Source organism: Streptomyces sp. NPDC001002, assembly GCF_053599215.1.
On record NZ_JBSFLV010000036.1, the window covers coordinates 1 to 56,466 of the forward strand.

Annotated in this window: 50 protein-coding genes; 31 read left to right on the forward strand and 19 right to left on the reverse strand. The window is 69.9% G+C overall.

Annotated features, from left to right (window positions below; translation table 11 throughout):
* The first annotated feature begins 313 nt into the window (after nucleotides 1–313).
* The 7 genes from ACWDR3_RS18250 (at nucleotide 314) to ACWDR3_RS18280 (ending at nucleotide 8,684) form a co-directional block, all read left to right on the forward strand.
* Nucleotides 314–1,033 (forward strand): Crp/Fnr family transcriptional regulator, encoded by a 720-nt coding sequence (locus ACWDR3_RS18250; protein WP_450353503.1) that lies wholly within the window; start codon nucleotides 314–316, stop codon nucleotides 1,031–1,033.
* A gap of 196 nt (nucleotides 1,034–1,229) precedes the next feature.
* On the forward strand, nucleotides 1,230–2,621 hold the full coding sequence (locus ACWDR3_RS18255) for a hypothetical protein (RefSeq protein WP_450353504.1): 1,392 nt from the start codon (nucleotides 1,230–1,232) through the stop codon (nucleotides 2,619–2,621).
* A gap of 116 nt (nucleotides 2,622–2,737) precedes the next feature.
* On the forward strand, nucleotides 2,738–3,226 hold the full coding sequence (locus ACWDR3_RS18260; protein WP_450353505.1) for a hypothetical protein: 489 nt from the start codon (nucleotides 2,738–2,740) through the stop codon (nucleotides 3,224–3,226).
* 231 nt (nucleotides 3,227–3,457) lie between these two features.
* Nucleotides 3,458–4,930, forward strand: a complete 1,473-nt coding sequence (locus ACWDR3_RS18265; RefSeq protein ID WP_450353506.1) for an alkaline phosphatase PhoX — start codon at nucleotides 3,458–3,460, stop codon at nucleotides 4,928–4,930.
* Between the two features lie 353 nt (nucleotides 4,931–5,283).
* Nucleotides 5,284–6,864, forward strand: a complete 1,581-nt coding sequence (locus ACWDR3_RS18270; RefSeq protein WP_450353507.1) for a TROVE domain-containing protein — start codon at nucleotides 5,284–5,286, stop codon at nucleotides 6,862–6,864.
* 115 nt (nucleotides 6,865–6,979) lie between these two features.
* Nucleotides 6,980–7,636, forward strand: coding sequence for a GntR family transcriptional regulator (locus ACWDR3_RS18275; RefSeq protein ID WP_450353508.1), 657 nt, complete (start codon nucleotides 6,980–6,982; stop codon nucleotides 7,634–7,636).
* Between the two features lie 31 nt (nucleotides 7,637–7,667).
* Nucleotides 7,668–8,684, forward strand: a complete 1,017-nt coding sequence (locus ACWDR3_RS18280; protein ID WP_450353509.1) for a 1-aminocyclopropane-1-carboxylate deaminase — start codon at nucleotides 7,668–7,670, stop codon at nucleotides 8,682–8,684.
* Here ACWDR3_RS18280 and ACWDR3_RS18285 read toward each other — a convergent pair.
* Nucleotides 8,681–10,144, reverse strand: coding sequence for an MFS transporter (locus tag ACWDR3_RS18285; RefSeq protein WP_450353510.1), 1,464 nt, complete (start codon nucleotides 10,142–10,144; stop codon nucleotides 8,681–8,683). The two genes, ACWDR3_RS18280 and ACWDR3_RS18285, sit on opposite strands and share 4 nt — an antisense overlap.
* Before the next feature lie 137 nt (nucleotides 10,145–10,281).
* Between ACWDR3_RS18285 and ACWDR3_RS18290 the strand changes: the two genes are divergently transcribed.
* Entirely contained in the window at nucleotides 10,282–10,860 is a 579-nt protein-coding gene (locus ACWDR3_RS18290; protein WP_450353511.1) for a TetR/AcrR family transcriptional regulator, read from the forward strand.
* 72 nt (nucleotides 10,861–10,932) lie between these two features.
* Here the strand turns inward: ACWDR3_RS18290 and ACWDR3_RS18295 are convergent, their stop codons facing one another.
* The 7 genes from ACWDR3_RS18295 to ACWDR3_RS18325 form a co-directional block, all read right to left on the reverse strand.
* Nucleotides 10,933–12,141 (reverse strand): TerD family protein, encoded by a 1,209-nt coding sequence (locus tag ACWDR3_RS18295; protein WP_450353574.1) that lies wholly within the window; start codon nucleotides 12,139–12,141, stop codon nucleotides 10,933–10,935.
* A gap of 116 nt (nucleotides 12,142–12,257) precedes the next feature.
* Nucleotides 12,258–13,247, reverse strand: a complete 990-nt coding sequence (locus tag ACWDR3_RS18300) for a zinc-dependent alcohol dehydrogenase family protein (protein ID WP_402347023.1) — start codon at nucleotides 13,245–13,247, stop codon at nucleotides 12,258–12,260.
* On the reverse strand, nucleotides 13,244–14,092 hold the full coding sequence (locus tag ACWDR3_RS18305; RefSeq protein WP_450353512.1) for a carbohydrate ABC transporter permease: 849 nt from the start codon (nucleotides 14,090–14,092) through the stop codon (nucleotides 13,244–13,246). Before ACWDR3_RS18305 ends, ACWDR3_RS18300 begins: the two co-directional genes overlap by 4 nt.
* Complete coding sequence (locus ACWDR3_RS18310) at nucleotides 14,089–15,027, reverse strand: carbohydrate ABC transporter permease (RefSeq protein ID WP_450353513.1); 939 nt, start codon at nucleotides 15,025–15,027, stop codon at nucleotides 14,089–14,091. The genes ACWDR3_RS18305 and ACWDR3_RS18310 overlap by 4 nt, the downstream gene beginning before the upstream one ends.
* A complete protein-coding gene (locus ACWDR3_RS18315; protein ID WP_450353514.1) occupies nucleotides 15,024–16,397 on the reverse strand; it encodes an ABC transporter substrate-binding protein in 1,374 nt (457 codons plus the stop codon). Before ACWDR3_RS18315 ends, ACWDR3_RS18310 begins: the two co-directional genes overlap by 4 nt.
* Before the next feature lie 115 nt (nucleotides 16,398–16,512).
* Nucleotides 16,513–17,283: a DeoR/GlpR family DNA-binding transcription regulator gene (locus ACWDR3_RS18320; RefSeq protein ID WP_402347015.1), complete on the reverse strand. Its 771-nt coding sequence runs from the start codon at nucleotides 17,281–17,283 to the stop codon at nucleotides 16,513–16,515.
* 273 nt (nucleotides 17,284–17,556) lie between these two features.
* Nucleotides 17,557–18,249: an O-methyltransferase gene (locus ACWDR3_RS18325; protein WP_450353515.1), complete on the reverse strand. Its 693-nt coding sequence runs from the start codon at nucleotides 18,247–18,249 to the stop codon at nucleotides 17,557–17,559.
* Nucleotides 18,250–18,352: 103 nt separating this feature from the next.
* Here ACWDR3_RS18325 and ACWDR3_RS18330 point away from each other — a divergent pair, with 103 nt between their 5' ends.
* Complete coding sequence (locus tag ACWDR3_RS18330) at nucleotides 18,353–18,988, forward strand: TetR/AcrR family transcriptional regulator (protein ID WP_450353516.1); 636 nt, start codon at nucleotides 18,353–18,355, stop codon at nucleotides 18,986–18,988.
* Between the two features lie 28 nt (nucleotides 18,989–19,016).
* Here ACWDR3_RS18330 and ACWDR3_RS18335 read toward each other — a convergent pair whose 3' ends face one another.
* Nucleotides 19,017–19,841 (reverse strand): NAD-dependent epimerase/dehydratase family protein, encoded by an 825-nt coding sequence (locus tag ACWDR3_RS18335; RefSeq protein ID WP_450353517.1) that lies wholly within the window; start codon nucleotides 19,839–19,841, stop codon nucleotides 19,017–19,019.
* A gap of 243 nt (nucleotides 19,842–20,084) precedes the next feature.
* Between ACWDR3_RS18335 and ACWDR3_RS18340 the strand changes: the two genes are divergently transcribed.
* Both ACWDR3_RS18340 and ACWDR3_RS18345 read left to right on the forward strand, forming a co-directional pair.
* Nucleotides 20,085–21,026, forward strand: coding sequence for a 5-dehydro-4-deoxyglucarate dehydratase (locus ACWDR3_RS18340; protein WP_450353518.1), 942 nt, complete (start codon nucleotides 20,085–20,087; stop codon nucleotides 21,024–21,026).
* The gene (locus ACWDR3_RS18345) at nucleotides 21,023–22,189 is read left to right on the forward strand and encodes a hypothetical protein (protein ID WP_450353519.1); all 1,167 of its coding nucleotides are present in this window, start codon (nucleotides 21,023–21,025) and stop codon (nucleotides 22,187–22,189) included. The genes ACWDR3_RS18340 and ACWDR3_RS18345 overlap by 4 nt, the downstream gene beginning before the upstream one ends.
* Nucleotides 22,190–22,271: 82 nt before the next feature.
* Here the strand turns inward: ACWDR3_RS18345 and ACWDR3_RS18350 are convergent, their stop codons facing one another.
* Complete coding sequence (locus ACWDR3_RS18350; protein WP_450353520.1) at nucleotides 22,272–23,507, reverse strand: MFS transporter; 1,236 nt, start codon at nucleotides 23,505–23,507, stop codon at nucleotides 22,272–22,274.
* Nucleotides 23,508–23,689: 182 nt separating this feature from the next.
* Here ACWDR3_RS18350 and ACWDR3_RS18355 point away from each other — a divergent pair, with 182 nt between their 5' ends.
* Nucleotides 23,690–24,277 carry a TIGR03086 family metal-binding protein gene (locus tag ACWDR3_RS18355; RefSeq protein WP_450353521.1) on the forward strand — a complete coding sequence of 196 codons (588 nt, stop codon included), beginning with the start codon at nucleotides 23,690–23,692 and terminating at the stop codon, nucleotides 24,275–24,277.
* Nucleotides 24,278–24,422: 145 nt separating this feature from the next.
* Here ACWDR3_RS18355 and ACWDR3_RS18360 read toward each other — a convergent pair whose 3' ends face one another.
* Nucleotides 24,423–25,082, reverse strand: coding sequence for a hypothetical protein (locus ACWDR3_RS18360; protein WP_450353522.1), 660 nt, complete (start codon nucleotides 25,080–25,082; stop codon nucleotides 24,423–24,425).
* 162 nt (nucleotides 25,083–25,244) lie between these two features.
* Here ACWDR3_RS18360 and ACWDR3_RS18365 point away from each other — a divergent pair, with 162 nt between their 5' ends.
* From ACWDR3_RS18365 to ACWDR3_RS18435, 15 genes are all read left to right on the forward strand, one after another.
* Nucleotides 25,245–25,913, forward strand: a complete 669-nt coding sequence (locus ACWDR3_RS18365; protein ID WP_450353523.1) for a GntR family transcriptional regulator — start codon at nucleotides 25,245–25,247, stop codon at nucleotides 25,911–25,913.
* Complete coding sequence (locus tag ACWDR3_RS18370) at nucleotides 25,910–26,818, forward strand: dihydrodipicolinate synthase family protein (RefSeq protein WP_450353524.1); 909 nt, start codon at nucleotides 25,910–25,912, stop codon at nucleotides 26,816–26,818. The genes ACWDR3_RS18365 and ACWDR3_RS18370 overlap by 4 nt, the downstream gene beginning before the upstream one ends.
* Entirely contained in the window at nucleotides 26,806–28,536 is a 1,731-nt protein-coding gene (gene araD / locus ACWDR3_RS18375) for an L-arabinonate dehydratase (RefSeq protein WP_450353525.1), read from the forward strand. Before ACWDR3_RS18370 ends, araD begins: the two co-directional genes overlap by 13 nt.
* Before the next feature lie 109 nt (nucleotides 28,537–28,645).
* Nucleotides 28,646–29,581, forward strand: coding sequence for a carbohydrate ABC transporter permease (locus ACWDR3_RS18380; RefSeq protein WP_450353526.1), 936 nt, complete (start codon nucleotides 28,646–28,648; stop codon nucleotides 29,579–29,581).
* Nucleotides 29,578–30,462, forward strand: coding sequence for a carbohydrate ABC transporter permease (locus ACWDR3_RS18385; RefSeq protein ID WP_450353527.1), 885 nt, complete (start codon nucleotides 29,578–29,580; stop codon nucleotides 30,460–30,462). Before ACWDR3_RS18380 ends, ACWDR3_RS18385 begins: the two co-directional genes overlap by 4 nt.
* 49 nt (nucleotides 30,463–30,511) lie before the next feature.
* Nucleotides 30,512–31,666: a Gfo/Idh/MocA family protein gene (locus tag ACWDR3_RS18390; protein ID WP_450353528.1), complete on the forward strand. Its 1,155-nt coding sequence runs from the start codon at nucleotides 30,512–30,514 to the stop codon at nucleotides 31,664–31,666.
* Nucleotides 31,663–32,508: a DUF6807 domain-containing protein gene (locus tag ACWDR3_RS18395; protein WP_450353529.1), complete on the forward strand. Its 846-nt coding sequence runs from the start codon at nucleotides 31,663–31,665 to the stop codon at nucleotides 32,506–32,508. The genes ACWDR3_RS18390 and ACWDR3_RS18395 overlap by 4 nt, the downstream gene beginning before the upstream one ends.
* A gap of 41 nt (nucleotides 32,509–32,549) precedes the next feature.
* A complete protein-coding gene (locus ACWDR3_RS18400; protein WP_450353530.1) occupies nucleotides 32,550–34,058 on the forward strand; it encodes a family 43 glycosylhydrolase in 1,509 nt (502 codons plus the stop codon).
* A gap of 142 nt (nucleotides 34,059–34,200) precedes the next feature.
* Nucleotides 34,201–35,538 (forward strand): ABC transporter substrate-binding protein, encoded by a 1,338-nt coding sequence (locus tag ACWDR3_RS18405; RefSeq protein WP_450353531.1) that lies wholly within the window; start codon nucleotides 34,201–34,203, stop codon nucleotides 35,536–35,538.
* A 96-nt stretch (nucleotides 35,539–35,634) separates the two neighbouring features.
* Nucleotides 35,635–36,405: a rhamnogalacturonan acetylesterase gene (locus tag ACWDR3_RS18410; protein WP_450353532.1), complete on the forward strand. Its 771-nt coding sequence runs from the start codon at nucleotides 35,635–35,637 to the stop codon at nucleotides 36,403–36,405.
* Nucleotides 36,406–36,422: 17 nt separating this feature from the next.
* The gene (locus ACWDR3_RS18415; RefSeq protein WP_450353533.1) at nucleotides 36,423–37,739 is read left to right on the forward strand and encodes a pectate lyase family protein; all 1,317 of its coding nucleotides are present in this window, start codon (nucleotides 36,423–36,425) and stop codon (nucleotides 37,737–37,739) included.
* Nucleotides 37,740–37,915: 176 nt separating this feature from the next.
* Complete coding sequence (locus ACWDR3_RS18420) at nucleotides 37,916–39,070, forward strand: pectinesterase family protein (RefSeq protein WP_450353534.1); 1,155 nt, start codon at nucleotides 37,916–37,918, stop codon at nucleotides 39,068–39,070.
* Between the two features lies 1 nt (nucleotide 39,071).
* Nucleotides 39,072–40,160 carry a pectinesterase family protein gene (locus ACWDR3_RS18425; RefSeq protein WP_450353535.1) on the forward strand — a complete coding sequence of 363 codons (1,089 nt, stop codon included), beginning with the start codon at nucleotides 39,072–39,074 and terminating at the stop codon, nucleotides 40,158–40,160.
* Between the two features lie 44 nt (nucleotides 40,161–40,204).
* Nucleotides 40,205–41,317 (forward strand): right-handed parallel beta-helix repeat-containing protein, encoded by a 1,113-nt coding sequence (locus ACWDR3_RS18430; RefSeq protein WP_450353536.1) that lies wholly within the window; start codon nucleotides 40,205–40,207, stop codon nucleotides 41,315–41,317.
* Between the two features lie 90 nt (nucleotides 41,318–41,407).
* Nucleotides 41,408–42,205 carry an HAD family acid phosphatase gene (locus ACWDR3_RS18435; RefSeq protein WP_450353537.1) on the forward strand — a complete coding sequence of 266 codons (798 nt, stop codon included), beginning with the start codon at nucleotides 41,408–41,410 and terminating at the stop codon, nucleotides 42,203–42,205.
* A gap of 3 nt (nucleotides 42,206–42,208) precedes the next feature.
* On the opposite strand, the gene ACWDR3_RS18440 is transcribed toward ACWDR3_RS18435, so the two are convergent.
* Nucleotides 42,209–44,413: a family 43 glycosylhydrolase gene (locus ACWDR3_RS18440; RefSeq protein WP_450353538.1), complete on the reverse strand. Its 2,205-nt coding sequence runs from the start codon at nucleotides 44,411–44,413 to the stop codon at nucleotides 42,209–42,211.
* A gap of 201 nt (nucleotides 44,414–44,614) precedes the next feature.
* On the opposite strand from ACWDR3_RS18440, the gene ACWDR3_RS18445 reads away from it, so the two are divergent.
* Complete coding sequence (locus ACWDR3_RS18445) at nucleotides 44,615–45,769, forward strand: right-handed parallel beta-helix repeat-containing protein (protein ID WP_450353539.1); 1,155 nt, start codon at nucleotides 44,615–44,617, stop codon at nucleotides 45,767–45,769.
* A 197-nt stretch (nucleotides 45,770–45,966) separates the two neighbouring features.
* Here the strand turns inward: ACWDR3_RS18445 and ACWDR3_RS18450 are convergent, their stop codons facing one another.
* Nucleotides 45,967–46,815 (reverse strand): hypothetical protein, encoded by an 849-nt coding sequence (locus ACWDR3_RS18450; protein WP_450353540.1) that lies wholly within the window; start codon nucleotides 46,813–46,815, stop codon nucleotides 45,967–45,969.
* Entirely contained in the window at nucleotides 46,812–47,378 is a 567-nt protein-coding gene (locus ACWDR3_RS18455; RefSeq protein ID WP_450353541.1) for a SigE family RNA polymerase sigma factor, read from the reverse strand. The genes ACWDR3_RS18450 and ACWDR3_RS18455 overlap by 4 nt, the downstream gene beginning before the upstream one ends.
* Nucleotides 47,379–47,551: 173 nt before the next feature.
* Between ACWDR3_RS18455 and ACWDR3_RS18460 the strand changes: the two genes are divergently transcribed.
* Nucleotides 47,552–49,003 (forward strand): NCS2 family permease, encoded by a 1,452-nt coding sequence (locus tag ACWDR3_RS18460; protein ID WP_450353543.1) that lies wholly within the window; start codon nucleotides 47,552–47,554, stop codon nucleotides 49,001–49,003.
* A 33-nt stretch (nucleotides 49,004–49,036) separates the two neighbouring features.
* On the opposite strand, the gene ACWDR3_RS18465 is transcribed toward ACWDR3_RS18460, so the two are convergent.
* The 3 genes from ACWDR3_RS18465 to ACWDR3_RS18475 form a co-directional block, all read right to left on the reverse strand.
* A complete protein-coding gene (locus ACWDR3_RS18465; protein WP_450353544.1) occupies nucleotides 49,037–50,494 on the reverse strand; it encodes a peptidoglycan D,D-transpeptidase FtsI family protein in 1,458 nt (485 codons plus the stop codon).
* Between the two features lie 72 nt (nucleotides 50,495–50,566).
* A complete protein-coding gene (locus ACWDR3_RS18470) occupies nucleotides 50,567–51,874 on the reverse strand; it encodes an amidohydrolase family protein (protein WP_450353545.1) in 1,308 nt (435 codons plus the stop codon).
* Nucleotides 51,875–51,967: 93 nt separating this feature from the next.
* Nucleotides 51,968–53,140, reverse strand: coding sequence for a trans-sulfuration enzyme family protein (locus ACWDR3_RS18475; RefSeq protein WP_450353546.1), 1,173 nt, complete (start codon nucleotides 53,138–53,140; stop codon nucleotides 51,968–51,970).
* A gap of 151 nt (nucleotides 53,141–53,291) precedes the next feature.
* Between ACWDR3_RS18475 and ACWDR3_RS18480 the strand changes: the two genes are divergently transcribed.
* Nucleotides 53,292–53,777: an Lrp/AsnC family transcriptional regulator gene (locus ACWDR3_RS18480; protein WP_450353547.1), complete on the forward strand. Its 486-nt coding sequence runs from the start codon at nucleotides 53,292–53,294 to the stop codon at nucleotides 53,775–53,777.
* Nucleotides 53,778–53,786: 9 nt separating this feature from the next.
* Here the strand turns inward: ACWDR3_RS18480 and ACWDR3_RS18485 are convergent, their stop codons facing one another.
* Nucleotides 53,787–54,629 carry a PhzF family phenazine biosynthesis protein gene (locus ACWDR3_RS18485; RefSeq protein WP_450353548.1) on the reverse strand — a complete coding sequence of 281 codons (843 nt, stop codon included), beginning with the start codon at nucleotides 54,627–54,629 and terminating at the stop codon, nucleotides 53,787–53,789.
* A gap of 114 nt (nucleotides 54,630–54,743) precedes the next feature.
* Between ACWDR3_RS18485 and ACWDR3_RS18490 the strand changes: the two genes are divergently transcribed.
* Complete coding sequence (locus tag ACWDR3_RS18490) at nucleotides 54,744–55,751, forward strand: Lrp/AsnC family transcriptional regulator (protein ID WP_450353549.1); 1,008 nt, start codon at nucleotides 54,744–54,746, stop codon at nucleotides 55,749–55,751.
* A gap of 32 nt (nucleotides 55,752–55,783) precedes the next feature.
* On the opposite strand, the gene ACWDR3_RS18495 is transcribed toward ACWDR3_RS18490, so the two are convergent.
* Nucleotides 55,784–56,449 (reverse strand): response regulator, encoded by a 666-nt coding sequence (locus tag ACWDR3_RS18495; RefSeq protein ID WP_450353550.1) that lies wholly within the window; start codon nucleotides 56,447–56,449, stop codon nucleotides 55,784–55,786.
* Between the last annotated feature and the right edge of the window lie 17 nt (nucleotides 56,450–56,466).

A 56,466-nucleotide genomic window follows, 5' to 3' on the forward strand; every position in this document is an offset into this window, starting at 1 on the left:
CTTGTCGCCGCGGCTGTGGTATTCGCCCTTCTGCCTGGTCTTCTGGTCCTGGATCGGCCTGAACGGCCTCGTCCTCAAACGCCGGACGGGCTGAAAGACACAGGCGGAGCCCCCTGCGGGTGGGTGGGGGATCGGGATGGCAGAGCCTTGGCCTCAAACGCCGGACGGGCTGGATTGTGCGGGTCGGTGTTCAAGAGGTGCCGCCTCGTCCTCATGCGCCGGACGGGCTGGGAGGTGCGGGGCGTACCTCGTTTAGTCGGTGTGAATCCTTTCCTTCCCGAGGGCACGATTTTTGTGAGGGGGCGGGGTGCGCATGGACTGGGGCGAGGCCGAACAGTTGGTGCGGGGGGCGCGGCGGGGGTGGCGGGCTGACAGTTTTCTCGGGGGGCTCGGTCGGGGGGCCCAACTCGCCCTGGCCGAGCGGGCGGAGCTCGTGTCCTTCGCTCCTGGTACCGCGCTGATCAGGGAGGGGGATTCCACCACCGATGTCTTCCTGCTCGTCTCCTCCTACGTCAAGGTCACCGCGGCGCTGAGCGGCGGCGGTTGGACCCTCGTCGCCGTGCGGCTCAGCGGGGATCTTGTCGGTGAGCTCGCCGGGATGAGTGGGGCGCCGCGCAGCGCGACCGTCCGAGCCTGTGGGATCGACCCCGTCACGGTGCTGCGGCTCGGGTGGGCCGACTTCGATGCCGTGAAAGAGGCCCAGCCCGAGGTGCTGCGGCGATTACAGGACACCGTCAGCCGCAAGCTGGCGGCAGCCACCCGGCGACGGGTCGACTTCCATCACCGGTCCCCCACCGTGCGGTTGGCCCGCGTGCTGGTCGAAATGGCCGACGACTTCGGGCAGTCGGTGCGTGGACGCGAGGTCATCCTTCCGATGGATTTGAAGCACGTGGAGTGGGGCGAGTTGATCGGGGTCTCCGAGAGCACCGCGTACCGTGCCCTCAGAGAACTGCGCGATCTTGTCGACGCGCATCACCGGCGTGTCATCGTCACCGACCTGACGGCACTTCGCGTGATCGCGGACCGGGAATGAGCACAGAGGGACGGGAGTTGAACATGAGCCAACTGGCAACTCCGTGCAGATCTGTGGTATCCCAAGGCTGTCCATAATCTTTTGGACTTCGCGCTCCTGTTCAGGAGAGGTCACACGTACGTTGCACGACAACGCGTCCGAATCGAGTGACGGATTCGGATCAGATTCGGTGTCGAATCTCTTCGACGCTGTGTACTTGAGAGTGGATCTGGGCGACTACAGCCGTTTCCAGGGTCCACAGATGCACGCGGCGCAGGCGGCGCTCTACGGGGCGCATCAGGACGCGCTCGATCAGGTGCCCGACTCGTTGCGCCGCGACTACCTCGGCTTCCAGAAGGACGGCGACGGATACCTGGTCTGGTGGCGCAGCAGCCTGATGAGCCTGGTGGTCTCCCGGTACGCCCCGGCCTTCCAGGAGAGCCTCGCCAAGCGGAACGTCGGCCGTGAGCCCGAGGAACTGCTCCAGGTCCGGCTGGCCGTGGTCACGAGCCTGGCCAAGGACAGCGCCCTGGGCACCGCGGGCGACGGAGCCGTCGAGGCCAAGCGGCTGGTCGACTGCGCGCAGGCGAAACTGCTGCAGAAGGAGTTCCCGGATCAGCAGCTCGTGGTGATCGTCAGCCTGTACGTGTACGAGCAAACGATTCACCTCGGCTGGGCCCCCGGCGTCGAGAAAGACGCCTTCGAACGGGTCGGCGTGATCGACAAGCACGGGAAGAAACGCGACGCCTACCTCACCGCGCCCGGCCGCACCACGGACGAGGTGCACCGGACGGTGAACCCGTCCTTCTTCGCCCGGATGCGGCGACGCTTCGACCGAGGTGTCGTGCCCGGTCTGCGCAAGGTGATGCGCTTGTTCAGGTGCGCGCCCCGGCTGATGCTGGCGACCGTGGCGCTGCCCGCGGCCGTGGCCCTCGCGGCGGTGCTCCTCGTACCCGTGGCGTTCTCCTCGACGCAGGGCAGCGTGAGGACCGACGCCGCATCCCCGCCGGCCTCTCGTCCGCCCGAGCGGCCCGGACCGGCTACCTCACGTTCGCAGGGTGAGCGGCCGCCGCTGACGCCCCAGTCCGCCCCCTCCTCGACGGCCGACGACGACGAGCGCGGCCCGCTCGGCAACGCGGGCCACGGAGGCGTCCTCGCCGCCGACGGGACGGGCGCGTGGCTCGCCGACGAGCAGGACGAGCAGGACGAGCAGGACGAGCAGGGCGAGCAGGATGAGCAGGGCGAGCAGGATGGGCAGGGCGACCAGGAAGGCGGCCGGGACGGGGTCGAACGGGCCTGGCGGCTGGCCCCGGCCAGCGGTGGCGGGTTGCGGCTCACGGCCGGTTCCGACGCCGACCGAGCCCGTGTCCGAGCCCGTGCCCTGGCCCTCTCCCTCGACACCGCATCGGACCGCGTCCTGCTGCTCCCGTTCGTCGACGACCCCGGTCAGGAGTGGTCCGTCGTCCCCGTGCACGGCCACGACGGAACCTTCCGACTGCTCAACTCGGCCCGCACGGACGGCTGTCTGACCGCGCCCGGCGAGGGCGGCGCGCTGACCGTGGAGCCGTGCCGGCCCGGGGACCGTACGCAGGAGTGGACGGCCCGCTGACACCCGCGCCCTCCCCCTTCCGCTCCGGAGCCACCCCGTCATGTGACGGTCGATGCCTGCCGCCGACGCGGGCGGTTCCATCCTGTCGACACGGGAGACGTGGCGGGAGGGCGGCCATGATGACGGACCACGGGGGCACCAGGACGGTCGAGATCGCCGTGACGGCGGGGCTGGGGGCGCTGTCCGCCTTCCAGGGCTATGTGCAGGAGGCCGACGCCAAGGTCAACAGCATGCTGGTGGTGCACACCGGGGGAGTGGTCGCGGTGGTGACCGCCCTCGGTACGGGTGACGGGCGCCGGCACGGGGCGGTCGCCGACGTCGTCCTGGCCCTGTTCGCCCTTACGTTCCTGGTCTCCGGCCTCCATCTCGCCCTGGCGATGCGGCCCCGCCTTGAGGTGCCGCTGCCGCTGAGCCCCTTCGGCTTCATGGGCCTGGACATCCCGCCCGCCGCCGACCCGAACCTGCTCTGCGCCCAACTGTGGGACATGGCCCGCGTGTTGGGAGCCATCGCGCACGCCAAGAACCGCCATCTGCGGCACGCCATGCCCTGGACCGGTCTCATGCTGTGCTTCGGAGTGACGGTGTCGGTGCTCGGCGCGTCGTAGCCGCACCGGTTGGTCCCCTTTGTGATGATTCGGCCGACCGCTCGTCATCTTCGCCGCCATTACCCGGGCGAGAGGGTTTTTGGGCTCCCGTGGTCCGGTGCGTACGGATTCATGGAAGCGTGTCCCGCGCAGACGCCCGGTGTTCAACTCCCGTTCAGCCGTGGGCGGGAGCGTGGCGCCGACCCGAGGTCCGCCACCCTCCACGGCATACTCACCGTCACAGGAGACACCATGTCGCTCAGTCGCAGGGACTTCGCCACAAAATCCGCGGTCACCGGTGCCGGTGTCGCGCTCGCCGGCAGTGTCGGCGCGCTGGCCACGGCACCGAACGCCCTTGCGGCCACGGACGCCGAGGGCGCGGAGGGAGTGTCCGCGGACGACTACGGACACGGCCACGGGCACGGGCACGGCGGAGTCGGCTACGGAGAGCTGATCGCCGACCCCAAGGGCCTGCTCGCGCTGCCCGCCGGCTTCAAGTACCGCGTCATCACCTACAGCGGCCAGACCAAGCTGGAGTCCGGCGAGTTCACGCCCTCCAACCACGACGGCACGTCCACCTTCGACGGCCCCCGCGGCACGACCCTCCTGGTCAACAACCACGAGCTGGCCGGCCCCCGCGCCCAGTGGCCGCACCCGGTCCCGCTCATCGACGGACTCGTCTACGACCCGGCCGCGGCCGGCGGCTGCACGGTCGTCGAGGTCCGCCCCGGCGGCCATGTCGCCGAGTGGGTCGGCATCGCCGGCACCGCCACCAACTGCGCGGGCGGCAACACCCCTTGGGACACCTGGCTCACCTGCGAGGAGACCGAGGACAAGACCGGCACCAACGGCTTCACCAAGGACCACGGCTACGTCTTCGAGGTCGACCCCGCCGACCGCCGGGCCAACAGAAACCCCAAGCCCATCAAGGCACTTGGCCGCTACGCCCACGAGGCCGTCGTCGTCGACCCCAAGCGCGGCCACCTCTACCTGACCGAGGACGCCTCCGGCCCCAACGGTCTCCTCTACCGCTGGACCCCGCCGGAGCACTTCCACCACGGCCGCGGCAAGCTGCGCACCCTCGCCGACGACGCGGGCGTGCTCCAGGCCTTCAAGTGCTTCGACTCCGGCGGCAAGTTCATCGACGACCTCTCCCGCGCCACGAAGATCGGCACGGTCTACGGGGTCGACTGGGTCGACGTCCCCGACCGCGACGCCAAGACCACCTCCGTGCGCAAGCAGTTCGCCGCCGGCGAGGTCACCCGCGCCCGCAAGCTGGAGGGCATGTGGTGGGGTGACGGCGGCACGTACATCGTCTCCTCGTACGCCCGCACCGAGAGCCCCGTCCAGCACGACGGCGCCGTCTGGTTCTACGACCCCAAGCGCCGCACCCTGACCCTCAAGGTCCTGATCGGCGTCAACCCGGACCCGTCCAAGGACGGCAACTTCGACGGCCCCGACAACATCACCGTCTCCCCCTACGGCGGCCTCGTCATCGCCGAGGACGGCGAGGGCATCCAGCACCTGTTCGGCGCGACCGACAGCGGCCGCACCTACCCGATCGCCCGCAACGAACTCAACATCGGCACCGCCGAGAAGCCCGAGTACAGCGAGTTCACCGGCGTGACCTTCTCGCCCGACGGAAAGACGCTGTACGCCAACATCCAGACGCCCGGCATCATGTTGGCGATCACCGGCCCCTGGAAGCGGCAGAAGCGCGGCTAGTTAATTCGGTCGCCCACCATCGACTGTGCCTCCTACTCTGAGATCACAGCAGCACGCACCTCCCGGTGCGAAGGACGCGGTTACTTCTTCTCGAAAAAGAATCCAACACCGCGGCCGGCTTGATCTCGGGAGGCGCAGCTCATGGTGGGTGCCCGGTGCGCAGGCAGCGGATACTTCAGGGATCCAGTCCGTAGTGATACGGGTGCGGGTTCAAATCCCGTCGTCGGCCCTGGGCCGATGTGGCGGAACGGCAGACGCGCTGGTTTATAAGTGCCGTCGCCGACTCCGATCTCGGGCGCCCACCATTGCCGCGCACTCCCTCCGAAAACGCAGTGAATTCGGGGGAATTCAGCATGTCTCGATTCAACAGGAAGTCCGCCCGCGCGCAGCCCGTCTCCCGCGTCACCTCCACCGGCCGGGTGCTCCGTACCTACGAGGGCGGCCGCGGCCGTGAGCGCGACGCGCGCTCCGAGCTCTTCCTCCTCGCGATCGCCAACTTCGTTTCCCAGCAGACCTTCTACGAGTCCGGCACCGACCGCGACGACCGTTACGCGCGGCTCGTGCACCGGCTCGCCGTCGAGGACCCGGCCTGGACCGCAGGGCTGCTCGGCTGGCTGCGCGGCGAGGGCAACCTGCGCACCGCCTCGATCGTGGGCGCCGCCGAGTACGTCAAGGCGCGCCTCGACGCCGGCGTCACCGACGGCCCGTCGAACCGCCAGGTCGTGGCCTCCGTACTGCGCCGTCCCGACGAGCCCGGCGAACTGCTCGGGTACTGGACCTCGCGGTACGGCCGTGCCGTCCCGAAGCCCGTCAAGCGCGGTATCGCCGACGCCGTACAGCGTCTCTACAGCGGCAAGTCGCTGCTGAAGTACGACACCGCGACCAAGGGCTACCGCTTCGGCGACATCCTCAACCTCGTGCACGCGGCCCCGGACCCGGACAAGCCGTGGCAGGGCGAGCTGTTCCGGTATGCCCTCGACCGTCGGCACAACCCGGACACCGCGCTGCCGCCCACGTCGAGCCGGACGCTGGTCGCGCACCGCGAGCTGATGGCTCTTCCGGTCGAGGACCGGCGTGCCGTCGTCCTGTCCGAGGGCGGTGCCGAGCGGCTCGCCGAGGCCGGGGTGACGTGGGAGGCGCTGGCCGGCTGGCTCCAGGGCCCGATGGACAAGGCGGCCTGGGAGGCCGTGATCCCGTCCATGGGTGCCATGGCGCTCGTCCGCAACCTGCGCAACTTCGACCAGGCTGGTGTGTCCGACGAGGTCGCGGAGCGGGTCGCCGCGCGGATCAGCGACCCGGCGGAGGTCGCGCGCTCGCGGCAGTTCCCGTTCCGGTACCTCGCCGCGTACCGTCACGCGCCCTCGCTGCGCTGGGCGTACCCGCTGGAGCGGGCGCTCGGCCACTCGCTGGCCAACGTGCCCGCGCTGCCCGGCCGGACGCTGGTGCTGGTGGACCGCTCGGGCTCCATGTGGGCGCGGCTGTCCGACCGTTCGGAGCTCAACCGGGCCGACGCGGCGGCGATCTTCGGTACGGCGCTCGCGCTGCGGGCGGCGGACGCGGATCTCGTCGAGTTCGGCACGACCAACCGGCGGCTGGACTTCCGCCGGGACGAGTCGGTGCTGAAGATCCTGGACCGCTTCGGCAGCCTGGGCGGCACCGACACCACCTCGGCGATCCGCGCGCACTACCGGGGACAGGACCGGGTGCTGATCGTCACCGACGAGCAGTACGCGTACAACCGGCACGGTGACCCGACCGAGCAGGTGCCGGCGCACATCCCGGTCTACACCTGGAACCTCGCCGGGTACCGGGCGGGCCACGGCCCGTCGGGCCAGGCGAACCGGCACACCTTCGGCGGCCTCGGCGACGCGGCCTTCCGGATGGTTCCGCTGCTCGAAGCGGCCCAGGACGCCGACTGGCCCTGGGCGGCCTGAGCACCGAAGCGTGGCCCGCACTTCATACGGGGGGTGCGGGCCACTTCCATTCCCTCCCATGCCCTCCCTTGCCCCCTCTTGTCCTCGGGGAGATTGACATCTAACATTTCAGTTCATGGAGGCTCTACGACCCGTCCCGCGCACCCTCCTCAGGGACCGCGCCTACGAAGTCATCCGCGACGCCATCGTCGCCGGGGAGATCGAGCCCGGCACCGTGGTGCGCGATGCCGATCTCGCCGAGCGGCTCGGGCTGTCCCGCGCGCCGGTGCGGGAGGCGTTCTCGCGGCTGGTGGACGAGGGACTGCTGGAGAGCAAGCCGCAGAGCTATACGCGGGTGACGCCGGTCGTGGCCGCCGAGGTGCGGGACGCGGCCGCCGTGGTCGGTGCCATGCACGAGTTGGTGACCCGGGTCGCCGTACCCCGCCTGCGGGCGGCGGACCTTGACGAGATGCGCGCGGCCAACGGCCGGTTCGCCCTCGCCGTGACCGGCGGTGACGTGGACGCGGCCCTGCGCGCCGACGACGAACTCCACGACGTACTGGTGCGGGTGAGCGGCAATCGCGCCGCCGCCGCCACCGTCGCCCGCTACACCCCGCTCATCCGCCGCTTGGAGCGACGGCGCTTCGGCGAGGGCGGCTCCTGCCGTTCGGCCGGGCTGCACGAGCGGCTGATCGAGGCCTGCGCGGACGGTGACACCGAGGGCGCGGTCCTGGTCACGGTCGCCATCTGGCACACGCTGGCCGACCTGGCCGACCCGGCAGATCCCGCCTGACCCCGCAGATCCCGCCCGACCCGGAGGCAGCATGTCCCTTTCCTCGTACGACCGTTACCCGCTCCTCTTCGGTCCCTCCCCGGTGCACCCGCTGGAGCGCCTCACCGCCCACCTCGGCGGCGCCTCTCTCTGGGCCAAGCGCGAGGACTGCAACTCCGGTGTGGCGTACGGCGGGAACAAGACCCGCAAGCTGGAGTACCTGGTCGCCGACGCGATCGCCAAGGGCTGCGACACCCTGGTCTCCATCGGCGGGGTGCAGTCCAACCACACCCGTCAGGTCGCGGCCTGCGCCGCCCGCGCCGGGCTCAAGTGTGTGCTGATACAGGAGAGTTGGGTCGAGTGGCCCGACTCCGTGTACGACAAGGTCGGCAACATCCTGATCAGCCGCCTGGCCGGCGCGGACGTGCGGTTGGTGAAGGCCGGGTTCGGTATCGGCTTCAAGGAGAGCTGGGAGCAGGCGCTGCGCGAGGTCGAGGAGTCGGGCGGCAAGCCGTACGCCATCCCGGCCGGCGCCTCCGACCACCCGCTCGGCGGCCTCGGCTTCGCCAACTGGGCCCACGAAGTCGCCCGGCAGGAAGCCGAGTTGGGCGTCTTCTTCGACACCGTGATCGTGTGCTCGGTGACCGGGTCCACCCAGGCCGGCATGGTCGCCGGGTTCCGGGCGATCGAGGAGGCGGGCGGGCGTGAGCGCCGCGTGCTCGGCATCGACGCCTCGGCCAAGCCCGCCGAGACCCGCGAACAGGTGGCCCGCATCGCCCAGGGGACGGGCCGACTGATCGGGGTCGAGCGGGAGTTGACCATAGACGACGTCGAACTCGACGACCGCTATCACGCCGGGATCTACGGCATCCCGGACGAGACCACCCTGGAGGCGATGCGCCTCGCCGCCTGCACCGAGGGCATGGTCACCGACCCCGTGTACGAGGGCAAGTCGATGGCCGGGATGATCGACCTCGTCGCGCGCGGCGAGATCGACCGGGACTCCACCGTGCTCTACGCCCACCTCGGCGGACAGCCCGCGCTGAACGCGTACAGCGCCCTGTTCTAGCGAGCCTTCGCGGCAGCCCTCCCGACCCCCTCGGCCCTCCTGCCGGTGATCACGAACGCCGACACCAGCAGGGCGGTCAGGGCGATCAGCGCGCCGACGCCGAACGCCCGGGCCGAGCCGTGGACGAGGATGTCGGACGGCGATCCGGTCGCGTGCCGGGTCGCCGTGCCGAACACCGTGACCAGGATGGACAGGCCGAGCGTCCCGCCGAGCCACTGGAGGGTCTGGAGCAGGCCCGAGGCGGCGCCCGCCTCGCGGGGCTCGATGCCCGCGAGGATCGTCGCGTTGAGCGGCATGAAGCTGAGGCCGACGCCCATGCCCATCAGCAGCAGCGGACCGGGCAGCCCGGTCACGTAGCCGTCGCCGGGCCGGAGTCGCCACAGCCATGCGGCCGCCACGACGAGCAGGGCCATACCGGTGAGCAGGACCGGTTTCGCGCCGAAGCGGGCCAGCAGGCGCGGTACGAACCGGACGACCGTGAACAGCGCCAGCGTCAGCGGCAGGAAGGCGAAGCCCGCGCGCAACGGGCTGTAGTCCAGGACCCGTTGGCTGATCAGGGTGAGGAAGTAGAACGCGCCGAACATGCCGGCCGGCAGCAGCAGGACGCCCGCGTAGCCGCCCGCGCGGTTGCGGCTCGCGAACAGGTGCAGCGGCATGATCGGTTGGTCGGCGCGGGACTCGACCAGGGTGAAGCCCACCAGCAGGGCCGCCGCCGCGCTGAAGCCCAACTGCGCCTGGAGATCGCCCCAGCCGTCCGACGAGACCCGGATGAACGCGTACACCAGCGAGGTCATCCCGGCGGTGCCGGTGAACGCGCCCGCCGCGTCGAACCGGCCCGCGTGGCGCGGGGTCTCGCCGACGAAGCGGGGGAGCGCCAGGGCCACGGCCGCACCGATCGGCACGTTGATCAGCAGCGACCAGCGCCAGGACGCCCAGGAGGTGAGCATGCCGCCGATGACCAGGCCTATCGAGGCGCCGATGCCGGCCATGGAGGTGTAGATGCCGAGCGCGTGGTGGCGGCGCGGGCCCTCCGGGAAGTTGGTGGTGATCAGGGCGAGGGTGTTGGGTGCGATCAGCGCGGCGCCGATGCCCTGCAGGGCACGGGCCGCGAGCAGCCAGGCGCTGTCGGTGGCCAGTCCGCCGAGCAGCGAGGACGAGGCGAAGAGCAGCACGCCGATCGTGAGCGTGCGGCGGCGGCCGACGATGTCTCCGATCCGGCTGCCCAGGAGGAGCAGTCCGCCGAAGGCGAGTGTGTAGGCGTTGAGGACCCAGGACAGGCCGGTGGGGCTGTAGTCGAGGTTCCTCTGGATGTCGGGCAGGGCGACGTTGACGACGGTGGAGTCGACGCCGACCATCAGATACGCGGTCACGATGACGAAGAGGACGGTGCGGAGCCTGGCGGGCCCGGGTGGCGCGGAGAGAGGATCGGCGGTGGTGGACGGTGCGGACGGGGTGGACATGGAGTTCTCCCGGTCTGGCGTCCCCGGCTGAAACGCGTGCGGGCAGCGCGGACTGCCCGCCGAAGTAAGCGGGGACTGTCTCCGTTTAGTACTCGGTAAGATACGGAGAGAGTCCCCGGTTCGCAAGGAGTATCTGGATGACGCAGGTCAGGCCCATGCGCGCGGACGCACGGCGCAACTACGACCGGCTGCTGAAGGTCGCGGCCGAGGCGTTCGCCGAGCACGGGGAGAACGCGTCGCTCGACGACATCGCCAAGCGCGCGGGGGTCGGCTCGGGGACCTTGTACCGGCACTTCCCGACCCGGCAGGCGCTCCTTGAGGCTGCCTACGTCGAGCGGATCGAGGCGCTCGCGTCCCGCGCGGACGAGATCGCGAAGGAGCTCCCGCCGGGCGAGGCGCTGGTCGAGTGGCTGTACTGGGTCGGCCTCGGCATGATCCAAGTGCGCGGCATGAAGGCCCTGTTGGGCTCCGCGGTCATGGACGGCGGCGAGGCCGCGTTGACGGCCTGCGCGGGCTCGATGAAGGGCGCGGCGCAGCGGCTGGTCGAGGCGGCACAGCGGGAGGGCACCCTGCGCCAGGACGTCGAGCCGATCGAGATCCTGCGGCTGGCCCACGGAGTGTCCACGGCTTCCGAACTGGCGGACGGCCAGGGGAAGTTCATCCGGCGGTATCTGTCGCTGCTGACGGACGGGCTGCGGCCGGGGGCGGCGGGCTGAGCGTCTCGGGCCCCGGAACACGGGAGGGGCGCCCTCGATCCAGGGCGCCCCACGGGTGTCGTACTCCTGCCGTTACAGCGACTGGGCCGCCGGCTTCACCATCCCGCGTACCGTGCGCGACTTCACGAAGTTGCCCATCGCCGTCATGTCCCACTCGCCGGAGAACTGCCGGACGAGCTTCGCCATCATGACGCCCGTCTGAGCCTCGGCGTTGGTGAGGTCGAAGCGGACGAGCTCCTCGCCGGTGGCGGCGTCGATCAGGCGGCAGTACGCCTTGGCGACCTCGGTGAACTTCTGCCCGGTGAAGGAGTTGACCGTGAAGACCAGGCCGCTGACCTCCTGGGGGATACGGCCGAGGTCGACCACGATCACCTCGTCGTCGCCACCGCCCTCGCCCGTGAGGTTGTCGCCGGAGTGCTTGATCGCGCCGTTCAGGATCGACAGCTTGCCGAAGTAGCAGCTGTCGATGTGGTTGCGCTGCGGGCCGTAGGCGATGACCGAGGCGTCGAGGTCGATGTCCTTGCCGCGGTAGGCGGGCTCCCAGCCGAGGCCCATCTTGACCTGGGAGAGCAGCGGGCGGCCGCCCTTGACCAGGGACACCGTCTGGTTCTTCTGGAGGCTGACGCGGCCCTTGTCCAGGTTGATCTTGCCGGTGCCCGGGGCGGGGGCCGCGGGAGCGGGCGGCGCGGCCGGGGGCGGCGGGGTGCGGGACAGCGACGGGGCCGGCGGGGCCACCGGCGTCTGGACCGTCGGCGTGGGCTGCGGCGGGGCGGCCGGCGCCGGGGCCGGCTCCTCCACCGAGACGCCGAAGTCGGTGGCGATGCCCGCGAGTCCGTTGGCGTAGCCCTGGCCGACCGCGCGGGCCTTCCAGGCGCCGTTGCGCAGGTAGATCTCGACGATCACCAGGGCCGTCTCGGAGCCGAGCTGCGGGGGCGTGAACGTGGCCAGCACGCTGTTGTCGTCCGCGCCGCGGATCGTGGCCGTCGGCTCGATGCCCTGGAAGGTCTGGCCCTGGGCGTCCGGGCTGGCGGTGACCACGATCTTCTCGATGCCGGGCGGGACCGCCGCCGTGTCGACGACGATCGCGTCCGGTGCCGTACCGCCGCCCGACCGGTACGTCACACCCGGTCCGTTCGGCTGGTTGTAGAAGATGAAGTCGTCGTCCGAGCGCACCTTGCCGTCGGCGGTGAGCAGCAGGCCCGAAACGTCGAGCCGCACCGGGGCGGCGACGTCCACCGCCACGCGGGCGGTGGAGAGAGGGATGTTCGAGCCGGGGGTCATAGCTGTCATGCCCGGAGAACGAGCGAGGCCGCTTTACTGTTCCCTTACCAAGCGGCCAATCCGCCCGATCCCCGAAAATCCCGGCTCGGATCCCTCACCAGGGCCTTTACAGGCCCCTACGGGACGACGACGATCTTCCGCCCCACGCCCGCCGCGAACTGCTCCAGCGCCTGCGGATACCGCTCCAGCGGGATCCGGTCGCTGATGAAGATCTCCGGGTCCAGGACCCCGTTCGCGAACAGCTCCGCCGCCCGCTCGAAGCTGTGGAGCACCGCCATCGAACCCGTGATGGTGATCTCCTGGTTGTAGATGCGGTACGGGTCGATGGTCACGCGCGTCGCGTAGTCGGCCACGCCGAACTGGAGGAACGTGCCCGCCTTGGACACGCGGTCCAGGCCGTCCTGGATGGCCGCCGCGTTGCCGGTCGCGTCGATCACGACGTCCCAGCCCTGCGGTCGGTCCAGTTCGTCCGGGTTCGCCGCGGAGCCCGAGACCCCGAGGCGTACGGCCGTCTCCAGTCGGGCCGCGTTCAGGTCGACGACGTCCACGCTGGCCGCGCCGGTCCGCTTGGCGAGCTCCAGCATCATCAGGCCCATGGTCCCGGAGCCGTAGATCAGGACGTGCGCGCCCAGGCGTGACTTGAGGACGTCGTAGCCGCGCACCGCGCAGGACAGGGGTTCCACCAGGGCCGCGTCCTGGGTGCGGACGTGCTCGGGGAGCTTCACGCAGTTCGCGACGGGTGCCACCGCGAACTGGGCGGCGCCGCCTGCTGTGGTGACGCCGATCGCGGCCCACCGCTCGCACAGGTTGTTGTGTCCGTCGCGGCAGTAGCGGCACTCGTGGCAGTAGAGCGAGGGGTCGACCGCGACCCGGTCGCCGATCGCCAACTCCGTGACCTGGGTGCCGACCCCGACCACCTGGCCCGCGAACTCGTGCCCCGGCACGATCGGCAGCTTGGGCGCGAACTCGCCCTGGAGGATGTGCAGATCGGTCCCGCAGAGACCGCACGCGGCGACCTCCACGACGACCTCGCGCGGGCCGGGTGTCGGGTCGGGGACCTCGGTGACGACGGCGCGGCCCACGGACTCGATGACGGCGGCCTTCATTTGACGGCTCCCAGCGACAGGCCCTGGACCAGTTTGTCCTGGGCGGCGAACCCCGCGGCGAGCACCGGCAGGGAGATCACGAGCGACGCGGCGCACACCTTCGCCAGGAACAGTCCCTGGCTGGTGATGAAGCCGGTCAGGAAGACGGGCGCGGTCTCCGCCACCACCCCCGTGAGGACTCGGGCGAAGAGCAGCTCGTTCCAGCTGAAGATGAAGCAGATCAGGGCCGTTGCCGCGATGCCCGGCAGGGCGATCGGGGCCACCACGCGCGTGAGGATCGTCGGCAGCCGGGCGCCGTCCACGCGCGCGGCCTCGATCACCGCGACCGGCACCTCGGCCAGGAACGACTGCATCATCCACACCGCGATCGGCAGGTTCATCGACGTGTAGAGGATGACCAGCAGCCAGATGTTGTCCAGCATGTCGGTGTTCTTGGCGAACAGGTAGATCGGCAGCAGACCCGCCACCACCGGCAGCATCTTGGTCGACAGGAAGAAGAACAGGACGTCCGTCCACTTCTTCACCGGCCGCAGCGACAGCGCGTACGCCGCCGGGAGCGCGAGCACCAGGACGAAGAGCGTCGACGCCACCGACGCCACGACCGAGTTGGCCAGCGCCGGCCAGGGGCTCGCGCCGCCGCCGGTGCCGAAGAAGTCGCGGTAGCCGTCCAGGGTGAGCGAGGCGCCGAAGGCGGGCGGGTTCTTCGCCGCGTCCGTCTCCGAGTGGAAGGACGTCAGCGCCATCCAGGCGATGGGCAGGAAGAAGACGATGCCGAGGACCCAGGCGACCAGACCGAGCCCGACTCCCTTGCGGCGGGCGGCGGTTCGTACGGCGACGGAACTCATGCGCGGGACACCTCCTCGCGGAACAGCGACGACACCACGCGCAGCGCGAAGGTCGCGATGATGATCGAGCCGATGACCACCAGGACGCCGGCGGCCGAGGCGAGGCCGTTCTCGTGGGCCTGGTAGAAGGTCTGGTAGACGGTGTAGGGCAGGTTGGCGGTGCCCAGGCCGCCGGACGTGATGGTGAAGACCGCGTCGAAGTTCTGCACGATGTAGATCGAGCCCAGCAGGGCGCCGAGTTCGAGGTAGCGGCGCAGGTGCGGCAGCGTCAGATAGCGGAAGACCTGCCAGTCGCTGGCTCCGTCGACCCGGGCCGCCTCCATCTGCTCGTTGTCCCGGCTCTGCAGGCCTGCCAGCAGGATCAGCATCATGAACGGCGTCCACTGCCAGACCAGCGAGGCCTCCACCGCGAGCAACGGGGTGTTGGAGATCCAGTCCGGCTGCGGCCCGCCGACGTAGTGCAACAGGCCGTTCAGCAGCCCGTATTCGGGGTTGTAGAGCACGTGCTTCCACAGCAGCGCGGCGGCCACCGGGACGACCAGGAAGGGCGCGATCAACAGCGTGCGGACGAAGCCCCGGCCGCGGAACTTGCGGTCCAGGAGCAGTGCGAGCAGCAGCCCGAGGATCAGGCTGACCAGCACCACCGCGACCGTCAGCAGGACCGTCGTCCACACCGAGTGGCGCAGGTCCGGGTCGGTCAGCACCTCCTGGTAGTTGTCGACGCCGGTGAAGTGCCGGGCGTCCGGGTACAGCGCGTTCCAGTCGAAGAACGAGATGACCAGGGTCGCCACGAACGGCAGCTGGGTCACCACGATCATGAAGACCAGGGCGGGCAGCAGCGGGGCCCGGGTGGCCCAGGCGCGCAGCCGGGCGGGGGGCTGGTGGGTGGTGCGTACGGGAGTTGCGGCCAGGGGGGCCGTTGTCGTTGCGCTCATCGCCCCTCGTACTCCTTCGAGATCTTCTCGGCGAGTTTCTGGGCCTTGTTCAGGGCCGAGTCGACGGACTGGCGTCCGGCGATGGCCGCGCTGATCTCCTGGGAGACCTTGGTGCCGAGGTCCGTGAACTCGGGGATGCCGACGAACTGGATGCCGGGCGCGGGGCGCGGCTGCACCCCCGGGTCGTCGGGCTTGGCGCCCTCGATGGCCTCCTTCGTCATCTCCTGGAAGGAGGCGGCGGACTTGCGGTAGTCGGCGTTCTCGTACGTCGAAGCACGTTTGCCGGCGGGCACGTTGGGCCAGCCGCTGGTCTCGCCGACCAGTTCCTCGTACTGCTTGCTGGACGCCCAGGAGACGAACTTCCAGGCCTTGTCCGGGTTGCGGGACGCCTTCTGGATGCCCCAGGCCCAGGTGTAGAGCCAGCCGGAGGAGTCGGTCTTCTCGACCGGCGCCGGGGCGTAGCCGAGCTTGCCCTTGACGGGGGAGTCCGAGGCCTCCAGGGAGCCGGCCGCGCTGGTGGCGTCGTACCACATGGCGACCTTGCCCTGGGTCATGTTGTTCAGGCACTCGGCGAAGCCGGACTGGGCGGCTCCGGACTCGCCGTGCTTGCGGACGAGATCGACATAGAACTTCGTCGCCTTCTCGAAGGCGGGGGAGTTCAGCTGTGCCTTCCAGTCCTTGGTGAACCAGGTGCCGCCGAAGGTGTTCACGACCGTGGTGAGCGGGGCCATCACCTCGCCCCAACCGGGCAGTCCGCGCAGGCAGATGCCCTTCATGTCGGGCTCGGCGCCGTCCACCTTCGCGGCCAGATCGGCGATCTGGGTCCAGGTGGGGTGGGCCGGCATGGTCAGGCCCTCCTTGGCGAACACGTCCTTGCGGTACATCAGGAAGGACGACTCGCCGTAGAAGGGCTGCCCGTAGAGCTTGCCGTCCTCGGCCGTGAGCGACAGGCGCATCGGCTTGAGGACGTCCTGCTCGTCGTAGCCGGGGTCCTTGGCCACGTACGAGTCCATCTCGTGCAGCCACTCGTTCTTGGCGTAGATCGGGATCTCGTAGTTGCTGAGGGTCGCCAGGTCGTACTGGCCGGCCTGGTTGGCGAAGTCCTGGCTGATCTTGTCGCGGACGTCGTTCTCCGGCAGCACGGTGAAGTTCACCTTGATGCCGGTCTCCTTGGTGAAGTGCGAGGCGGTGAGTTTCTGCAGCTCCACCATCTGCGGGTTGTTGACCATCAGGACGTTGACGGAGTTGCCGCCGGAACCGGACCCGCCTGCCCCGACCCAACAGCCGGAGAGCAGCGGGGCGAGCAGCGTCCCTGCGGCGGCCATGGCGAGCGTGGCTCGCGCGGGCCGTCGTCGGCTCTGGGTTCGCATGGATCGCTCCTGGACGTATGGGGAGAAAGACATATGGGAGGAAGAGGGGCCATCAGGGCATGGATGTGCCCTCAGGTGTGTCAGTTGGACTTTCGGACTGACTAGTGGGGGACTTTCAGACGCGGATGACCTGTGGCCCGAGCAGTGAGTAGCGGTGGGCCTCGGCCGACGGGAGCAGCGTGCTCGTGACGATCGTCTCCAGTGCGCCGATCTCCGCGAACCGGCAGAAGCTGACCGCCCCGAACTTGGTGTGCACGCCCGCGAAGACCGTGCGCCGGGACGCACGGATGGCCTGCGCCTTGACCTCGCTGACCGCGGGGTCGGGAGTGGTCAGGCCGTGTTCGCGGGAGATGCCGTTGGCGCCGATGTAGGCCAGGTCGATGACGAACCCGGCCAGCATCTTGGTGGTCCAGTGGTCGACGGTGGCGAGGGTGCCGTGCCGGACCCGGCCGCCGAGCAGCAGGACCGAGGTGTTCTCGGACTCGGCGAGCACGCCCGCGACCGGCAGGGACGCGGTGACCACGGTCAGCGGCCGGTCCCTGGGCAGTGCCTCGGCGATGAGCTGGGGGGTGAAGCCCTCGTCGACGAAGACGGTCTCGGCGTCCCCGAGCAGCTCGGCCGCGGCGGCCGCGATCCGGCGCTTCTCGGGTACGTGACTGGTGGCGCGGAAGGCGAGCGTCGTCTCGAACCCGGCGCTCTCCACGGGATACGCCCCGCCGTGCGTACGGCGGACCAGACCGTGGTCCTCCAGGGCGCGCAGATCCCGTCGTACGGTCTCCTTGGCCACGCCCAGTTCGGCGGCGAGCGCGGTGACGTCGACGGATCCGCCGGCACGCGCGGCCCGCACGATCTCCCGCTGGCGTTCTTCCGCCGTTCTCGCTTCCATGGCCGACACCTGCTCTCCACGCGCGCCTTTGCCCGTTCGGGCCCGGTGCGGCCCTTGGAGGAAGTTGTACAGCGGCAGTCCGGCACTGACCAGGTCTGTTGCGGGTCCGATGCTGCCCGTGTGTGCCCGTTTACCGGGCGGAGTGCCCGCCTCGGACCTGCGCGGCAGCCGCCGGAGGCGTGGGAACGGGCACGCCGACTGCCCGAACACCCCGGCGGGCGGGCCCGTTCGGTGCCCGCCCGCCGTCCAGGAGCGTCTCTTTCGCGCCGCCGGTCAGAGCCGGCAGCTGATCTCCATGCCGTCCTCGACGGGAAACGTGACGCTCTCGTAGCCGTTCGCCGGATCACGTACGTGGTCGAGATACGGGCGCAGGTTCGGCAGGTCGACATCGTCGGCCACGACCAGCGTGCCGGGGCGCAGACGCGGCTCCAGCAGGCGCAGGACGGGCAGGCACAGGTCCTTCCAGCCGTCCAGCAGCAGGAGGTCCGGGGGAGTGTCCAGGGCGCCGAGGGTGTCGCGGGCGTCGCCCGGCAGCACGGTGATCAGGTCGTCCAGGCCCGCCTCGGCGAAGGTCGCACGGGCCGCGGCGATCTTGTCCGCGCTGAGCTCCGTGGTCACGACGCGTCCGGCGCCGTTGTCCCGGACGGCCGCGGCCAGGTACAGCGTGGAGATCCCGAAGGACATGCCGAACTCGACCACCGTGGCCGGGCGCACGGCCCTGACCAGGTTGTAGAGCAGCGTCCCGGCCGCGGCCGAGATCGGCATGTAGATCCCGGCCGCCGCGTCGGCCTGCTCCTGGGGCGAGAGGGGCGCGAAGCCGTCGGGCAGGTCCGCGTCCATACGGGCGGAGACGGCGTCGTCCTGCTCGGCGCCCTCGAAGAGGCGGCTGAGCACGGCCTTGATGCGGGGGTCGGCGAGAGAGTGGGTCGGGGTGGGCGTGGGCGTCGTGGAGTCGCTTGGTGTCATGGCGGTCTAGAGTAGACGCAACGTTGCGTCAATTCTAGAAGGAATATCCTCGGCACGGCGATCGGCCGGTGAGGTGAGGGATCGCCAGGGCGAGGGAGACGAGATGGCATCTGTTGCGCGCGCCGAGGAGGCGGGGAACGCCGGCGGACCCGGGCGGCGGCACCACGGCAACCGGCACGGGCGCAGCGAGGAGGCCCGGCAGGCGGTGCTGGAGGCGGCCGACGACCTGCTGGTCGAGAAGGGCTTCGCGGGCGTCACGATGGAGGGCATCGCGGCGCGGGCCGGCGTGGCCAAGCAGACCCTCTACCGGTGGTGGAGCGCCAAGACGGACATCCTCATGGACGCGCTTCTGCAGGACGCCGTCGAGGACCTGACCCCGCCCGACACCGGGGACCTCGGCCGCGACCTGCGCGACTATCTATGGCGACTGGCCGTGTTCCTGGGCGAGTCGGATCCCGGTGCCGTCTTCCGGGCGCTGATCGCGCAGGCGCAGCACGATCCGGCGTTCGCCCGGGAGTTCCGGTCCCGGTGTCTGGAACCGCAGCGCCTCCGTGACCGGGCGCTGCCGCAACGCGCCCTGGACATGGGCCTGTTGCCCGCCGACCTCGACATCGAGGCGGAGACGGACCAGCTCGTGGGCCCGCTCTACTACCGCGTGCTGGTGAGTGGCGAGCCGGTCGGTCAGGCGTTCACCGACGGCCTGGCCGACGCGTTCCTGCGCCGGCACGGGCTCGTCTGACGCGGGTCCTCAATACGGCTGCGGGTGCTCAATACGGCCAGATCGGCGGGTCGTTGACGAAGTGGCCGCCCAGGTAGGCGTGCGCCTCGTTCTCCGGATCCAGCTCGCCCTGGTCGGCGATCAGCTTCTCCGCGTACGGCTCCGAGTCGTCCTGCGGGTCGTAGCCCAGCGCCCGCGCGCTCGAAAGGTCCCACCACAGGCGGGTGTTGGCGGAGGAGCCGTAGACGACGGTGTGTCCGACGTTCTCCGCGGTGAGGGCCGCGTGGAAGAGGCGGGCGCCGTCGGCCGGGCTCATCCACACCGACAGCATGCGCACGCTGGACGGCTCCGGGAAGCAGGAGCCGATGCGCACCGACACCGTCTCCAGACCGTGCCGGTCCCAGTAGAGCTGCGCGAGATCCTCGCCGAAGGACTTGGACAGACCGTAGAAGGTGTCCGGTCGGGGCGGGGTGTCGATCGGGATCAGCGCGCCCGGCTCGTGCGGCGCGGTGCCCTCGGGGCGCGGGGTGAAGCCGACGGCGTGGTTGGAGGAGGCGAAGACGACGCGCTCCACGCCCTCCTCGCGCGCGGCCTCGTACAGGTGGTAGGTCCCCTCGATGTTCGCCTTGAGGATCTTCTCGAAGGGGGCTTCCAGGGAGATCCCCGCGAGGTGGATGATCGCGTCGACGCCCCGCACCGCCTCGCGCAGGGCCGCCCGGTCGGCGAGGTCCGCGGTGATCGCGTCCGGCGCGCCCTCGACGGGGCGCATGTCGAGCAGCCGCAGTTCGTAGCCGTAGGCCGGGAGCAGCTCCCGCATCAGCGTGCCTAGTCCGCCGGCGGCGCCGGTCAGCAGAACGGTGCGGGGAGCGGGCATCCTAGGATCTCCTCGGGCGCATGTGTGGACGGCATTCACATTCATGGACACGCTAAGGATCGCTCACGTGCTTCGTCAAGTGTTGCGCGGAGTCGACGAATCCACTCTCTTTCTGCCTCTTTCCCGTTCCCGTGTTGCTCGGTTGCGCGCTTGACCGGTCCGGAGCAGGCTCCATAGTGTGACGATGTTCAGGGATGTAGACATCGATCAGAAGAACGTACGCGCCTGCATCAGGGAGAGCCCGTGACGCCAGCCCCTCTCGCCGCTCGACTCAGCATCCCCAGCGGGCCGCTGTTCTTCCCCGTCACCGCCTACGGACCGGACGGCTCGGTCGACCTCGACGTGTACCGCGCGCATGTGCGGCGCGGAGTGGAGGCGGGGGCCGCGGCCGTGTTCGCCTGCTGCGGCACCGGCGAGTTCCACGCGCTGACACCCGAGGAGTTCGAGGCCTGCGTACGGGCCGCCGTCGAGGCCACGGACGGGCGCGTGCCGGTCGTCGCGGGCGCCGGCTACGGCACCGCGCTCGCGGTCCGCTACGCGCGTCTCGCGGCCGCGGCCGGGGCCGACGGACTGCTCGCCATGCCGCCCTACCTCGTGGTCGCCGGGCAGGAGGGGCTGCTGCGGCACTACCGGGAGGTGGCCGCCGCGACCGAGCTGCCGGTGATCGTCTACCAGCGCGACAACGCCGTGTTCACCCCGGCCTCGGTGGTCGAACTCGCCCGCACGGACGGGATCATCGGCTTCAAGGACGGGCTCGGCGACCTCGACCTCATGCAGCGGATCGTGAGCACCGTACGCACCGAAGTCCCCGGCGACTTCCTCTACTTCAACGGTCTGCCGACCGCCGAACTGACCCAGCTCGCCTACCGGGGCATCGGCATCACGCTCTACTCCTCCGCCGTCTTCTGCTTCGTCCCCGAGATCGCCCTCGCCTTCCACCAGGCCCTCGCCTCGGGTGACGACACCACCGTGAACCGTCTCCTGGACGGCTTCTACCGCCCCTTCGTCGAACTGCGCGCCCAGGGCCGCGGTTACGCCGTCTCGCTGGTCAAGGCTGGGGTACGGATGCGCGGGCTCGACGTGGGGGAGGTCCGGCCGCCGCTGCACGAACCGGCGGAGGACCATGTGAAGCAGCTCGCCCAGCTGATCGAGCGCGGGTACGCACTCGTCGAGGAGGACATGTGAAGGCGTCGGCGTTCGTCTACCCCTGGGACGTCAACGGGGACCCGGAGGCAGCCGAGTTCATCGCCGGGCTCGGGGTACGGCAGGCGACACTGGCCTCCGCGTACCACTCCACGCGCGCGTTGACGCCCCGCCACCCGCGCCACCGCATCGTCACCGCCGAGCACGCGGCCGTGCTCTACCCGACGGACAGCCGTTGGCAGGGACGGGAGTTGCGGCCGTACCCGGCAGGCGACTGGGCCCCCGGGGACGCGTACGGCGAGGCCGCGGCCGCCCTCGCGGACGCCGGCCTTGAGGTGCACACCTGGGTCGTCCTCGCGCACAACTCCCGCCTGGGCGCGGAACATCCGGACACCTCGGTCGTCAACGCCTACGGCGACCGCTACCCGTGGGCCCCCTGCATCGCCCAGCCCGCCACGCGCGCGTACCTCGTCGACCTGGCCGCAGAGGCGGCGGTCCGCCCCGGCGCGCACGGCACCGAACTGGAGTCCCTGGGCTGGTACGGCCTCCAGCACCTGCACGCCCACGACAAGACCGCCGGGGTCGGCCTCGGCGACGCCGGCCAGTACCTGATGTCGCTCTGCTTCTGCCCGACCTGCCGGGAGGGATACGGCACCCAGGGCGGCCTGGACGCCGACGAACTGGCGGCGGCCGTACGGGAGTCGCTGGAGCCGCTGTGGCGGGGCGCGCCGGACGACGGTGGCTGGGCGGGCGTCGAGAAGCTGCTCGGCGAGGAGAAGGCGACGGCCACGCGCGCGTGGCGTGACGAACGGGCCCGCACGCTCCAGGAGTCGGCGGTCGAGGCGGTCCGCGCCGCTGCCCCCGACGGCTTCCAGGTCCTGCTGCACGCCGACCCGGTGACGTACCACGTCGGCGCGAACGTCGGCGTCGACCCCGCGCACATCCTGACCGTCGCCGACGGCGTGGTCGTGCCCTGCGCGGGCGGCACGGGCCTGCTGACCCCGTTCGCCGAGCAGGGCCGCGAGGGCGCGGTGATCGCCGCGAACTTCACCGTCGTGTCGGGCATGGGCGGCAGCCCGGGGACGCTGGCCGCGGACGCGGCACGCGCGCGTGAGCTGGGGGCGACGGAACTGCGGCTGTACCACGCCGGGTTGGGATCGGACGGTGACCTGGAGGCGGTGCGGTCGGTGCTCGGCGGGTCGTGAGTCAGGCGGCTGTCGACGTCGGACGGTGACCTGGAAGCGGCGTCTCTGGAGGCGGTGCGGTCGGTGCTCGGCAGGTTGTGAGTCAGGCGGCTGTCGACGTCGGACGGTGACCTGGAAGCGGCGTCTTCGGCGTGCGGCGGCTGCGTGCCAGACAGCCGGCCGTCGTCAGCAGCGTCACGCCCAGGATCGCCAACACCAGCCGGTGGTCGGTCACTTCGACCAGGGCCGCGCCCAGCGCAAGCCCGATCACGTTCGGCGTGAACATCAGGGTGTTGGCGGTCGCGGCCGTACGGCCCAGCAGGGCGTCCGGTGTCTCTCGCTGTACGCGGGTCAGCGCGGCGATCAGCACGCAGGGCAGCCCCACCCCGCTCGCCGCGCTGCTCGCGAGGACCACCGCGTCGGCCGGGACCGCCCGGGCCGCCACCGCGAGCCCCGTGAGGGCGATGCCGGCCACCGCGAACCGACGCTCGCCGAGCCGACGCATGAGCTGTCCCCCGGCCACCCCCACGACGACCGAGCCGGCGCCCTGGACGGCGTACAGGACACCGGCGTAGGAGGGCGGCCGGCCCAGGTCGTCGATGACGGCGTAGAGGAGTGATCCGCCGAGGCCCGCGCAGAACATCGTGGCGCCGCCCGCCAGGACCAGGGGGCGCAGCCGGGGGTGCGTCCAGAGATGGCGGGCGCCCTCGGCGGTGCGGGTGCGCCAGTCGGTGGTCGGGCGGCTGGGCTTCTCCTCGCGGACCGGCACGAGTGCGTACACGCCCGCGGCCAGGACGAACGTGAGCGCGTCGAGGAGGGCGACGGCAGGGCCGCCGTACACCGCGAACAGGCCCGCGCCGGCCAGTGGCGCGACCAGCTTCATGCCCTCGTTCGCCGTCATGCGCAGCCCGTTGAAGTCGCCGAGCAGGGACGGCGGGACCGCGGCGGCGACGAGTGCCGACTTGGCCGCGTCATGGACGACGCCCGTGGCGCCGTACACGAACAGGACCGTGTAGAGCAGCCACAGGCGGCCTGGGGAGTCGACGGCGAAGAGGGCGGGCAGGAGGGCGGCCAGGAGGAGGTTCGCGGCGAGCAGCAGGGGTTTGCGGCGGGTGCGGTCCGCGAGCGTGCCGAGCAGGGGGCCGGCGAGGGTGGGCAGCCACATCGCGACCAGGCAGAGCGCGGCCAGTCCGTCCGAGCCGGTCAGTTCCTTGACCCACACACCTGACACCAGCCAGAGCGCTGAGGTGCCGAACCCGGAGACCACGACCCCGGCCAGATACAGCCTCGCGGCGCGGTCGCGCAGGACCCGTGTCACCGTCCATCTCGATGTCGTCATGCCTGGCCATCGTGGGTCTAAGGGGCCGGGGGCGGGATCGGGCAAGTGCCCTATCCGCGGGAGTGGTGGCGTGGGGTGCGATGAGTTTCGGGGGCGGGGACGGTCCACCCTCACGAAGGGATCCGCGCAGCGCGCGACGAGAGCCACGCGTGGATCGCCCCGTGAACCGTGAGGAGCAGTCCATGACCGACCAACCCCTCGACCTCGGCCCTCAGGCCCGCGTGATCGCGCGGCTCGCCGAGGGTGTCAGCGACGGACAGCTGGCGGACCGGACGCCCTGTCCGGAGAGCGCCGTGCGGAACATCCTGGGACACCTCGCCGGACTGTCCGTCGCCTTCCGCGACGCGGGCCGCAAGGAACTGGGCGCCACGACCGACACCAACCCGAACGACGCCGTGCCGGACATCGGGCCCGGCTGGCGCGAGGAGTTGCCCAAGGCGCTGGACGAACTCGCCGACGCCTGGCGCGACCCGGCCGCGTGGACCGGCATGACCCGCGCGGGCGGCCTGGACCTGCCGGGCGAGATCGCCGGTGCCGTCGCCGTCGACGAACTGGTCATCCACGGCTGGGACTTGGCCCGCGCCACCGGCCAGCCGTACGAGCCCGACCCGGCCGCGCTCAGGGTCGCGCACGAGTTCCTGCTCGCCGCCGCCGAGGACCCGAGCAGGGGCGGCGGCATCTTCGGACCGGTGGTCCCGGTTCCGGCGGACGCGTCCCTGCTGGACCGCGCGGTGGGGCTGAGCGGGCGGGACCCGGGGTGGGAGCGCTGAGCCGCGGGGCTCAACCGGATTCATGGTCACGGCCGTTGGACGTACGGCGACACCGACGGGCGGTGCGGGCGCGACCGGACGCGCTGACGGCGGACGAGGGCACGTCGGCCGGATCCGGTGATTCTGCGGGGTCGCCGGACAGGCCCTAGTCCCTGACCTGGATCTCCACTCGGTGGCGCAGATATTCGTCGGGGTGCGTGCGCGCGATGTGGACCGCCTCGGCCACCAGGTCGTGCAGGTCGGCCGGATAGCGGGCGGGGACGAGCGAGAGCAGGGGGAGAATGCAGCGGCGCACGTCGAGGTCCTCGTTCGCGGTGAACTCGCGCAGTGCGGCCTCGCGCCACTCGGCGCTGAGGTCGGCCAGGGCGTCGGGGTCTGCACGGAGCTCGGCCGCCGGTACGGTCTCCTGCCCGGCGTGGCGCCTCACCGGTGCCCACGCCCAGTACCACGCGAGGGCCGCACCGGCTCGCTCCGGGTTCGTTCCCGTCCGCAAGTACGCGATCAGCGCCGTCAGCACCCGCCGACGGCCGAACGCCACGATGGCGGGTTCGACGAACATCCGGTTGTGGCTGGGGTCGGGGTCGAGGACCGCGGTGCGTATCAGCGGGTCGAAGAGCTGCTCCGGCAAGGTCTCCGCTGCGCGCAGGGCGTTGCGGAGGGCGGTCCGCGCCTGCCTGCCCCACTCCCGCTCGTAGGACATCGGAACGGGGAGTTCGACATCGGCCAGCCGGGCCAGTTCCGCCAGTTGCGGATGGAACGTCGCAAGGTGGCCGTGCGGCCGGCCGGGCAACGGTGCGAAGGTCATTCCCGCTCTCCCCCTCCGAGACGTGGTCGCGGCAGCGTAGCCCGGCGATCCCAACTTCCTTTGTCCGAAGCATTGACGAAACATGCGGCCGCTCCTAGCTTCAACGCGTCGTACTTCGTACGTCATATATGAGACGCGATATGTGAGATCCGAGAGGCGCGCATGACCTCTGTGCCCATGCCGATCCCGTCCCGTACGCAGTTCGTGCTGGACGCGATCAAACACCGCATCCTCACCGGGCAGTTGACCCCTGGTCAGCCGCTGGTGGAGACCGAACTCGCCGCACAGTTCGGGGTGTCCAAGACCCCGGTGCGCGAGGCGCTCAAGACCCTGGCCGGTACCGGGCTCGTCGTGATGAACCAGTACAAGGGCGTCACGGTGCGCATGGTGGACGCGGACATGGCGCGCGAGGTCTACGACGTACGGCTGCTGCTCGAACCCGAGGCACTGAAGCGGTCGGTGCTCCGCGGGGCCTCGCTGGCCGCCGCACGCGACGCCCTCACCAAGGCCGACGACGCCACCGACACGGCCGAACGCTCCCTCGCCAACCGGGAGTTCCACCGCGCCCTGTACCTGCCGTGCGGCAACCCGCTGCTGGGCCGGATGCTCGACGAGGTCCGCGACCAGGCCGCCCTCGTCTCCGCCGTCGCCTGGGCCGCCTCGCCCTCCTGGGAGCGGGAGGCCGGCGAGCACCGGGAGATCCTGCGGCTCGCCCTCGACGGAGACGCGGACGGCGCGGCGACCGCGCTGCACGCCCACATCGAGTCGTTCGTGCAACGGGCCTTCCCCGACGCGGAGTCGGAGTCCCAGGGAGAGGGCGGGCGGGCATGACAGCGGCCTACGAGACCCAACGGGCGGCCCTCGCCGATGTCGTGGCGATCCCGGTGACCCCCTTCGCCGAGGACGGCGGCGTCGACCAGGACGCCCACCGGGCCCTGCTGCGCCGCCTGCTCGACGGCGGGGTCCGCATCCTCACGCCCAATGGGAACACCGGCGAGTTCTACGCCCTGACACCCCAAGAGCGGCGCCTCGTCACGGAGTTGACCATCGACGAGGCGGGCGCGCGGGCCGCGATCCTCGTCGGCGTCGGCCACGACGTGCCCACCGCCATCGCCTCCGCACGGCACGCCCAGGACCACGGCGCCCAGATGGTGATGGTCCATCAGCCCGTCCACCCGTACGTCTCGCAGGACGGCTGGGTCGACTACCACCGCGCCATCGCCGAGGCCGTGCCCGACCTGGGCGTCGTCCCGTACATCCGCAACGCCCAACTGCCCGGCGCCCGCCTCGCCGAACTCGCCGACGACTGCCCGAACGTCATCGGCGTCAAGTACGCCGTCCCGGACGCCGCCCGCTTCGCCGCCTTCGCCCGGGACGCGGGACTCGAACGCTTCGTGTGGGTGGCCGGGTTGGCCGAACCGTACGCGCCCTCCTACTTCTCGGCGGGCGCCACCGGCTTCACCTCAGGACTCGTGAACGTCGCCCCGGCCGTTTCGCTGAACATGATCGAAGCGCTTCGATCAGGGGACTACCCAGGGGCGATGAAGGTGTGGGAGCAGATCCGCCGGTTCGAGGAACTACGTGCGGCGAACGGCTCCGCCAACAACGTCACGATCGTCAAGGAAGCGCTTGCGTCCCTCGGCCTCTGCCGCCGTGACGTACGGCCGCCGAGCAGGCCCCTGCCGGAGAGCGAGCGCGCCGAGGTCGCCGAGATAGCCGCCGGGTGGTCCATGTGAAGTCACCGGAAGAGCTCAGAAGCCATCAGTGGTACGGCACCGACGGGCTGCGTTCCTTCAGCCACCGGGCCCGCACCCGCCAGCTCGGCTACCTCCCCGAGGAACACCTCGGCAAGCCCGTGATCGCGATCCTCAACACCTGGTCGGACATCAATCCCTGTCATGTGCACCTCCGTGATCGCGCCCAGGCGGTCAAGCGGGGCGTGTGGCAGGCGGGCGGGTTCCCGCTCGAATTCCCGGTCGCCACGCTCAGCGAGACCTTCCAGAAGCCGACCCCGATGCTCTACCGCAACCTCCTCGCGATGGAGACCGAGGAGTTGCTGCGGTCGTATCCCGTCGACGGGGCGGTCCTGATGGGCGGCTGCGACAAGACGACCCCCGCGCTGCTCATGGGCGCCGCGAGCGTCGACCTGCCGACCGTCTTCGTGCCGGCCGGTCCCATGCTGCCGGGTCACTGGCGGGGCGAGGTGCTCGGTTCCGGCACCGACATGTGGAAGTACTGGGACGACAAGCGCGCAGGCCTCATCGGCGACTGCGAGCTGACCGAACTGGAGAGCGGCCTGGCGCGCTCGCCCGGGCACTGCATGACGATGGGTACGGCGTCCACGCTGACCGCGGCCGCGGAGGTGCTGGGCGTGACCGTGCCGGGCGCGTCGAGCATTCCCGCCGTGGACTCGGGGCACGACCGGATGGCCGCGTCCTCGGGCATGAGGATCGTCGAACAGGTCCACCAGGGGCGACTGCTCTCGTCGATCCTCACCCAGGAAGCCTTCGAGGACGCGGTCACCACAGTCCTCGGTCTCGGCGGCTCCACCAACGCCGTGATCCACCTGATCGCCATGGCCGGCCGGTCCGGTGTCCGACTCACCCTCGACGACTTCGACCGGGTCGCCCGCACGGTCCCGGTCCTGGCGAACGTGCGGCCGGGCGGACAGACGTACCTCATGGAGGACTTCCACTTCGCCGGCGGCCTGCCCGGCTTCCTCTCCCGCATCCCGGACCTGCTCCACCTGGACCGGCCGACGGTCTCTTACGACACCCTGCGCGAGCAGTTGGAAGGCGCCCAGGTCCACAACGACGATGTCATCCGGCCGCGCGACAACCCGGTCGCGCACGAGGGTGGGGTGGCCGTGCTGCGCGGCAACCTCTGCCCGGACGGCGCCGTCATCAAGCACATCGCCGCCGAACCGCACCTGCTCAAGCACACCGGCTCCGCGGTGGTCTTCGACGACTACCGCACCCTGCAAAGCACCATCAACGACCCGGAGTTGGGCATCACCGCCGACAGCGTGCTCGTGCTGCGCGGCTCCGGCCCCAGGGGCGGCCCCGGCATGCCCGAGTACGGCATGCTGCCGATCCCCGACCACCTCCTCAAGCAGGGGGTGCGGGACATGGTCCGGATCTCCGACGCCCGTATGAGCGGCACGAGTTACGGCGCCTGCGTGCTGCACGTGGCGCCCGAGTCGTACGTCGGCGGACCGCTGGCCCTGGTCCGCACCGGGGACACCATCACGCTGGACGTCGAGGGACGCACCCTCCAACTCAACGTGGACGACGAGGAGTTGGCGCGGCGCAGGGCGGAGTGGACACCGCCGCCCGCACGGTACGAGCGCGGTTACGGCGCGCTCTACAACGAACAGATCACCCAGGCCGACACCGGCTGCGACTTCGAGTTCCTGGCCCGGCCGGGCAAAGTGCCGGACCCGTACGCCGGTTGAGCACCACACCTCCCGCACGCCCGCTTCGCATGCCCGTCGAGCAAGCGCTTCCTGCACCTGAACCACACCCGCACTTGCTGCACCCGCCCCACTGGAACGGAGAACAGTCATGGCCCATGCCGCAGCCGTGGCGAAACCGCCCGCGCCACCCCGGCGACGCCGTGCCTCCGCCACGCCCCGCAGGCTGCCCTACCTGCTGATCGCCCCGGCCGCGCTGCTGATGCTGGGCTTCATCGCCTACCCGGTGATCAGCGTCTTCTACTACAGCCTGCAGAACTACAACCCCACCAAGCCGTGGCGCAACGGCTACGCGGGCTTCGACAACTTCGTGCACGCCTTCACCGACGACCCGCAGTTCTGGGACACCCTGACCTTCAGCGCCAAATGGGTGATCGTCGAGGTGGGCCTGCAACTGCTCTTCGGCCTGGCGCTCGCGCTGATCGTCAACCAGACCTTCGTCGGACGGGCCGTCGGCCGCGCGCTCGTCTTCTCCCCGTGGGCCGTCTCCGGCGTACTGACCTCCGCGATCTGGGTGCTGCTCTACAACTCCCAGACGGGCGTGACCCGTTACCTCGCGGATCTGGGCATCGGCTCCTACGGCACGAGTTGGCTCTCGGACACCTCAACGGTCTTTCCCGCGGCCATAGTTGCCGACCTGTGGCGCGGAGTCCCCTTCTTCGCGATCCTCATCCTCGCCGACCTCCAGTCCGTCTCGAAGGACCTGTACGAGGCCGCCGAGGTCGACGGGGCGCGCCGCCTCCAGCAGTTCTGGCACATCACGCTGCCGCACCTCAAGGACGCCATCGTGCTGTCGACGCTGCTGCGCGCGGTGTGGGAGTTCAACAACGTCGACCTGCTCTACACCCTCACCGGCGGCGGACCGGCCGGCGAGACCACGACCCTGCCGCTCTACATCGCCAACACCAGCGTGGACGCCCACAACTTCGGCTACGCCTCGGCTCTGACCACGGTCGCGTTCGTGATCCTGCTCTTCTGCTCGATCGTCTATCTGCGGCTGAGCAAGTTCGGAGGTGGCCAGAAGTGATCACCGAGATCGCACCCGCTCCCGAGCGCGTCGAGCCCCCGCCCACCGGAACGCGCGGCAGGCGCCGCGCCTGGGACGAGGCACCCCGCTGGCAGATCTACGTCCCCCTGTCGATCTACCTGGTCTTCACCCTGATCCCCTTCTACTGGATCCTCCTCTTCGCCCTGCGCCCGGCCGGCTCGACCTCGCTCGTGCCCTGGCCGATGACCTTCGAGCACTTCGAAAAGGTCTGGAACGAGCGGGCGTTCGGCACCTACTTCCAGAACAGCGTGCTGGTCGGCGTCTCCACGCTGGTGATGACGACCCTGGTCGCGCTGGCCGGGGGCTACGCCCTCGCCCGGTTCGACTTCCGGATCAAGCGGACCTTCATGCTCGCGCTGCTGTGCACCCAGTTCGTGCCGGGCGCACTGCTGTTGGTCCCGCTCTTCGAGATCTTCGCCAACCTGCGGATGATCAACTCGCTGTCCAGCGTGGTCATCGCCGAGACCGTCTTCCAGCTGCCGCTGTCGATGATCCTCATCAGCGGCTTCATCCGGAACGTGCCCTACTCCCTGGAGGAGGCCGCCTGGGTCGACGGCTGCAACCGCTTCACTGCCTTCCGGATCGTCGTACTCCCGCTGCTGCGGCCCGGGTTGATCGCCGTCGGCTCCTTCGCCTTCGTGCACGCCTGGAACCACTTCCTGTTCGCCCTGATGTTCCTCTCCGACCAGGGCAAGCAGACCATCCCGGTCGGCCTCAACACCCTGATGAGCGCGGACAGCGTCGACCTCGGCGCGCTCGCCGCGGGCGGCATCATCGCGGCCGTACCCGTCGTGCTCGTGTTCGCCTTCATCCAGAAGTGGCTGATCACCGGCTTCAGCGCGGGGGCGGTGAAGGGATGAGCCGACGACCTACCCTGCACACAAAGATCGACAGCGCAGGGAGAATCCCATGAACAGCATCCCCGTTCCCGTCGTTCTCGCGGGTGCGCGCGGCCACGGCCGCTGGCACGTCGAGAACATCCGCAGGCTCCAGGACAAGGGGCTCGTACGACTCGTCGGGATCTGTGAGCTGACGCCGCTGACCGAGGAGGAGCTCGGGGGTGGGTTCGGTGGCGAACTGCCCGCCCAGTCCGCCGACTTCGGGGCCCTGCTCGACTCCACCGGTGCCCGCGTCGCCGTGATCTGCACGCCGATCCCGACCCACACCGACCTGGCCCTGATCGCCGCCGAGCGGGGCGTGCACCTGCTGCTGGAGAAGCCGCCCGCGCCCTCGTACGCCGAGTTCCGACGGATGGCAGACGGGGTCGCCGCGGCTGGCGTGGCCTGCCAGATCGGCTTCCAGTCGCTGGGCTCGCACGCCGTGCCCGCGATCCGGAAGCTGCTCGCCGAGGGCGCGATCGGGGAGGTCGAGGGCGTCGGCGGGGCCGGCGCCTGGGCGCGCGCGGAGTCGTACTACCGGCGCGCGCCCTGGGCCGGGAAGCGGCGCCTGAACGGCGTCGACGTCGTGGACGGCGTGCTCACCAACCCGCTCGCGCACGCCGTCGCCACCGGGCTCGCCCTGCTCGGCACCACCCGCGCCGAGGACGTCACCGGCATCGAGACCGAGCTGCTGCGCGCCAACGACATCGAGTCCGACGACACGTCGTGCGTCCGCGTGCACACCGCGCACGGCCCGGTCACCGTCGCCGCCACGCTGTGCGCCGAGGAGTCGGGGGAGCCGTACGTCGTGGTGCACGGCAGCGGCGGTCGGATCACCTACTGGTACAAGCTCGACCGGGTGCTGGTGCAGCGGGCGGACCACGGTCCGCAGGAGAGCGAGTACGGCAGCACCGACCTGTTGGAGAACCTGGTCGAGCACCTCACCACCGGCGCCGCCCTGCTGGTCGAACCGGATGCGACGGGCGCCTTCATGAAGGTCGTTGAAGCGATTCGACTGGCCGACGACCCGGCCCAACTGCCCGGCGACGCCTGGTACTTCCGGCCCGACGAGGAGCGCCGGGTGGTGCGCGGCATCGATGGCCTGGTCGCCGCCTCGGCCGACTCCCTCGCCCTCTACTCCGAGTTGGGCGCCTCCTGGGCGCCACCGAAAGAGGTGAGCACATGACGACCGACGACACTCTGGTCCTGCGCGTCGCGGGCCGCCCGGTCGGCCGCTACGTCACCCGGCCCGAACTGCCGGGCGGTCTCTCCCCGCGCCCCCATCTGCACCCCGTCACCACCCTGGCCGGCACGGCGGTCACCGAACTGAGCCCCGCCGACCACCTCCACCACCTCGGCGTCGGTGTCGCCGTTCCCGACGTCGAGGGGCACAACTTCTGGGGCGGCCGCACCTACGTCCGCGACCGCGGCCCGACCGAGCTCGCCGACCACGGCGCCCAGCGCCACGCCTCCTTCCAGCTCCGCGACCCCGACGGTTTCATCGAGGAACTGCGCTGGATCGCCGAGGGAGTCGAGTTACTGCGCGAGCGCCGTACCGTCGCCGCCGTCGAACTCACCGACTCCGCCTGGGCGTTGGACTTCACCTTCTCCCTCACCAACGTCACCCCGGGCCCGCTCTCGATCGGCAGCCCCGCCACCAACGGCCGCCCCGGCGCGGCCTACGGCGGCTTCTTCTGGCGGGCCCGCAAGGAGCCCACCGCCCCCGACGTCTTCACCGCCGACCGCGAGGGCGAGCCGGAGGTCCACGGCACCCGCGCCGACTGGCTCGCCCTCGCCGGGGCGGGCTGGACACTGATCTTCGCCGGCGCCACCGAGCAGACCCGCCGGGACCCGTGGTTCGTCCGTACCGCCGAATACCCGGGCGTCGGCTCGTCGTTGGCGCCCACCGAGCGGCTGCCGGTCCCACCCGGCGAGACCGTCGTACGCCGGGTCGTCACCGTCGTCGCCGACGGCCGCCCGGACCGTGCCGACGCCGCCGCGCTGGTCCGCAAGGCGGTGAGTCAATGACCCCGGAGCCGATTACCCCGGAGCCAATGACCTCGGAGCCGATGGCTTCTGAGACGTACACCAACCCCGTCCTGAACGCCGACTGGTCCGACCCCGATGTCATCCGTGTCGGCGACGACTTCTACCTCACCGCCTCCAGCTTCGGCCGCGTCCCCGGACTCCCGCTGCTGCACTCGCGCGACCTCGTCAACTGGACGCTGATCGGCCACGCCCTCGAACGCCTGCAACCGGCAGGGGAGTTCAGGACACCCCGGCCGGACGGCGGGGTCTGGGCGCCCTCCCTCCGGCATCACGAGGACCGCTTCTGGATCTTCTGGGGCGACCCCGACCACGGCATCTTCCAGATCAACGCCCCCGAGATCAGGGGCCCTTGGAGTCGACCCCACCTCCTGAAGGCGGGCCGCGGACTCATCGACCCCTGCCCGCTGTGGGACGAGGAGACCGGCGAGGCGTACCTGGTGCACGCCTGGGCCAAGTCCCGCGCGGGCATCAAGAACCGCCTCACCGGCCACCGTATGCACCCCGACGGCACCGAACTCCTCGACGAGGGAAAGGTGATCGTCGACGGCGACCGGATCCCCGGCTGGTTCACCCTCGAAGGCCCCAAGCTCCACCGCCACGACGGCTGGTACTGGATCCTGGCCCCCGCAGGGGGAGTGGAGACCGGCTGGCAAGGCGCCCTGCGCGCCCGCGACTTCTTCGGACCGTACGAGGCGAAGGTCGTCCTGGAGCAGCGGGACACCGAGACCAACGGCCCGCACCAGGGCGCCTGGGTACGCACGCCGTCCGGCGAGGACTGGTTCCTGCACTTCCAACAGCGGGGCGCCTACGGCCGGATCGTGCACCTCCAGCCGATGCGGTGGAGTGAGGACGGCTGGCCAGTGGTGGGGAACGATGGTGCACCCGTCGCCGTACACCAGCGCCCCGATCTCCCACATCAACCACCCACCGCACCCGCCACCGACGACGACTTCCCCGGCGGTCGCTTCGGCCGGCAGTGGCAGTGGACCGCCAACCCGCAGCCCGGGTGGGCCACTCAGCACTCCGGCGATGGCCTGCGGCTGGCCTGCGTGCGTACGGCCGACGCGCACGACCTGCGCAAGTTGCCGAACCTGCTGACCCAGCGGTTGCCCGGCACACCGTCCGCCGTCGAGGTCGAACTGCGCCTGCACAGCGAGGAATTGGGCGCGCGAGCCGGACTCGCGGTGCTGGGTGACGCGTTCGGCTGGATCGGGCTCCAGCGGGGCGAGGACGGGGCGGTCCACCTCGTGCACCGGTTCGCCGAGGAGGTCGCCGAACGGGAACGGGACGCGGCCCACCCACGGCTCGCGCCGGAGGGACACGTCCGGATGCGGATCGAGATCGGTGCGGGCGCGCGCTGCCGGTTCTTCTACGACATCGGAGATGGCCCGCGACCTTCGGGGCCCGTCTTCGCCGCCACCCCCTGGCGCTGGACCGGCGCCCTGTTGGGGCTCTTCGCCCTCGCGCCCACCGGTGGCGGCCACGCCGGTGCGGCAACCTTCGCGCACTTCGGCATCGACTCCTTGTAACTCCTCGTAACTCGCCGCCCTCGTAGTCCTGTTGGGAGCCGCAATGACGCAGCACCTGCATGGCAAGCGCTTACTCACTCCGTTGCCTGCCGCCCCCCGTACCCGCAAGTCCCCGTTGGATCCAGAAGAAGAGAGCCGACCGATGAAGTTCAGCATCCGCAGAAGCAGGCGCCTCGCCCTCGCCGTCGCCCTGGGTTCCGTGCTCGCGCTGACCGCCACCGCCTGCGGTGACGACGGCAGCGGGAGCGCGGGGGACAAGGGCGGCGAGGGGTCCGGCAAGGGCGAGATCACCTTCTGGGACAACAACGGCGGTGTCCGCACCGACATCTGGAAGGAGATCATCGCCGACTTCGAGAAGAAGAACCCGGACATCAAGGTCAAATACGTCGGGATCCCGGCGGCCAGCGCCCAGTCCAAGTACGACACCGCCATCCAGGGCGGCGGCCTGCCCGATGTCGGCGGGGTGGGCACCGCGATGCTCGCCGAGGTCGCGGTGCAGGGCGCGTTGGAGCCGCTGGACAGCCGGCTGGCGAAGAGCCCGCTGAAGGGCAAGCTGAGCCAGAACCTGGTGGACGGCAGCCGGGCCGCGGGCGGCGGCGACAAGCTGTACCAGATCCCGACCTCGTCCAACAACGGCACGCTCTGGTACCGGACGGACCTGTTCAAGACCGCCGGGCTGGAGGCGCCGACGACCTGGTCGAACTTCTACGCGGCCGCCGACAAGCTCACGGACAAGGGCAAGAACGAGTTCGGGTTCACCATTCGCGGCGGCGAGGGCTCCATCGCGCCGGCCCTGGACGCGGCGTACGGCCAGAGCGGGATCACGTCGTTCTGGAACGGTGACAAGACGACGGTCAACGACCCAAAGAACGTTGCCGCGTTGGAGAAGTACGTCGCGCTGTACAAGAAGGACACTCCGTCCGCCGACGTCAACAACGACTTCACCAAGATGGTCGCGCAGTGGGACAGCGGCACGATCGGGATGCTGAGCCACAACCTCGGTTCGTACCAGGACCACTTGAAGGCACTGGGCGCGGACAAGTTCCGCGGGCTGCCCAACCCGACGCAGGACGACGGCAGTCGGGTACAGATCTCCAACCCCGTCGACGGGCTGAGCGTGTTCAAGTCCAGCAAGAACAAGGCGGCTTCCTGGAAGTTCGTCGAGTTCGCCCTCTCGCACGAGGAGAACTCCAAGTTCAACGAGTCGGCGGGGCAGATACCGGCCAATACGGAGGCCGCGCAGGACGCGTGGATCCAGTCGGCGGAGCCCACGAAGCTGGCGGCGGAGGCGTTGAACGGCAACGGCACGAAGATTGTGCAGTTGCCGTACTACCTGCCGGACTGGAACACGATCTCCAAGGCCGACAACGAGCCGAACTATCAGAAGGTGTTGCTCGGGAAGATGACGGCGAAGGAATTTCTGGACACGTTGGCCGAGCAGTTGAACGCGGCGCAGGTTGATTGGAAGAAGAACCACTGAGGGTGTGGGTGGTTTCGGTTTCGTGGGGGGTTGCGGGTCCGTTGTGGCTGGTCGCGCAGTTCCCCGCGCCCCTAGAGGTTGGGAAGGTGGACGGTCTTGGTAGTCAGCCGTAGGCGGCTTGGCGTTGCCGCTCTTGGTGCCGTTCCTCTCGTCGGGCGGCGGCCGGAGCGGGGGCGGACTCTCTATATCGCCGGTGATTCCACCGCTGCTCAGAAATTCGCTGACGCCGCGCCTGAGACCGGGTGGGGGATGGCCCTACCGTTCTTTCTCTGGAAGAACGTGGCGGTCGCCAATCACGCCGTGAACGGGCGTAGTTCGAAGAGTTTTGTCGATGAGGGTCGGCTTGATGTGATTCTCTCGGTGATTCGGCCGGGGGATCTCCTGCTCGTCCAGTTCGCGCACAACGACGAGAAGAGTGACGATCCCACCCGCTATACCGAGCCGTGGTCCACGTATCAGGACTATCTGCGGCTCTACATCTCGGGCGCCCGTGCGAAAGGCGCCCGGCCCGTCCTCGTCACTCCCGTCGAGCGGCGGCGGTTCGATGTCGGCGGGAATGCTCTGCCGACCCACGGGGAGTACCCGGCCGCGATGCGTGCGCTCGCCGTAGATGAACGCGTCGCCTTGCTCGATATCCAGGCGCTGTCGCTCGCGCTCTGGCAGGCGCTCGGGGTCGAGGCGACCAAGGCCTACTTCAACTGGACCGACACCGAGCAGGACAACACGCACTTCAATCCGCCGGGGGCCATCGCCGTGGCGCGGCTCGTGGCGCGGGAGTTGGTGCGTGCCCGGATGTTGGGCCGGCGCGATGTCGTCCGGTTGGACGAGGACATCCCCGCTTCCTGGATCACCTGGCCACCCGCATAGCTGAGGAGACCCGCACCATGCACGTACTGAGATGTCATGCACGCGTCATGATCGCGACTGTGGGCTGCACGGCCCTCGTGCTCGCCGTCACCGGGACCGGTACGGCCCAGGCCGCCCACCGGCCCGCCCTCGACCGGCAGGTGCTGCCCGCGAACGACGGCTGGGGCGCCGCGGGCACCGGCACCACCGGTGGCGCCGCCGCCGATGCCGCGCACGTCTACACCGTCCGCGACTGGGACGGCTTCAAGGCCGCGCTCGCCGCCGGTGGCAGCGCGCCGAAGATCATCAAGGTGAAGGGCGTCATCGATGCCGACGGGCCGAGTTGTGCCTCGTTCGAGGTGGCGGGGTATGACTTCGCCGGCTATCTGGCGACGTACGATCCCGCCGTCTGGGGGCATGGCAAGAACCTGGACGGTGAGGCCGACGGCACTCCCGAGGGTCTGCGCCGTGCCTCCGCCGCCAACCAAGATGCCTATATCAAGGCGTCCGTGCCGGCCAACACCACCATCGTCGGCATCGGCAGGAACGCCGGTTTCAGCGGTGCCAGCCTCCAGATCAAGGGTGTCGACAACGTCATCGTCCGCAACCTCAGCTTCGAGAGCCCCCTCGACTGCTTCCCGCAGTGGGACCCGACCGACACCGCCGACGGCAACTGGAACTCCGAGTACGACAGCGCGGTGATCTACGGCTCGACGCATGTGTGGATGGACCACAACACCTTCACCGACGGCGACCACCCGGACAGCACCCTGCCGTCCTACTACGGCCGCATCTACGAACAGCACGACGGTGAACTCGACGTCGTCAGGGGCGCCGACTACGTCACCGCCTCCTGGAACGTCTTCGAGGACCACGACAAGACGATCCTCGTCGGCAACAGCGACAGCGAGTCGACGGCCGTCGGTGACCGAGGGCATCTCAAGGTCACCTTCCATCACAACCTGTTCTCGAACCTCGTCGAGCGTGCGCCCCGCGTCCGGTTCGGCCAAGTGGACTCCTACAACAACCACTTCGTCGCCAACGACGGCTACTCCTACAGCTTCGGCATCGGCAAGGAGTCCCAACTCGTCGCCGAGCACAACGCGTTCACGCTGGCCGAAGGGGTCGGCGCGGGCAAGATCCTCAAGCGGTGGAACGTCTCGCCGCTCACCGCCGACGACAATTACGTCAACGGCGTGGAGACCGATCTGATCGCCGTACACAACGCCGAGATTCCCGCCGAGACCCTTGAGTCCGGGGCGGGTTGGACGCCGACGCTGCGGACCAAGGTCGACTCGGCTAGGGCCGTCCCGCGCATCGTCGACTGCGGTGCCGGTTCGGGGCGCCTGGGCTGATCGGCCCTCTGTACGGGTCCTCCGTACGGGTCCTCTGTACGGGTCCTCCGTACGGCCGTCGACCGGGGCGGCGTGCTGTTCCGCCCCGGTCGCTCCAAGACACGGCTCAGCACCGCTCAACCCAGACATGGCTCAGCACCCCTCAACATCACTCAGTACCGCGAAGGAGCACCCGCATGCCCTCGCATCACCAACGCCTGCTATCCAGAAGGCGGTTCATCGTCGGTGTCGGTGTCGGTGTCGGTGTCGGTGTCGGCGCCGTCGGCATCGCAGCCGGCCTCGCCGCCGTCCCCGCGCACGCGGTCACCGGCCGACCCCGCCCCTTCGGCCGGTACGGTTCCCCCGACCGCCGCCTCACCCCGGGCACCCTGTACGTCGACCCGTTCGGCCGTGGCGACCACACCACCGTCCAGGCCGCCGTCACCGCCGCGACCGGCAGCGGCCGGACCCTCGTCATCGCCCCCGGCACCTACCGGGAGACGGTCGCCGTCGACGCCACCCGCACCGAAGCCACCTGGCTCGGCGCCTCCGAGAACCCCCGGGACGTCGTGATCGTCCACGACAACGCGGCTGGCACCGCCAAGCCGGGCGGCGGCACCTACGGGACCACCGGCTCGGCCACCACGACCGTCCAGGCCGACGGGTTCACCGCCCGCTGGATCACCTTCGCCAACGACTGGCTGCGCGCCGACCACCCCGAGATCACCGCGACCCAGGCCGTCGCCATCAAGGCGCAGGGCGACCGGAGTTCGTTCACCCACTGCCGCTTCCTCGGCCACCAGGACACCCTTTACGCCGACACGCTCGCGCTCGGCACCTTCGCCCGCCAGTACTACGCGCACTGCTACGTCGAGGGTGACGTCGACTTCGTCTTCGGGCGGGCCACCGCGGTCTACGAGGACTGCCACTTCCGGACCCTGAACCGGACCGACCTCGCCTCGACCCCGTACGGCTTCGTCTTCGCGCCCTCCACGGCGGTCGCCAACCCGCGCGGTTACCTGGTGACGGGCGGGCGGGTCAGCAGTGAAGCCCCCTCCGCCGCCTACAAGTTGGCCCGCCCCTGGGTGCCCAGCTCCGACATCACGGCCCGTCCGATGCTCACCGTCCGGGACACCCACCTCGGCCCCGGCATCGACGCGGTCGCGCCCTACGCCAACATGGCGGACGCCTACCCATGGCAGAGCCAGCGGTTCGCCGAGTACCGCAACACCGGCCCCGGCGCCCGGATCACCGTCCCCGCGAACCGGCCCCAACTCGCCCCCGCCGAGGCCGCGTCGGCGACCCGCGAGGCCTATCTGGGCGACTGGACGCCGTGGTTGGAGGGCTGCTGAGATGCGCCGACGCAGTCTGTTGACGGGCATCGCCGGTGGGGTGGTGGGGATCGGCGCGGGGGTGGGTGCCAGCACCGGCCACGCGCTCGCCGCCCCGGTCCGCGCTCCCGCCCCTACCTCCGCTCCCACGTCCGCCTTCGCGAACTCCGCCCGCCGGGTCCTGCACGTCCGCCCTGGCGACTCCGTGCAGGCGGCCGTGGACGCGGTGGACGGGCCCGGCCGGATGATCGTCGTGCATCCGGGGACGTATCGCGAGGTCGTGAACATCACGGCGGACAAAGGGGAGTTGACCCTGCGAGGTGCCACCGGCGATCCCCGCGACATCGTCATCGTCTTCGACCACGCCAACGGCACGCAGAAGCCAGACGGCACGACGTACGGCACGGCCGGCTCCGCCACCTTCACCTCGGCCGCGCCCGGGCTGACCGTCCGGGACCTGACGATCGCGAACGACTGGCTGCGGGCCGACCATCCCGAGATCACCGGGACGCAGGCCGTGGCCGCCTACACCTACGGCGACCGCACGCGCTTCGAGAACGTCCGGCTGCTGGCCCACCAGGACACCCTCTTCGTCGACACGAGCGCGCTGGACGTCTTCGACCGGCAGTACTTCCACCGGTGTTACATCGAGGGCGATGTCGACTTCGTCTTCGGGCGGGCGACGGCCGTGTTCGAGGAGTGTCATTTCCACACCCTCCAACGGGACGTGACCTTCACCCCCAAGGGCATGGTCTTCGCCCCCTCCACCGCCCGGGCCAACCCGTACGGCATCCTCGCCGTCCGCTCCCGGATCACCTCCGGTGCGGAGGACGCCGCGTACAAGCTGGCGCGGCCCTGGGTGCCGTCGTACGAGACGACCGCTTGGCCGTCGCTCGTCGTCCGGGACACCCGGATCGGGCCCGGCATCGACGCCGTGGCCCCGTACATCAACATGCGCGACGCCTACCCGTGGCAGTCGATGCGCTTCCACGAGTACCGCAACACCGGGCCGGGCTCGACGATCACCGTTCCCGAGAACCGGCCCCAACTCACCCGCACCGAGGCCAGGTTGCACACCCCCGCGGCCTACCTCGGTGACTGGCGTCTCTGAAGTCCCCCTCATCCGCGACAGAACGACGAAAGGACCGCACTCCTATGTCTCGTCGTACCGCTCTCGCCCTCGGCACGGCCCTCGCCGTCGGCGCCGGGCTCGCCGTCCTCCCCACCCAGGCCCGCGCCGCCACGGTCGTCGTCGACACGACCGCCGAGCTGACCAGCGCCATCTCAAGTGCCACCGCCGGTACGGTCATTCAGGTGCGCGGCGGCACGTACTACCCGACGGCCACCCTCCAGTCGACGACGAATGGCACGTCGTCCGCGCCCGTCACGCTCACCGCGTACGGCTCGGAGAGCGTGAAGATCGACGGGTCCTCGCTCGCCGCCGGCAGCTGGATCTTCAAGCTGACCGCCGACTACTGGAACGTCTCCAACCTCACCTTCCAGAACTCCCCGGACAGCGCGGTCGTCTGCCAGTCCTGCACCGGCACCAACTGGAACAACGTCAAGACCATCAACGGCGGCGACTCCGGCTTCACGCTCACCGGCGACGGGACCGTGAACAACACCGTCAAGAACCTTGATTCGTACGGCAATTACGACGCCGCCACCCACGGCGAGAACGCGGACGGTGTCGCCATCAAGTTCGGGTCCGGGAGCGGGAACCTGGTCACCGGGGCCCGTCTCTACAACAACTCGGACGACGGGATCGACTTCTGGTCCTTCTCCACCCCGGTCACCGTCGAGCACACCTGGTCCTTCGGCAACGGCTACAACCGCTGGTCCGACTCCGCCTTCGCCGGTGACGGCAACGGCTACAAGCTGGGCGGCGACGGCGAGGTCGTCGCGCACGTCGTCAACAACTCGGCGGCCTGGGGCAACGCCGGCAACGGCTTCACCGAGAACTCCAACACCGGCGCGCTCGTCATCAACCGGACGACCGCGTACGCCAACAGCAAGTGGGGCTACTACTTCGCCACCAGCGCCGCCAAGCTCGGCAAGAACCTCGCCGTGAGCAACGGCGGCGGCGCGGTGAGCAAGGGTTCCTCGGTCACCTCGGCCGGCAACAACTGGGACAGTGGGATCGGCACGCCGTCGTTCATCTCGACGGACGCGTCGAGTACGTACAACGCCCGCAGTTCGAGCGGCACCCTGCCTGCTACGACCTTTCTCACCACAGGCAGTACGACCATCGGCGCGACCATGAACTGAGTCACCGCCCCGGCCGCCCCGGGCGCTTGACCCGTTTTTTACCGGACGGGTCTCGCGCCCGCCAGGGTGACGCGCGTAGAACTACCTTTCATGCATAAGCCACTGCGTCTCGCGGCGATCGCCGCCGCCTGTGCCCTCGCCGGTGCCGGCCTCTACGGAGCCGGTGCCGCCACGGCCGGCCAGTCCACGGCCAACTCCACCCACGAGCCCTACAACATCGGGCTCCTGGTGAAGGACATCGACACCTACTACGGCACGGCGGCCGACGCCAACGGTGTCTACCAGGCGTCCGCGACCAGCCCGTACGCCAAGGATCTGGCGCGGATCGACTCGGCCGCGAAGAAGTACATCGACCAGGCCGCCCGCAAGGCGCACCACAAGGGCGAGAAGCCCGCGGTCGTCTTCGACATCGACGACACGCTGCTGCTCAGCCTCGACTACGAGAAGCGGTACAACTACACGTACAACTCCGCCACTTGGGCCGCCTACGTCAACAAGGCCGACCGCCCGGGCGTCTTCGGCAGCGCCGAGCTGGTGACGTACGCGAAGTCCAAGGGCGTCGAGGTCTTCTACAACTCGGGTCTGAGCGAGGCGCAGCGCACCGCGGCCGTCGACAACCTGAAGAAGATCGGCGCCGATGTGAACCTCGACGCCGGTCACATGTTCCTCAAGGACGCGGCCAACCCGCCCTCGTACCTGAGCGGTTGCGCCACGCCGGGCGCCTGGACCTGCACCACCGTGCAGTACAAGTCCGGCACCCGCAAGCACATCGAGAAGGACCTCGGGTACGAGATCGTCGCCAACTTCGGCGACCAGTACTCGGACCTCGACGGCGGCTACGCCGACAGGACGTACAAGATCCCGAACCCGACGTACTTCGTCAGCTGAGGGTCACTTGACGGATCGCACCGGCCTCACCGACTCCAGGGTCGGCACCACCGGTTCGATGGACCCGTCGGCCGCGAACGTCATGCGGTCGATCGTGGTCTCCCGGTGCATCCCGTCGCCGCCCGCCTTCCCCGGCCCGTTGAGGCCGAACCGGTGGTAGACGATGTACCAGTCGTCGGTGCCGGGGGTGTTCACCACCGAGTGGTGACCGGTGCCGAGGATGCCGTACTCGGGCCGCTTCGACAGGATCGTCCCGCGCTTGGTCCACGGGCCGAGTGGGGACGGTCCCGTCGCGTAGGCCACGTGGTAGTTCTCGCTGCGGGTGTCGTCCTCGGACCACATGAAGTAGTACGTGCCCTCGCGCTTGATCACGAAGGAACCCTCGCGGAAGTTGTCCGGGGTGATGTCCTTCACCTTCGCCGGGTCGTACGACGTCATGTCGGCGTTCAGCGGGACCACGTACCCGTGGCCGTTGCCCCAGTACAGATACGACGTCCCGTCGTCGTCCGTGAAGACGGCCGGGTCGATCATCTGGCCGCTCAGCGAACCGCCTTTTGCCACAAGGGGTTTGCCCAGCGCGTCCTTGAACGGGCCCGCCGGTGAGTCGGCGACCGCGACCCCGATCTGCTGCTCGGCGCAGAAGTAGAAGTAGTACTTCCCGTCGCGCTCGGCGATCGCCGGCGCCCACGCGTACTTGTCCGCCCAGGACACGTCCGGGCCCAGGTCGAGGATGACCCCGTGGTCCTTCCAGTGGACCAGGTCCCGTGACGAGTACGCCTTCAAACTCGTGCTGCTCCAGCCCTGGTTGCCGTCCGTCGTCGGGTAGATCCAGTACTGGCCGTCCAGATAGTGCACGTCCGGGTCGGCGGTGAAGCCCGGCAGCGACGGACTTCGGGTCGGTACCGCCTCCACCGTCCAGACCCGCCTCGTGCCGTCGGCGGCCGTCACCGTGTACCGCTGAGGCTTGCGGAAGTCGCGCCGGGCGCCCGAGCCGGGGCTGATCCGCGCGCCCTCGCCCACGGCGAACTCCGGGGCGAGACGGGCGAGTTCGGTGCCCGGCCGCATCGGCAGCACGACCTTCGAGGCGCTCTCGGTGACGACGGCGTACCCCTTCTGCCCCTTGGCCGTCGCGTCCACGATCGACGTCGGCGTGCTCGGGTAGGCGGCGAGCAGCCGGTCGTACTCCTTCTGCGTCACCGGAAGTACCGTGCCGTGCCGGGGACTTGCGGGCAGTTGGTAGTCGGCGGACGGTGTCCAGTCGCCGGAGTCGAGGTCGGTGGTCTCGAAGGGGACGTACCCGCGACCGCCGTACTCGTCGATGAACAGGTACCACTTCTTCTCGGTGTTGGACTTGAAGACCGTCGGACCTTCGCCGCGGTCGATCGCACCGCTGCCGATGCAGTCGGCGACGAAGTCGTACGAGGTCGAGGTCAGGCTCGTCGACTTCTCGCCGGTGATGAACTTCGAGCAGGGCGAGCTGGAGGACGGGTCGCGCTCGTCCTTGGTGTAGCGGTAGTAGGTGTCCTTGTACTTCACGACGGTCGAGTCGATCACCGAGTACCCGGGGTCGTCCCAGACCTTCGGCTCGCTGAAGGTGCGGAAGTCCTTCGTGGTCGCGTAGAGCATCTTGTTGTACGTCGATCCCGTGTGCCCGGGGTCGTCGTCGGCGTACAGCTTCGACGCCCAGAAGACGACGTACTCGCTAAGCGAGTCGTCCCAATAGGCCTCCGGCGCCCAGGTGTTGCCCGCGCTGTCCGGGGCGACCTTCACCAGGCGCTGGTCGGTCCAGTGGACCAGGTCGGTGGACTCCCAGATCATGATCGACTTGCTGCCGTGCCGCTGGACGTCGTCCCAACTGCCGCTGCTGCTCTGGTACATGCGCAGATCGGTGGCGATCAGAAAGAACTTGTCGCCCTTGGGGGAGCGGATCACGAACGGGTCGCGCAGGCCCTTCTCGCCGATCGTCGAGGTCAGGACCGGCTTGCCCTGGTTCAACTCGCGCCAGTGCAGAGGGTCGTTGCCGCGGCTGAGGGCGTAGCGGATCTGTTCACCGTCGGCGGTGCCCTCGCCGGTGAAGTAGGCGAAGAGATAGCCGGCGTACTTGGGGTGGTTCACGGGCGGGGCTCCTGAGTGGGCGCTGCCGGGCGGCGCGGTGAACAGGGCGAGCAGGAGGGTGAGGCAGGCGACGACCACGGCTCTGGGGCGCATCGGCAATCCTGTCTGAGTGTGGGGGTTTCTGTTGGGTGTTGCGCGCCTTGGGAGTGTCACCAGTGGGAAACAGCACGTCAATCGGTAGACGGGGGAAGTGGGGCGGCGAAAGTTTCGGTTGCTTTCGGTGAGGCGCGGCAACCTCCCCCGGTCCGGCGGCGACTTGATCACGTTCCCCGTCATCCAGGAAAGGACCGGCCAGTGCGGCAGAGCACCGGACGCCACCGCAGGACCAGCACCCTCTCGATCGCGGCGGCGGTGGCCCTCTCCGCCGGAGCCGGCGGTGTCTACCTCGGGCTGTCGAACGGCGACGCCCAGGCGGCCACGACGACGGTCACGGTCTCCACCACCGCCCAGCTGGAGTCGGCCGTCGCGAGCGCCGCCGCGGGCACGGTCATCCAGGTGCGGGCCGGCACCTACTACCCGACGACCACCCTCAAGTCCACTGCGAGCGGGACGAGTTCGAACCGCATCACCCTCCAGGCGTACGGCGGCGAGAAGGTGAAGATCGATGGGTCCAAGCTGCCCGCCGGCTCCTGGCTCGCCGGGATCTACGGCAGCCACTGGACCGTCCAGAACCTCACCTTCCAGAACTCCCCGGCCCAGGGCTTCGTCGTCACCTCGTCCACCGGCGGGATCTTCAAGAACCTCGTCACCGCGGACAACGGCGACTCCGGGTTCACCCTGCGCGGCGACGGCACGGTCGACAATCTCGTGCAGAACCTGGACAGTTACGGCAACTACGACGCCGCCGGACACGGCCAGAACGCGGACGGCATCGCGATCAAGTTCGGCTCGGGCACCGGCAACAAGGTCACCGGAGCGCGCCTCTACAACAACTCGGACGACGGCCTCGACCTCTGGCAGTTCTCCTCGCCGGTCACCATCGAGCACTCCTGGGCCTTCGGCAACGGCAGGAACCGGTGGAGCGACTCCGCCTTCGAGGGCAACGGCAACGGCTTCAAGCTGGGCGGTGGAGGCGTCTCGGTCGCGCATCTCGTCAACGACAACGCGGCCTGGGACAACACCCTCAACGGCTTCACCGAGAACTCCAACGCCGGGGCGATCGCGCTCAACCGCAACACGGCCTACGCCAACACCGAGGCCGGGTTCTACTTCGCCACCGGCAAGGCACGGCTGGCCCGCAACCTCTCCGTGGGCAACAAGGGCGGCCCGGACAAGCTGGGTTCGGCCACCGTATCGGCGGCGAACAACTGGGACGGCGGAGTCACGACCCCCGCCTTCAAGTCGACGGACGCGACGACCGCGTACGGCTCCCGGCAGGCGAGCGGCGCGCTGCCCTCGACCACGTTCCTGACGACGGGTTCCACCGAGATCGGCTCGACGATGGACTAGCCGGGCGGCCCGAAAGGTCGAGCGCCCCGCCGGTCGTCACCGGCGGGGCACTCTGCTGCTGACCGAGGGGGGCTCAGGTCAGCAGGTCCACTGTCCCTCTTTTGGGTGAGGGATGTAGCAGATTCGCTCAGCTGTGCGTGTCTACGTGCTATCAGATGCCCAGAACCTGTCAAAGGTTGCGCCGATCCCGGAAGTTGTCACGAGTCGCCTTCGTCACTTGAGTGACTCGCGAAGTCGCCGCCCACGGACCGCAGTTGGCCCGCCGCCGTGCCCGCGACCGTGTAACCGTCGTCCTTCGCGTCCCGGCCGCCGCGCTCGTGGTTGTACTGCCCGGCGAACACCCACTCGCCCTTGGGGACCGTACGGCCCTCCTTGAGCACCCAGGTGTAGACGAGGAAGCCGTCCCGCTCGGCGACCGTCAGCGTGAAGTCCTGTTCCGGCAGCGAGCGCCAGGAGCCCGCCGTCGACACCCCGCCGGTCTGCGCGACCTTCAACCGGACGGTGAGCGAGGTCAGTTGCGCGGACGTCTTGAGCGTGATGTTGCTCTGCCCCCAGAAGTCGTTGCTGTGCGGGTCCACCGAGCCGTCCGACCACACCGGGCCGTCGCTCTCCCCGGCCGCGTCCGGCAGCACGGGGGAGGAGGAAGTCGGCGTGGCGGAAGGGGTGTCGCTCGCCCGGTGCGACTCCGGTGTCCCGCTCGGCGTCTCCCGCACCGGCGGCACGGGCGCCCGGCTCGTGGCGTCCGGCGACGGCGTGGGCGTCGGGGAGACCGCGACCGTCTGCCGCTGCTGCGGAGCGGCGTCGTCCTTCACCGCGGACGCCACCGCGTAGCCGCCTACCGCCAACATTCCGGCCACCGCGGCCGTCGCGCCCACCACCCGGGCCCAACTCCACACCGGCGGCCGCGTCGAGCGGTGGTCCGGACGGTCCCGCTCGCTCATGCCCCGCTCGATCCGGGCCAACATGCCCGCCCGGTCCGGCTCGTGTGCCTCGGCCGCCTCGTGCAGCCGGGCGCGCAGCTCGTCGTGCACGTCCTGCTGCCTCATCGCTCCCGACCTCCGTTCGCGCCGCCGCGCACCATCGCCGCATGCACCTTCTGCGGCACGCCCTGGGCGCCCAGCAGCCGTTGCAGCTCAGCCATCCCCTTGGACGTCTGGCTCTTCACCGTACCCACGGACACCCCGAGCGCGAGCGCGGTGTCCTTCTCGGAGAGGTCGAACGCGTGCCGCAGCACCACGCACGCCCGCTTGCGGAACGGCAGTCTGCGCAGCGCCTCCTGGACGTCGACGACTCCGGCCACGTCGGGGTTCTCGGTCTGTTCCTCGCGCTGCGACCAGAACAGGGAGATCCGCCGGCGCTCCCGTACCGCGCTGCGGATCCGGGACCGGGCGAGATTGGCGACCACGCCACGGGCGTACGCCACCGGGTGGTCGGCGGCGCGGACCCGGTCCCAGCGGTGCCACAGGGCGAGCAGCGCGTCCGCCGCCAGATCGTCGGCGGCGTCCTTCTCGCCGGTCAACAGGTGGGCCAGGCGGGCGAGTTCGGCGTAGTGCCGTTCGAAGAAGGCGTGGAACTCCGCGGCGGCGGCGTCGTCGACGACTGTCCCCACGGTTCCCCCTTCTGTGTGCATGTCATGGCGATGGCATGTGATGGTAACCGCTTCCATGACGTCACTTGCGCAACTTTGATTCCGTAACACGGAGAAAACCTGTAACACGTGGGACGCGGGAACAATCCAGCCAGCATCCGCACACAGATCATCGGGCAACGAGGAGTTCCGCCATGTCAGAAGCGCAGCAGGTGGCCGACCGGCCGAGTGCCGGACCACCGCCCGCGAACAGTGTCGACAGATACTTCAAGATCTCCGAACGGGGATCCAGCTTCGGCCGGGAGATCCGCGGCGGCTTCGCCACCTTCTTCACGATGGCCTACATCCTCGTCCTCAACCCGATCATCCTCGGCAGTGCGAAGGACAAGTTCGGCCACCAGCTCGACACCGGTCAACTGGTCACCGCCACCGCCCTGGTGGCCTGTGTGATGACGGTCATCATGGGCGTCGGCGGCAACCTCCCGCTCGCCATCGCCGCGGGCCTCGGCCTCAACGCGGTCGTCGCCTTCCAGTTGGCCCCGCTGATGAGCTGGGACGACGCGATGGGCCTCGTCGTCCTCGAAGGCATCCTGATCTGCGTCCTGGTCCTCACCGGGCTGCGCGAGGCGATCATGAACGCCATCCCGCACCAGCTCAAGCAGGCCATCGGCGTCGGCATCGGCCTGTTCATCGCCTTCATCGGCTTCGTCGACGCCGGGTTCGTCAGCCGGATCCCGGACGCCGCGAACACCACCGTGCCGGTGCAGTTGGGCGCTGTCGGCCGGCTCACCGGCTGGCCGGTGCTGGTGTTCTGCGTGGGCGTGCTGCTCACCATCGCGCTGATCGCGCGCAAGGTGAAGGGCGCGATCCTGATCAGCATCGTCACCATGACGATCGTCGCGATCATCATCAACGAGATCGCGGACATCAAGAGTTGGGGCCTGACCACGCCCAAGGTCCCCGACAAGATCGTCGACACCCCGGACTTCGGACTCGTCGGTCACTTCAGTCTGTTCGGCGGCTTCGCGGAGGCCGGTGTCATCACCGCCGTCCTGCTCGTCTTCACCCTGGTCCTGTCGGACTTCTTCGACGCCATGGGCACGATCGTGGGCATCAGCGCGGAGGCCGGACTGCTCGACGACGACGGCAAGGTGCCCGGCATCGGGCGCGTGCTGTTCATCGACGGCGCGGCGGCGGTGGCCGGCGGCCTCGGCTCGGCGTCCTCCAACACCGCGTACATCGAGTCCGCGGCCGGCGTCGGCGAGGGCGCCCGCACCGGCTTCGCCAACCTCATCACCGGCGGCCTCTTCGGCCTCGCGCTCTTCCTGACACCGCTGTTGACCATCGTCCCGCTCCAGGCGGCGGCCCCGGCCCTGATCGCCGTGGGCTTCCTGATGATGACCCACGTCAAGCACATCGACTGGGACAAGTACGAGATCGCCATCCCGGCGTTCCTGACCATCGCCGCGATGCCGTTCACGTACTCCATCACCGACGGCATCGGCGCGGGCTTCCTCGCGTACGTCCTCATCAAGGCGGTCCTCGGCAAGGCCAAGGAGGTGCACTGGCTGCTGTGGGGCGTCTCGGCGCTGTTCCTGGTGTACTTCGCGATCGATCCGGTGGAGCAGATCCTCGGCGTGAAGTAGCGCGAGTAGGCGCGAAGTAGCCCTACGGGTAGGTCAGTTCTTGAGCGCCGCCTCCATCACGGCCTTGGCCACGGGGGCGGCGAGCCCGTTTCCGCTGACCTCCGAGCGGGCCGCGTCGGACTGCTCGACCACGACCGCCACGGCGACCTCCTTGCCGTTGGAGTCGGACTTGCCGTACGAGGTGAACCAGGCGTACGGCGTCTGGTCGTTGTTCTCGCCGTGCTGGGCCGTGCCCGTCTTGCCGCCGACCGTGACGCCGTCGATCTGCGCGTTCGTCCCGGTGCCGTCCTCGACGACCGTCTGCATCGCGGACTGAAGTTGCTCGGCGGTGGTGGAGCTGACGATCTGCTTCGTGTCCGTCTGGTCGTCGTAGTTCTCCAGCACGTCACCGCCGCTGTTGGTGATCTGCGAGACCATGTGCGGCGAGACGAGCTTGCCGCCGTTGGCGATCGCGGCCGACACCATGGCCATCTGGAGCGGCGTCGCCGTCACGTCGAACTGGCCGATGCCCGTCAGGGCCGTGGACGACTTGTCCATGTCGGAGGGGTAGACGCTGGTGTACGCCCTTACCGGGACGTCCAGTTGGCTGTCGTTGAAGCCGAACTTCTCGGCCATCGCCCGCAGTTTGTCCTGGCCGAGATTGAACGCCATCTTCGCGAAGACGTTGTTGCAGGAGTAGCGCAGCGCGGTGCGGATCGTGGCGTTCTCGCAGGGCGCGGAGGTGTTCTCGTTCGCCAGGACCGTGGTCGTGCCCGGCAGCGTGTACGGATCGGGGCTGTCGGTCTTCGTGTCCACGTTCGCGTACAACCCGTCCTCCAGCGCGGCCGCCGCCACGACCAGCTTGAACGTCGAACCGGGCGGGAGCGGTTGCCGCAGCGCGCGGTTGGTCAGCGGCTTGTCCGGGTCCGCGTTCAGCTTCTTCCACGCCGTACCGGCCGTGTTGGCATCGGTCAGCGAAGACGGGTCGTACGAAGGTGTCGACACGACCGCGAGAATCTTCCCGGTCTTCGGGTCGATCGCGACGGCGGCGCCCTTCTTGTCGCCGAGCGCGTCGTACGCGGCCTTCTGCACGTCCGGGTCGATCGTCGTGACCACGTTGCCCGGCGCGGCCCGCTGGTCGGTGACCGTGTCCATCACGGTCTTCAGCCGGCTGTCCGTGCCGTTGAGGAGATCCTGGTAGATCCCCTCCAACTGCGTCGGCGCGTAGCTCTGCGAGGCATAGCCCGTCACCGCCGCGTACAGCGAACCGTCCTTGTACGTCCGCTTGTACGCGAGGTCTCCGCCCTTGGTCCGCGTGGATCCGGTGATCGAGTCCCCGCCCACGATGATGTTCCCGAGCGGGTCCGCGTACGTCTCGATCGCGTTCCGCCGGTTGTCCGTGTCGTCCGCGAGCGCCTGGCCCTCGTAGAACTGCACCCAGGTCGCCCTGATCAGCAGGGCGAACACCAGCAGCAGCACGAAGACGGACGTTCGCCTTATCGTCCTGTTCATGCTGCTGAGGAGGACGAGCGGGAGCGAGCGAATCGTTCCCGTCCGCCCCCATTTCTCATCTTTCTCAGGTTGCTACGGGCGCCACGTACCGTCCAGCGGGATGCCGGCGGCGGCCGCGACGCGGTTGCGGGAGTCGAGCAGGCGGGTGCGGAGAGCCGGCAGATCTACGCCCACCAGGGCGCCGTCGCGCTTGACCACGCGGCCGGCGACGAGGACGGTGTCGACGAGTCCGGGGTGACCGGCGCTGACGATCGTGCCGGCCGGGTCGGTGACCGGGAAGACGGTCAGGTCGTCGGTGCGCAGCAGGATGAGGTCGGCGTCCTTGCCGGGCGTGAGGCTGCCCGTGCGGGTGTCGAGGCCGACCGACCTGGCGGCGTCGACGGTGGTGAACTCCAGCAGGTCGCGGCAGCGCAGGCCGCCGTCCAGGCCGCGCTGCACGGCGAAGGCCGTACGCAGGGTGGAGAACATGTCGCCGCCGACCGACGGGACGTCGTCGACGGACAGCGTCGGGCGCAGGCCCGCGGCCAGTACGCGCCCGGTCATCGGCCAGCCGAAGCCCATCTTCAGTTCGACGTCCGGGCTGATCGACACCGAGGCGCCCGCGTCGGCGAGCATGCGCAGCTCTTCGTCTCCGAGCCCGTTGGCGTGCACGAACGTGGTGGTGTCCCGCAGCAGACCGTGCTCGTGCAGATCGGCGACCGGGCGCCGCGTACCGTCGCCGCCGCTCGCACCGTCCCCGTCGACGTGCAGGCTGGTGCGCAGGCCGAGTTCGGCCGCCAGCTTCAGCTCGCGGGCGACGGTGTCCATGCCGGTGTCGTCGGCGCCGCGCAACCCCAGCGCCATGGTGACCAGGCCGTCCCCGGCCAGCTCGGCGCGGACGCGGCGGATGTCGGCGTCGACATCGTCGTCGGTACCCCAGCCGGCGGCGAGGCAGAAGATCGACCTTCCCGGCGCGTCCCGCAGCGCGGCGACGGCGGCGTCCTCGTGCGCGTGGCTCTGCGCGACGTGGTACCAGTCCAGCATCGTGGTCACCCCGGAGTGCAGGGCCTCCAGACGGCCGAGCAGGGTGCCCGCGTAGACGTCCTCGGGCCGGTAGTGGGGCTTGACCGTGCCGTGCATGGCCCGCGCCCACTCGGGGAACGTCCAGTCCGCGCCGACACCGCGGAACGCGGTCTGCCAGGAGTGGCGGTGGTTGTCGACGAAGCCGGGCATGACGATCCGGTCGGTCGCGTCGATCACCTCGGCGTGCGCCGTGTCGATGCGCGGGGCGACCTCGACGATCACGCCGTCCTCGATCAGCACGTCACCGCGGTCGAGATCGCCGACGGCCGGGTCCATGCTGACCACGGTGCCGCCGGTGAGCAGGGTCTTGGCCTTCATCGGGGGAACTCCTTTGCAAAACAGGTGAGTTGAGGGAGGTGGCGAGGTGTCGCCCCTGCGGCCGGCACCGCCGTCATCGCGCCGCTACCGCCGTCATTGCGCCGCCACCGCATCCGCCGCTTCGAGCGCGTCGGCGACCAGGTCGGCCGTGTCCTCCGTGCCCGCGGCAAGCCGGACGAGGCCCAACGGCACCGATTCCGCTATCTGTTCGGCGCTGAGCATTCCGCGCCACATGGACGCCGGATGCACGGCCAGCGACTCCACGCCGCCGAGGCTGGCCGAGCGGCGCGGGTAGCGCAGCCGGCCCAGGAAGGCGTCGGCCTTCTCGAAGCCACCCGCGAACTCGATGCCGAGCACCCCGCCGAAACCGCTCATCTGGTCGACGGCCAGCTTGTGTTGGGGGTGGGTCGCCAGACCGGGATAGTGCACCTTCGCGACCGCCGGATGCCCGTTCAGCGCCTCCGCGAGCGCCAGACCGTTGGCGTTGTGCCGAGGCACGCGCAGCGGCAGCGTGCGCATCCCGCGCAGCAGCAGCCACGCGTCGATCGGGCCGAGCGTGGCACCGGTGAGCAGACCGATGTCCCATACGCGGTCCAGGAGTTCCGCGGGCCCGGCCACCACTCCGGCGGAGACGTCCGAATGGCCGTTGAGGTACTTGGTCGCGCTGTGCCAGACCAGGTCGATGCCGAAGTCCACCGGCCGCTGGTTCAGTGGCGTGGCGAAGGTGTTGTCCGCCATGGTCAACACGTCGTGCGCGCGGGCCAGTTCGGCGACGGCCCGCAGGTCGGTGATCTGCAGCAGCGGATTGCTCGGTGACTCCACCAGGATCAACCGGGTCCGCGGGGTCAGCGCCCTCGCGAACGCCTCCGGGTCGGTCTGGTCCACCAGCGTGGTCGATACGCCGAGCCGTGGCAGCAGGTTCAGCAGCACCGACGCGGTGCCGCCGTACGTGGACTGCTGCCCGACGACATGGTCACCGGCGGACACCAGCGCCAGCACGGCCGTGGTGAGCGCGGCCATCCCGGACGCGGTGACCAGGGCCGCCTCGGTGTTCTCCAACTCGGCGACGACAGCGGCGACTTGCGCGTGGTTCGGGTTGCCGAAGCGGGTGTAGAAATCCTTGCCGCGCGGCTCGACGGCACCCTGCGCGAACGTCTCCGAGTCGTCGGCCGCGAACGCCGCCGTCTGGTAGATGGGCGCTGCCACGGCACGGCTGGGATGGACCTCGCGGTCGGCGTGAACGGTGATAGTGCTCTTGCCCGGCATGGCTGCCCTTCCGTGGAGTCCGTACGACTCCTGGAAGCGTGACCGACCGGCGGTCCGTTGTGACCGGATCTCGGCAATTTTGGCAGCAAATTGCGCCCAGGGTGAGTGCGTGATGGTGGTAGAGGGTCTGTCGGCGCAATAATCTGCCACCATGGATGAAGTGGACCGGTCGATCCTGGCCGTGCTCGAACAGCACGGCCGCATCAGCAACAACGAGCTCGCCGCCCGGGTCGGTCTGTCGCCGTCCCCCTGTCTGCGCCGCGTGCGGCAGCTGGAGGAGTCCGGGGTCATCCGCGGCTACCGGGCCCTGATCGACCCCGCCGCGGTCGGCCGCGGTCTGCGGGTCTTCGCGGGGGTCCGCCTGGTACGGCACACCCGCGCGGACGTGGTCGCCTTCGAGCGAGGCGTCACCCAACTGCCCGAAGTGGTCGCCTGCCACCACATCACCGGCAACTTCGACTACCTCCTCCAGGTCGAGGTCGCCGACCTGCCCGCCTACGAGCACTTCCACGCCCACCAGTTGGCCACTCTGCACGGCGTGGCGACGGTGAGCAGCTACGTCACCATGAAGACGCTCACCGCCGAGACAGGCACAGGCACAGGCACGAGTACAGGCACCGGCACCGGCTCTGCATGACGCGGGCGGTCAGAGCGTGATCGTGCCCCGGACGCAGACGACGGCCGCGCCGCTGACCCACACCGTGCCGTCCGCGTCGGCGGTGATCTCGATGCTCGCGGCCCGTCCCAGCCGTGTGCCCTGGGAGACCCGGTAGGAGGCGGGCGCCGCGCCGGTGGAGGTGAGCCACTGGCCGACGGCGGCGTTCATGCTGCCGCACGCGGGGTCCTCGGGCACGCCGACGCCGGGCGCGAAGGTACGCAGTTCGAAGCGGTGCCGGGACCCGTCCGGATAGGCCCCGATCGCGCCGACCATCGCGGTGGGGATCAGGGAGAGGTCGGGTTCGAGGGCGAGGACCTCCTCGGCCGTGGACAGGTGGAGCACGGCCCAGCCGGGACCGTTGTCGACCCACTGGTGGGCCACGACCCGGTCCCGTTTGATCCCGAACGCGGCCACGAACCGGTCCAGGTCGGCGTCGTCGAGCGCACCCTCACGTACGCGTGGCGGGGCGGCGAAGGACAGCGCGTCCTCGCCACGGCGCACGGTGACCAGGCCGGCGGCGCACTCCTGCACGATGTGGTCGGCGTGCCGCGCCGCGCCGCCGTTCTCCAGCCAGGCGCGTGCCGAGCCGAGGGTGGGGTGCCCGGCGAACGGCAGCTCACCCTCGGGAGTGAAGATCCGCAGCCGGTAGTCCGCCTCGGGGACGGTGGGCGGCAGCACGAACGTCGTCTCGGAGAGGTTCGTCCAGCGCGCCACGCGCTGCATCTCCTCGTCGCTCAGGTCCGTCCCGTCCAGGACGACCGCGACCGGGTTGCCGGAATAGGGAGTCGTGGAGAACACGTCGACCTGCAGAAACGGGCGGGTACGCGGCATGGTCGTCAAGGCCTTTCGAGCGGGCTGCGGCGGATGCGGTTCCATCCCACCGGACGCCCGCATGGCGAGGACAGTGCCAGTCACAACAAAGTGGACCGAGGAGGATCCGGAGACATGCCGAAAGCAAGCCACTCTCTGAGTGAGACGGACCGTCGCATCGCCGCCGCGCTGCTCGCTTCCCCGCGGGCCTCGTGGCGCACGGTCGGACGCGTCCTGGGCATCTCCGAGCGCACCGTGGTGCGGCGCGCGGCACCGCTGTTCCACGACAGAACGCTGCGCGCCACCGCCGTACGCAACCCGGTGTGGTTCCCCGACCTGATCCCGCTGGCCCTGCGCATCCGCTGCCGGCCGAGCCGGATCGGCGCCATCGCCGCCACGCTGGCCCGCCGCCCCGACACCGTCTGGGTGGACGTCCTCGGCGGCGCCGACGAGATCTGCACCATCCTCTTCGTGGACGGGCCGGACACACGCAACTCCCTGCTGCTGCGCGACCTCCCCGCCACTCCCGCGGTCCGGTCGTGGACCTCGCACGTCCTGCTACGGGTCTTCCCCGCGGCCTTCGACTGGAGCGGCGGCCTGCTGACGGAGGCCGAACTGACCGGCCTGCGCCCGGAGAGCCCCTGGCCGGACAGCGTGCGGCCGGACACCTCCGCGCCGGCCGCCCGCGCGGCCCTCCAGCCCGTCGACCACGCGCTGATCACGCCCCTGATCGAGGACGGCCGGGCCTCCTACGCCGACCTCGCGCGCCGCGCCGACACCAGTGCCCTCACCGCCAGGCGCCGACTGGACGTGCTGGTCGGCGACCAGGTCGTCCGGCTCGCGACCGAGGTCGACCTCGCCCTGCTGGGCATCCGCACCGAGGCGCTGCTGTGGCTCACCGTCGCCCCCGGCGGCCTGGAGGAGACGGGCCGGGAACTCAGCCGCCACGCCCAGGTGCGCTTCGCCTCCGCGATCACCGGCTCGGCCAACCTCCTCGTGGCCGTCGCCGCCGCCGACCTAACCGCGCTCTACCACTTCCTGAACGACACCATCGGCGCCCTGACCCACGTCTCCACGGTCGAGGTCACCCCCATCCTGAGCGGGGTCAAAAGGACCGGTCTGGTCCGCCCCGGGAGCCTCTGAACACCACGCCACACCATGCGCACACGCCGTCGTCAGGAAGGGCGCAGGAATCCCGCCTCGTACGCGGCGATCACCGCCTGCGTCCGGTCCCTGGTGCCGGTCTTCGCCAGTACGGACGCCACATGCGACTTCACGGTCGCCGGGCCGACCTCCATCCGGCCGGCGATCTCCGCGTTGGTCAGCCCCTCCGCCAGGTGCCGCAGCACCTCGCTCTCCCGGCCGGTGAGCCGCGCCACCCACTCCGGCGGCGTCACGTACGCGCGCGCGTGCTCGGCGGCCAACGTCCGCAGCGCCGACGGGAACAGCAGGTTGTCGCTGCGCGCGACGAGCCGTACCGCCTGGACGAGCGCGTCGGCGTCCGCCCGCTTCAGCAGGAACCCGGCGGCTCCGGCGCGCAGCGCGTCGTACACGTAGGAGTCGTTCTCGAAGGTGGTCACGACGACGATCCGGGGCGGCTCGTCGAGCGCGGCGAGGATCTCCTCGGTGGCCCGGATGCCGTCGAGCCCGGGCATGCGTACGTCCATGAGGACGACGTCGGGCCGCAGTTCCCGCACCACGGACACCGCCTCGTCCCCGCGCGCCGCCTCACCGACCACCTCCAGGTCGGGCTCGGCGGAGAGGATGGCGCGCAGGGCGGTACGGACCATGCGCTCGTCGTCGGCGAGCACGATCCGGATCGGCGGGTGCGGCTGGGGCATGCGGTGTCCTCCAGGGC

Bases quoted from the DNA above. Each gene is read 5' to 3' on its own strand.
- ACWDR3_RS18355 (WP_450353521.1), top strand. From the start codon at position 23,690: ATGACCGACCAACCCCTCGACCTCGGCCCTCAGGCCCGCGTGATCGCG.
- ACWDR3_RS18315 (WP_450353514.1), bottom strand. From the start codon at position 16,397: ATGCGAACCCAGAGCCGACGACGGCCCGCGCGAGCCACGCTCGCCATG.
- ACWDR3_RS18330 (WP_450353516.1), top strand. From the start codon at position 18,353: ATGGCATCTGTTGCGCGCGCCGAGGAGGCGGGGAACGCCGGCGGACCC.
- ACWDR3_RS18390 (WP_450353528.1), top strand. From the start codon at position 30,512: ATGAACAGCATCCCCGTTCCCGTCGTTCTCGCGGGTGCGCGCGGCCAC.
- ACWDR3_RS18380 (WP_450353526.1), top strand. From the start codon at position 28,646: ATGGCCCATGCCGCAGCCGTGGCGAAACCGCCCGCGCCACCCCGGCGA.
- ACWDR3_RS18465 (WP_450353544.1), bottom strand. From the start codon at position 50,494: ATGAACAGGACGATAAGGCGAACGTCCGTCTTCGTGCTGCTGCTGGTG.
- ACWDR3_RS18400 (WP_450353530.1), top strand. From the start codon at position 32,550: ATGGCTTCTGAGACGTACACCAACCCCGTCCTGAACGCCGACTGGTCC.
- ACWDR3_RS18370 (WP_450353524.1), top strand. From the start codon at position 25,910: ATGACAGCGGCCTACGAGACCCAACGGGCGGCCCTCGCCGATGTCGTG.
- ACWDR3_RS18275 (WP_450353508.1), top strand. From the start codon at position 6,980: ATGGAGGCTCTACGACCCGTCCCGCGCACCCTCCTCAGGGACCGCGCC.
- ACWDR3_RS18495 (WP_450353550.1), bottom strand. From the start codon at position 56,449: ATGCCCCAGCCGCACCCGCCGATCCGGATCGTGCTCGCCGACGACGAG.
- ACWDR3_RS18360 (WP_450353522.1), bottom strand. From the start codon at position 25,082: ATGACCTTCGCACCGTTGCCCGGCCGGCCGCACGGCCACCTTGCGACG.
- ACWDR3_RS18365 (WP_450353523.1), top strand. From the start codon at position 25,245: ATGACCTCTGTGCCCATGCCGATCCCGTCCCGTACGCAGTTCGTGCTG.
- ACWDR3_RS18310 (WP_450353513.1), bottom strand. From the start codon at position 15,027: ATGAGCGCAACGACAACGGCCCCCCTGGCCGCAACTCCCGTACGCACC.
- ACWDR3_RS18420 (WP_450353534.1), top strand. From the start codon at position 37,916: ATGCCCTCGCATCACCAACGCCTGCTATCCAGAAGGCGGTTCATCGTC.
- ACWDR3_RS18285 (WP_450353510.1), bottom strand. From the start codon at position 10,144: ATGTCCACCCCGTCCGCACCGTCCACCACCGCCGATCCTCTCTCCGCG.
- ACWDR3_RS18260 (WP_450353505.1), top strand. From the start codon at position 2,738: ATGATGACGGACCACGGGGGCACCAGGACGGTCGAGATCGCCGTGACG.
- ACWDR3_RS18490 (WP_450353549.1), top strand. From the start codon at position 54,744: ATGCCGAAAGCAAGCCACTCTCTGAGTGAGACGGACCGTCGCATCGCC.
- ACWDR3_RS18485 (WP_450353548.1), bottom strand. From the start codon at position 54,629: ATGCCGCGTACCCGCCCGTTTCTGCAGGTCGACGTGTTCTCCACGACT.
- ACWDR3_RS18405 (WP_450353531.1), top strand. From the start codon at position 34,201: ATGAAGTTCAGCATCCGCAGAAGCAGGCGCCTCGCCCTCGCCGTCGCC.
- ACWDR3_RS18265 (WP_450353506.1), top strand. From the start codon at position 3,458: ATGTCGCTCAGTCGCAGGGACTTCGCCACAAAATCCGCGGTCACCGGT.
- ACWDR3_RS18270 (WP_450353507.1), top strand. From the start codon at position 5,284: ATGTCTCGATTCAACAGGAAGTCCGCCCGCGCGCAGCCCGTCTCCCGC.
- ACWDR3_RS18305 (WP_450353512.1), bottom strand. From the start codon at position 14,092: ATGAGTTCCGTCGCCGTACGAACCGCCGCCCGCCGCAAGGGAGTCGGG.
- ACWDR3_RS18250 (WP_450353503.1), top strand. From the start codon at position 314: ATGGACTGGGGCGAGGCCGAACAGTTGGTGCGGGGGGCGCGGCGGGGG.
- ACWDR3_RS18430 (WP_450353536.1), top strand. From the start codon at position 40,205: ATGTCTCGTCGTACCGCTCTCGCCCTCGGCACGGCCCTCGCCGTCGGC.
- ACWDR3_RS18460 (WP_450353543.1), top strand. From the start codon at position 47,552: ATGTCAGAAGCGCAGCAGGTGGCCGACCGGCCGAGTGCCGGACCACCG.
- ACWDR3_RS18350 (WP_450353520.1), bottom strand. From the start codon at position 23,507: ATGACGACATCGAGATGGACGGTGACACGGGTCCTGCGCGACCGCGCC.
- ACWDR3_RS18295 (WP_450353574.1), bottom strand. From the start codon at position 12,141: ATGACCCCCGGCTCGAACATCCCTCTCTCCACCGCCCGCGTGGCGGTG.
- ACWDR3_RS18435 (WP_450353537.1), top strand. From the start codon at position 41,408: ATGCATAAGCCACTGCGTCTCGCGGCGATCGCCGCCGCCTGTGCCCTC.
- ACWDR3_RS18450 (WP_450353540.1), bottom strand. From the start codon at position 46,815: ATGAGGCAGCAGGACGTGCACGACGAGCTGCGCGCCCGGCTGCACGAG.
- ACWDR3_RS18480 (WP_450353547.1), top strand. From the start codon at position 53,292: ATGGATGAAGTGGACCGGTCGATCCTGGCCGTGCTCGAACAGCACGGC.
- ACWDR3_RS18440 (WP_450353538.1), bottom strand. From the start codon at position 44,413: ATGCGCCCCAGAGCCGTGGTCGTCGCCTGCCTCACCCTCCTGCTCGCC.
- ACWDR3_RS18325 (WP_450353515.1), bottom strand. From the start codon at position 18,249: ATGACACCAAGCGACTCCACGACGCCCACGCCCACCCCGACCCACTCT.
- ACWDR3_RS18300 (WP_402347023.1), bottom strand. From the start codon at position 13,247: ATGAAGGCCGCCGTCATCGAGTCCGTGGGCCGCGCCGTCGTCACCGAG.
- ACWDR3_RS18425 (WP_450353535.1), top strand. From the start codon at position 39,072: ATGCGCCGACGCAGTCTGTTGACGGGCATCGCCGGTGGGGTGGTGGGG.
- ACWDR3_RS18280 (WP_450353509.1), top strand. From the start codon at position 7,668: ATGTCCCTTTCCTCGTACGACCGTTACCCGCTCCTCTTCGGTCCCTCC.
- ACWDR3_RS18470 (WP_450353545.1), bottom strand. From the start codon at position 51,874: ATGAAGGCCAAGACCCTGCTCACCGGCGGCACCGTGGTCAGCATGGAC.
- ACWDR3_RS18335 (WP_450353517.1), bottom strand. From the start codon at position 19,841: ATGCCCGCTCCCCGCACCGTTCTGCTGACCGGCGCCGCCGGCGGACTA.
- ACWDR3_RS18415 (WP_450353533.1), top strand. From the start codon at position 36,423: ATGCACGTACTGAGATGTCATGCACGCGTCATGATCGCGACTGTGGGC.
- ACWDR3_RS18320 (WP_402347015.1), bottom strand. From the start codon at position 17,283: ATGGAAGCGAGAACGGCGGAAGAACGCCAGCGGGAGATCGTGCGGGCC.
- ACWDR3_RS18475 (WP_450353546.1), bottom strand. From the start codon at position 53,140: ATGCCGGGCAAGAGCACTATCACCGTTCACGCCGACCGCGAGGTCCAT.
- ACWDR3_RS18290 (WP_450353511.1), top strand. From the start codon at position 10,282: ATGACGCAGGTCAGGCCCATGCGCGCGGACGCACGGCGCAACTACGAC.
- ACWDR3_RS18395 (WP_450353529.1), top strand. From the start codon at position 31,663: ATGACGACCGACGACACTCTGGTCCTGCGCGTCGCGGGCCGCCCGGTC.